Here is a 47,532-nt window from a genome sequence, read left to right on the forward strand (position 1 = left end):
TGAACTTCTACAACACTCGACGACGGCACTCCACAATCGGAATGCTCAGCCCCCACAGTTACGAACAGTCACTGAACGCGCCCATCATGGCCGCGTAACCACTGTCCACTTTTCGGGGGGAACCTCAGCTCAAGTCGACGAGATAACGGACGTGGCGACGGAGCTGCTGGGAGAGCCCGACACTGTGGCGTAAGCGACTCTATGCGCCGGTGCCGTTACCCGAAAATGAGATGACCCAGAGACGCTCAGAACTCATCACAAACGGGGGTCGGACTCAATCGAGTTCGACCCCTTCCTCTGTTTCGGGCGATCATCGCGGGCCAGCCCTCGATCACGTTTACTCACCCATCGCCAGACCGGTTCTCACTGGCCCTTTTTCGCGTAAGCCGCCCTATCGGTATAGACGCTGTATGCGATCCCACAACAAAGCCTTGGGTGTGGAATCCATCTTCAGTTCGCGAATGCACTGATCGAGCCGGTGAGGATTGTCTCGGTGGTAGTCGATCGCTTTGTCGAGGTCCCTCACAACAGACGAACCGTAGGCCCCCTCGGCCTTATTAACGGCCTCGTCCATGAGGCCGTTGCTGGGCTCCATCATGGCGAGGTCGATCAGGTCTCGACTGAAGACGGAGGTGTCTGCCCATCTGTCGGAGTTTGCGAGCAGTTTACTTGTTGCCATGTCGAGTAGGGACAGCGTTGCCACCCCACATACCTCGTCGTCCCGCCCCGGAATTTCGAAGCTGATGCGCCCCTCAGAAACGATCTCGAACTTGATGGGTGTACCGCCGACATCGAGAATCGCCCGGATCCCGTACTGGTCCGCCACGGGGTCACGGACCAACGGGACCTGGCGCACCATAATCGATTTGAATCCTGAGCTCTTGATCAGCTCTCGAAGCGTTCGGTACCCGGCTGCACTCGAAACCATGAAGTCGACGTCGATCGACTCCCTGAACTCTCCGAAGCGGAGTGCTATCGCAGTCCCTCCACCGAAATAGCAACTCGTGTCTCGAAATAGTTCGCTGTTGAGTGATTCGAGAACAGTTTCGATGAGGTTGTGATGGTCTCTGCTAAACAAGAAGAACTCCCTTGCTGTATTTGACCGCCAGAGCCTGGATCAGAGCTTTTTCCTTGTCGCTCATAGCGGCATGGTCGAGGTGACGCCAATTGCGCTCGTAGGTCCTCAGGGCCTCGAATCCGTCAAGGCGGCTATCGGCATCGAGCTGCCAAGCTGCGGCACTCAGTAGCGGGTAGTCGCCCACTCGCACCTTCTCTGGAGTTTCGGTGTTCACTGCTTCCTCCGCTCCGGTTTGCGTCCACTGCGGGCGAGCATCCGTTAGCTGAAGATGCAGACCCACCGCCTCGGCGGCATTCACCAGTGCTCCTACCGTGACTGATGGCGCGCCGCTCTCGACTCGATGCAGCGTTACCCGTGACATTCCAGCGGACTCAGCTGCAACGGTCGCACTGATCCCTAGCTGTCGTCGACGATCTTTCAAGGCCGCGCCGATAGCAATCAGCGACTGCTCGCTGGGCTCGGATATGGAGGGATTCTTCGACGGCATGTATCTCATTCTATACATTCAGCCGCTTCGGTCAAGGTTGGCGCTGTCACTCTCAGCTGCGCAAAAGTGGGCGGGCGCAGGCGCTGTGGTTGCCACCCTCGCCCCCGGCGAACCCCCATGATCCTTCCTCCGTATTGCCATCCTCCTACTCGACCCAGCCAGCAAGGTCGGCACACAACTCTCGTGCCACGCGAACTACCTCCGGCCCTTCGTCTTCCGGAGAGAAGTTGGCGATTTCGCTTGTGCGAGCGAGGACGGAATCAGCGCTCTTCGTCTCGTCCAGCATGGGATAGACATCGGAGGCCAAGTGCCGCGCTGCTACCGCCACTTTCACGACGTCTTCACTTCGGGGGTCGACGGAGTTGACCAAGGTCATCAGGTCTGCAACCGGGTTGTTGCTCATAATCGAATCCTTCTGTCGTAGTGCCGGTGCGGCGACCGGGAGTCACACGGGCTGTACGTGTGCTGGACGTTCGTAGCTACCATGGCGGGGCTTAAATGCTTTCGCGCTGACGTGCGGTTACCCCGTTGCAGCGGCGCCACCACGCGAGGCCGGGACAGAGGAGAACAATGAGCGGTCACGGTACCGGCGTCAGGAATACTGATGGCACGAAGCTCGGGCAGCGAACCGTCCGATGTCGATGTAGAAGGCAGCGAGAACCGTAGCGACGCCGAGAAGATCCTACCCGGCATGTTTCTTCGCACCGACGGATTCGTTCTCAAGTTCGTCGTCGTCCTCGATTTCGCGTTCGAACCCGCATTCCTGGCACTGCCCGATGGTCGGTTCACTGGCGTCGGCCGGGGCGATGAGCTTGAGATCCAGGTCCTTGCATTCCGGGCACAGGTACTTGTTGAATTGTGACATCGTCGCTCTCCTCTGTTGATGTTGCTTGTTCGCAATGTATCTGACTGGCTCCACCTGTGTTCCATGCAGCTTGCGAGCCCAGGCAAGTGATGTGGCGACCGCCGTCTCGAGCGTCACCTCCCAGTTCTCGCGAGAGCACTTTGTCGCGAAAACATCGAGGCTACAGTCACATGCGCCGATTGCATTGCTGACGTTGACCGCGTGCCGATCGCACACCGTTCACCGTTCACCGTTCACCGGGAAAGATGTCGCAGATCATCCTAGTTCCTTTCTAAGACAAGGGTTCATGGTCAGTTTCGATTCCCGGATGTCGTCGATTGATTGCTCGACGAACCACAGTCGGCGGCTAATGGCTACTATTTCTTTGTGACCAACGGGGGGGAACACCTACGAACTGCCGACCCTTCTCCCGGTTCAGGCTCGGCATCTGTACGTATCGCCGATCGAGAAAGAAGGATTCCGTGAATCGAGTTGGACGAGTGGGCGCATCAATTTGCGTGGCAGCGTTTTTCGCTGTCGCAGGGTGCAGTAGCGACGTGAGTACCGACGACCCGAATGCAGGTGAGTCGACATCTTCGGCGGTCGCCGAGAATGCAAGCAATGCGTCTACCGCTGTGGATCCGTGCTCGGTGGCATCGGTCTCGGGTCAGATGTGCCGGACCGTAGCATCAGCACCAATTGAGCACGCGGACTTCACGAATCAGATTGCGGTATCGATCAACACCTCGCCGACGATCGAAGTTCGGGTCGCGACGAAGGCAGGGGACGTCGCCACGCATCAGGTGTATCCGACCTCGACGTCCGGCGGCGGTGGCCTCGGGCCGACGGGCGACTTCCCCTCCAAACAGGATCACTTCCTCACCTCTGTCAGCGACGTGACAGGGGACGGCGTCCCCGAAATCATCGTCCAGACTGGACAGTTCGCCGATCACTCCGAGTACCAGGTGCTCCGCCTGGGCGAGGACGGGACGTTGGCTGTGGTGAACGCCCCGACGTACAACAAGTGGACGACCGGTAACGACGTGTGGACGACGTACAACACCACGGACCCGGACATCGGCTTCTTCCGTTGCCCGAAGCCGGGGCAGCCTGGTGTCACCACGAATCCCTTGCAGAGCATCAACGTCAACGATGACGGCCGCGGAACCCGCGTCGACTATCTCCACGATCACAAGTCCGGCGCGTGGACTCAGGTCGCGCAGGAACCGGTGACGATGCAGATGGGTGTCTCGACGGAGCCGTTCCGTGCATTCGACTGCACCGACGTCGCCACTCGTACCGATCGCACTCCCGAAGACAAGAACACCCCGTTCACGCCTGAGACCGCAACGTCGACTGTCGCAGCGCCGAGCACGTCCGAGGCCCAAACATCTACTGTCGCAGAACCGTGCACGTTCGATTCCTACCGTGGCAGGGCAACCACGATCTCTTTCGACTCCGGGCACCTCGACTGCGCTGACGCCCAGCGTATTGCCCACGAGTACGAGACCAGCGACATTCCGCCTGGCGGGAATGCCGCGCACCGGGACAACGGCGAGTGGCATTGCTCGTCGCCGACTGCAGGCGAGAACGAGCGGACCGGCCGCATCATGAGTTGCTCCGCATCGGGTGAGGCGTCTCCGTCGTGGCATTTCTATGTCGTGGTCGAACCCAGGTAGCTCAACGGGTTGAGCTCCACCGCAGTAAGTGTGCATTGGAAAGTCCCCCGCAGTCTGCATGGACTGCGGGGGACTTTCGTTTGTTCGCTGAGGTTTTCCATAGACCCACCTCACTCACGGAGATGCCGGACCGGCCATCCACTGCAGCTCTATGGATCCACGAGGCACGGGATCTCGACATGCCCGAATCCCGCGAGGTCGACCTGCCGACCGGGATGCCACTCCCCCGGCGCCTGGTACCGATGGCTGCGGGCGTGGGCGTCGAGCACCGACAATGTTTGTCCTTCAACCGGGTGATCATGAGCGCGGGCGATCGAGATCAGCCCCCACAGGTTCCTGGGGTGGATTGGGTCGCCGAGCTTGAGAGTCTCGAGGTGCGGCTGCCAGAGATCCTCGGCCCCGGTGCCGTAGTCCTCGTCGAATCGTTTCCTGGCGGTGGCGGTCTGCTCAGCTCTGATCACTTCGGACACAGCCTTGACGTACTGGTCTACCACCGCGTTCTCGGCTTGGGCGCGTTCACGCTCTTTGGCTGCGGCGGCGGCAACTCTGCCGGTCCAGGCGTCTACCCGCGCGAGTGCGTCCACGTCGGCCCACGCGAGTCGGGCACGGACGTCGCCGTATCGTGTGGCGCTCTCCGGCCACCAGGGGATGCCGACTTTGTCGAACCGTGGCCACGACGGATCGTCCGGGGAGGCGGAGTACTGAACGAACGACGGGCCGTACCGATTCCCGCGCTCTTCGGTCAGGTGAACACCGTTGCGGTCCTTTGTGATCTGGAATGTACGCGCTGTAATGAGGTCGTCGTCGATGTTGCGGTAGTTACGCAGCCCCTGCTCGCGCAGCGGCGTTTCCTCGGGCGGTAGCGGGTTCGTCCAGGAGTATGAGATCAGCTGCCGCGAGGACGGGCGCCGCTTGTCGTGGGTTTCGGTGATGCACAGCGCGATCGCGGCGGACTGCGCGCGGGCTTCCGCGATCACCGCTTCCCGTTCGGGGCCGGTGAGGTAATGCATCGGGTTTGCGGCGAAATTCCAACGCTCCCAGTCTTCGTGCGCCCATCCTGGCCGCAGTAGCGTCGCACTACGCACAGGAAGGTGCTGCCAGCGCTCTGTTGTCCCCAATGTGCCGTCGGCGTCGATCGGGGTGATGTCGAGGAACACGTGAGGATCGTGCGCGGGCGAGGATGCCGCGTAGACGTGCCAGGCCCCTTTCCTGTTGCGTGCCACGCACACCGCTCCGGGGACGGCGCGCCCGGTCGCGATGATCGTCGCCGTCGACGGGTCGGCGTCGTGTGAACGCCGGGAGCGGTATTCGGCGAGGATCTGTCGGACAGCTCGGCCTTCGTGGGTGGGGTTTCCGTTCAACGGCTTCGCCCACGTGTTCGCGAGTTTCCACCAGTGCACGAGCTCGTCGAGCACACCGTCGACCGTTTCGGGCTCAGCCCCGGCATCGATCAGTTGCGCCGCCAGCAGCACACGAAACGGGCCCTCCGTCTGGGCCTCTGAGTCTTTCGCTGCGATCGCCGATCGTAGTGTCGGCACCATCGTCAGGAAGTGGGCGCTGCGATCGTCGCGACTGTTGAGGTAGTACTGCAGTTCCTCCCGGGTGGCGAGGTCGAACGGCAGCACCCACGAATCGGTGGGCAGCACCAGGCATGATGCACGGGACGACGGGGTCACCGGCATTTCTCCGCCGTAGACGTATCCGGGCCGGTCGGGGATGGGGACATCGCGCTTCCACACCGTGTCGGTGCGGGTGTAGCGAACGATGACACCTCCGTCTCGGCGGTCCTCGATCAGGTGCGGCACACCGGATTCGGGGACGCATCCGACGCTCCGCGGGTGCAACCGCGGATGCCGAGCGGCGCGGTACCGGCCATCACCGTCCCGCCGCAGGTCGTCGAACGCCGACGCGTGCCAGTCTCCGATGATCCGCATCCCGGGGCGCATCTTCGCGTTCAATCGCCGTTGCCACTGCCCGAACGACTCGCGGCCGTCGCCCAGCTGGATGGATGTCTCATCGTCCTGAATGAGGACGACTGTGCCGCTGTCCTGCGCCTCGACGGTCAGCAGGTTCACCCCCGCCGGGGGCAGTGGATGCCAGACCGGGGTGCGTTCGACGATTCCCTGCAGCACCAGCATGATTCGCATGTAGTGACGACGACGGGCGTCGGCCTGCCGTTCCAGTTTCATCCACTCGTCGGAGCCGGGAACCAGCGGCTCCCCGGCTGCGCGGCCGAAGCCGAACAGTCGGCGATCGAACACTTCCACGAACTCAGCGCGACGAGGCAATACTCGGTCGCCGACGGTGATGTCCGCTGTCAGCAGGTAGAGCTTCTCGCCGTTGCGCAGCAGCCACCACGAGCGGGAGTTCTCGGCATCCCGGGCCTCGTCTTCGAACGCGTTGCCGGAATCGCTGCGGACCCGTGTCGGGATCAGCACCACGACACCACGCTGTTCGGGCAGTACTCGGTCCAAGTTCGCCGGGTCGGCGGTGATCCACTCGGTGAACGCGTCAAGGTCTCGTGCGTCCATGCCCGTGGACCGGCGGTCCATCAGGACGAGAGATTCCTCGGCCATCACCAGTACTCGTTGGCGGATGGTGATCGGGGTATCCGCTGCGGCGGGGGCTCCGTCGCGGATCAACTCGACGTGCTCGTCGCGGCCGAGGTACAGATCGACCGTCCACATCATTTCCTGCATCCGTGCGAGTTGCTGCTTCATCGGCGCGATCTGTGCGTCCAGTTCTGCTCTCTGCCGGGCGAAGTCAGCTTCCAGTTCGCAGCGGCGGCGTTCCAGTTCACTACGCAGTTCCTCGTGCCGGGCTTGGGCGCTATGCATCGTGCGGGCGAGGTCGGCGCGCCGCGTGGCGACGGCGCGTTTCGTTTCGGCGGCGTCGCGTCCGCCGCGGGTGACAAGTTGGTCGAAGGGGCCGTCGGTGGGCATCGCTGCCTCCTCACTGGGTCAGGCCGGACTGACACTAATCGTTAGCGGCAGTGCGTTGTTGGTCAGCTACGAAAGCGTCAGCGGCGCTTCGTGACTGACCCGGGCTCCCACCTCAGGCGCCGCGGTCTTCACCCTCGGACTTGTGGCGTGCGGGTTCACCGCGGCGGCGCTGGAAGCTGTCAGTCCATCGTCATCGCGGTGATCCATTCACCTGGGTCCATGCTGTGGAGGGTGAGATCTCCGTCGTATTCCTTGAAGTCGCTTTCCCTGAGCTCGAGGCCCTTTTCTTTTGCTTCTGCGATGAAGATGGCGATGGCGATCTTTTCCGTGTTCGCGGCGCTTGCCATGACTACCCCTCTTCTGTTCGTCTGCTTTGCCGATCAACGGCCTTGAACTCCACGCGTCAGTGTATCAGCTCTGTTACACTCACGGGCATGTTCGGCGCAGCCGTCACCGGCCCCCGCACCACGATCAGAGGAACTACACATGCCCGAGAACGATCTGCCATCAGGCACGCGAGTGACCTGGTCCGACCCCGCAGACGGATACAGCAGAACCGGAACCGTCATCGCCGCGTACAACCGCAAGGCATGGACCCCGGCCGAATACACCTCCGCCGCGCCGGATGCCGGAATGACGATGGTCCGGTGGGACAACGAATCGGACCCGCACTGGGAGTACATCGGCGAACTCTCACGCCCGGAACCGGCGAACCGATAGGTTCGTCCAACTGCCCACCGCATTCCAACAGACCAAAGGAAACCCGATGAGCGAGAACACGTCCGACTACTTCGACAACTACGTAGCAGGCCTCGTGGCACTCGACCACGAGTACCCGGACATCGAACCGCACTTCGGGCAGAGCATCCCCGGACTCGTTCCCACCCTCGCCGACGAAGAAGTCGCACCATTCCTCGCTTCCCTCATCGCCGCATCCGTCTCAACCGAGGTCGACCAAACCACCCGGAACTACACGACGAAGCTCCACAGGTTGATCCAGGATTTCCTCACCGCCCGACGCCTCGACCAACCCCAATCCAGCCGTGGACTCTTCCAACGGTTGCCCTCCACCTGGACAAACGAGAAGTAGCACGATCCGCGGCGGGCTGCCGAAGTCGCCAGACCCGCCGACGCCCATCGCAACGTGCATCCAAGCGACCATCAACCAGGAGAATTTCGCAATGAGCCCCACAACACAAGGCACATGGGTCATCACCGAGGGCCGCGACTACACCTCTCTGGTCGACGATCTCAACACGCGCCTCTCCGGTCACCAACTGGTCGTGACCGAGATAGACACCGTCGAGTTCCCGGACCGCACCGGCAGGACTGGGTGGCAACGCCTGGCGGAACCGGCATATCTCGCACCGAGCAACGTGCACATCCCCGAACGGATCATCATCCCCGTCGGGCTCGGCATCACGATCCCCCTACGTCCCACCGTCCACGACGGTCATATCGTGCACCCGATCATCGACGTCAACGGCGATCACGTCCAGATCCTGTGCCCCTACCTCTTTCACTCCCCACCGCGACAGATCGACTGCCGCTCGTGGAGCATCACCGCCGTCAAGTGGACCGACAACACCTGACACACACTCCTCGTACGATCCTTCACGCACGAACTGACCTGCCTGGCAAAGGAATACCCATGCCGCTGCCCACCTTCACCACGATCAGCAACACCCCAGCCCCGTCGCCGACGATGACCCGAACCGACGCGGCAACCAAGCTCGGCCTCTCCCCCACGGCGCTCGACAAACTTGTCCACAGCGGGATTCTCGACCTCCCTATTCCGACCGAACGCGTCTCCGCCCTGGCCGACCGGCCCCTGCTCTCGGTCACCTCAGGCGAACTGACCGTGTTGCGCACCGACAGCCCACAGCCCGCATCGGACGACGACGACCGCACAGTCATCGGGTTTCACACATCGATGGAAAACGAAGAAATCTGCGACACCAGCCTCCGGTGGTGGCGCTGCGACCCGGCGCGTGTCGTCGACAACAAACTGCTCGTCGTCACGATCGCCACCATCCCCGTCGCGGCCCTTCTCGTCACCGCTCACATCGCCCAGGCGCCGTCCGGAAAGCGCACAGTGCGTCATCGCTTCGACGGCCGACTCCTGGCGCGACTACAGGCCGATGGGAGGGTTGTGCAGGTTTCCGAGGTTGCGGACCTGGGACGCCGAGTCCGTGATCTCATGCATTCGCGCATCATCACGATCAGCGGTGGGCCTATCGGTTATCTGGGGCCGAACCCTGAGCGCGCCCAGCCCCGCAGATGATCTCACTCTGACCGCAACACAGAACGGCCCTCGACTTCACATCGAAGTCGAGGGCCGAACCAGTTCGCAGCGGGTGAGCCGATGCACCACCCGGGATGGACTTACTTCGAACGAATCCGAGCGCATTTCCCACGTCCGGTGGCGCACTCCGAGAGCGGAGACTCGAGTGCAGAGACGTCCGGCTAGCCGCCACCGGGTAACGATGGTTCTCGCTCGTCCACTTTCACTTCAGCCACGACCGGGCCGCCTTTGCAGCTTCCGCCTGGGCTGCGCGAGCGATAGGTTCACGCGCCTGCTGGGCGGCAGCGATCAAAGCGTCGAGGGTCTCGAGGTTCGCCGAGGACCCCTTCGACGCCAGGAACGCTTCGTAGGCGGCGCGAACAGCTCGACCTGCCTTCACCGAGCGGATGTAGTTGATTGCGTCGACGACATCGGCGCCTTCCGGCGGGGCGAGTACGGCTTCCTGGCCGTCCCAACCTTTCATTATCCGCACGTAGCGCTCGCCCCCAACAGACTGGTTGGACCAGCGTTCTTCGCCAGTTCGCGGGAAGTCCACGACGACGTCACGGGTGAGCACCTTGGTGATGGTGCCGCGCTGGACCGATGTGACGGCTCCGCGTGACGAGTAGATCGCGGCGACGGCCGCGCCGGGAACAGCCCATTCCAGGTGATTACCGGTGGTGCTCATGGCGTTTCCTTTCGGAGTCGCCCACAACGCTCTGGCGCGGGCAGGTGGTCGACGTAAGCGGTGGAGTGGCGCCGTGTCATCGCTTGGCGAGGCGACCGAGTCGCTGGACGCGACGCCGTGCCGCATGGTCGTCCAGGTCTTGGGTACATCCGCACGTGGGGGATGCCCCCGGCGCAGTGGGAAGGTTCGGCGCTGGGCATCACGCCTCCGGTGGCGTTCCGATGATGTTGCGGCCTGCTTCGGTGATTTGCCAGCCGTCATCGTATTCGTTGACAGCGTAACCGTTTTGGTCCAGGTGGAACATGCCTCCCAGTACGAGATCTCGCATCCCGATGTTGGATTCTTCGCTGGATCGGCTCGGGTCTACCGTGACCGCTATGCGAGTGGGTGTCCATACTTCGCCGTCTGCGAGGCACTCCATGATCATGGATGGGATCGGTCCGAGCGCTGCTTTGGCGTGTGGGGGCAACGGCTTCGGCCGTGAGCGCTGCGAGTCGACTCGGGCCGGTTGTGGGCCTTGAAGAGGGGATCGCACCACGTATTCCGTCTCAGGCATCGACGCGGGCGTAGAGGGCCGCTGGTCGGTCCGTGCGCCCTGGCGGCGAATGAGACCTCGAACTTGGTCTGCCGGGTATCCGCTGACCCGTTTGATGCGGCGACTGGCCAGTAGTGCACGGGCGCGTGATTGTGAGACTCCCCAGTGGTCGGCCACTTTCTCGATCGGCCAGAGGAATTCGCTCAGCAAGCCAAGGGAATTCGGATGGTCATTGTCCTCGCCGGACGGATTGCCGTTCGTTGGTTCACTGGCCATGAGACAAACTTACGAGCGTTTTGCTCGTAAGTCAATTGGGCCGGGTACGACAAGGGGCACCACCGAGACCGGTGGCGCCCACTTCCCCCAACGACCGATGCCCTGGGGGCCCTAGTAGTCCTCGTCCCACCGCTCACCGGCGTAGGTCGGATCGAAATCAGGGGGCGCCTGCTCGGGATACCTGGCGCGAATCTCTTCGTCTCGCACCAACCGCTCTTCCCAGTGTTTGTCACACCGAGGGAACGACTTGCCCGTGGCCGACAACGCAGTTCGGTACTCGACGACCCCGCGGCAATCACTCGTATCGCGGTCCAAACAAACGGGCGGTTCCACATCATCAGCCATTTGCGAACACTTCTCTCTTCAGTCGGTGGAGCGGCGAGTGTTATGTCACCGTATCGCCCACGCCCCCAGTGCATCTACCCAATCGCGTGAAGCGCGGCCGATACCCTCGGCGCCGAAGGTCAGCAGTCGGCTCTAGGTGTGCGCTATTTCCAGCAGGGAACTCTTCTGCTCGTCCGTGAGGCTGACGACGTCGTCGCCGTCGATTCCGGTGAGCACTGCAACGCCGAAGCATGGTGACGAGGTGAAGCCGTGCGACGCCGCGATAGCAGTGGCGCGTTGATTGAGTGCCAGACCGCCTGTGGGGATCGCATCTTCGTTCAGCCACAGGACGATCTCGGGAGCGAGGAACAAGGGGCGGACTGCGTCGCACTTGATGACGTCCCGGAGAGCGCCGTCGACACCGTTTGAGTCGGCACCCAATTCGACCTCCCCGGCTGTGCCGTCAACGTCAATCCGCATGCCGTGTACAGGCATTTCCAATCCCCATTCCTCGCATGTCGTCGGCTCCGACGACCGACGCTGCTTTCCCTTATCAGCCCGACGGTACAGCATCATGAAGCCCGATGCGCGCCATTTGTTGCGCCTGGCGCGACATCGAGGGTCGAATTGCGCTACATTCATTTCGAGTGCCGACGCGGAAGGAACCCGCGAATCAGCCGCACGTCCGCGACAAGCCGAGGAGCAACGATGGACAACCTCACAACCGTGATCGAGAAGGCCCTGACTGCACGCGGCCTCGGCAAGTCCGAGTTCAGCGAAATGGTCGGGGTGAGCCGCTCGACGCTGGCGCGGTGGGACACGAGCCTCCCGCAACCAGCGACCCTGCGAAAGATCTCCGATGTGCTCGAGATCCCGCACAGTGCCGTCCTCTCTGCCGCCCTTGCGAGCGCCGGGTACCTCGGCGGCGCTGACACGTTTCCATCTCCGGACGTGTACGTAGTCGTCAACGAATGCGACCCTGACGACAGCCAGCAATACCTCAATGCAGGGCTTCCAGGAGCCGGTGTCGTCGGCGTCTACACCACGGAAGGCGCCGCCGATCGGTACGTCGAGACCGCAAACCGAATCAGCAACGTAAGCAGCGAGTTCCGAAAGCACACCCTTGAACTCGACACACCTGCCGTTCCTTCGACGGTCACCGTCTACACGAGCCGATGGGAGTACCTCAGCGACACCATTCGCACCACCGAGTCGATCCACACGAGCGTTCCTGAACGGCTCGGGGAATCGGGCACCAGTCCGGTCGACGCCGAGGAATTCCCACACACAGGCCTTGTCCAGGAACTGGTCATCAGCTCTCTGGACCCTCGACGCGGGGAAGACATACTCAAGTGGTTCCTCGAGACCCTCCGCACTCAAGGACGCGTGCGAATCCCGGTCGACGCGGAGCGTGCACCCGAACCTGTCTTCGAATCCTCATCGTCGGCCTCAGTGATCCCGTCCTCGTTCCGCGACTTCACCGAAAGCGCTGACGGTGCCAAGCGGTCGCCAAGTACCGACGAGAACATTCGCGCGGCCCTCAATTACATCAAGCACAGTTATCCCGGCGTCCCTCGGTACTCCGCCACAACCCCAGCCGATCTCATCCAAAAAATGCTGGACCGCGGCATCGGCAACCCATCCAGCAAGGGGTAAATCGTATGTCCACCATCAAGAACGCCGAAGACCTCGTGGTCGGCGACGTCTTCACGCCGCCAGCAGAATGGCTCGGCGGACACACGTTCACCGTCATCACCCTCGACAGACCCCACAAAGCCCATCACGACGGGGCCGACAACTACGACGTCGAGCGCGACACGATCAACATGCTCGTCAGCCGGGACGGAGCCAACTACACGGTCTGGCTCTGGCCAGATCAGCCCGTCACGATCGAAGGCGACTGAAATGTCTGCAGTGGAGGGCATCCGGACGCTCGAACATATCGACGAAAGTCCACTTCACGGGACAGTCAACAGAAAATAGGCTCTCAGACAAGCGAATCGAGCACTACCCACACTAAATCTGGGTGGTGCTCGATTCTTGCCGCTGGCTGCGGGTGGCAGTTCAACTACCGCCCGCCAGCAGCGCAGTCAGAGGTAGAGCCGTCCGACCTCGTCGGATGGTGAGATCTCCCAGCCGGACGGGTGCATTCGGTACACCACGACGCCTGGCCCCGAGTAGTCCCACTTCGAGGAGACGCCCGAGTAGGCCGAGTCGCCCTCCGCGAGCGTGATGACTGCCTTTTTCCAGCCCTCCCCGATATCCTCGCCCGCGTCCATGATCGCTTGGTGGTCGTAATGCATCCTGCACTCCTATCCGTTTATCACTGAATTGTGGCGTAGATGACGGCGCTCGTCGTCATCGTTCCACGTCGCCGCGCCGCTCACGCGGCACGTGGTCAACGAGACACCTGTCGGTCACTGAGTAGGTTTCGGCGTAATCACCATCTCCCGAAATGGCATTCCATCCCCGCATAGTCGCCAGTCGGTGCTGCGTATGTATCCGGCTTCGGCGACCTTGTCGTACGCGATCAGCTTGGTTGCTGCGGTGCCCAGCTCGTCAACTGACCCGTCGTCGTGTTGGATCCACAGGTTCTTCGTCTCACGGTTGTACATGGCTTTCATCGCGCGCATCCTCACTCGTTGGTCGTGGCTGCCCTCACCTTTGACCGTTGAGGAAGTCGCAGCCGATTCGAGCGTGAACGTAGCGTGCGCGGCGCCCTGATCGCTCACCCAAACCTGCACGGCTACAACGCACCCCGTAGGTCCAGGTAACTCTTACGGCCGACACTATGTCAATCCCACTTTTGCCGAGACGACAGGGCTCACCATGTTTGGTTCACCGTTTGCGGACACGGCGATCGGCAACACAGTGTGCCCGCACGCCGCACCGATCCGGCCGGGGCAATGAACATGGCCTCCGCTCGAATGATGCAGTGGAGGCCACTCTTCGAGTGCGCTGGCCGCAGGGAGGTCGGACAGTGCCGAACGCAACCGATTTCAGACTTCAGTCGAGCATCCCGCGGGCGTAGTCGTCGAAGAACTTTCGTGTCTCCTCGCTGACGGGAATGCCCACGATGTTGACAACGCGGGTGTCGCCATCGTCGCCGCGGACTCGGTATTCCCAGGTACCGTCCGTGCACTGACGGACGACTTCGGTGATGGTCGCGGTCCCTTCCCACCGCGCTTCGGGGTAGCGTTCGTCTTTGCTGAAGATTCGTGTCCCGATGGGAAGTTGGATCCGGTTGTCGTGGTTGGTCATCGGCCGATCCTCGGTCAGCTGGTGGTCAGCGCCTGCGCGACCTTCTTGGCTTTGAGTCGGTCGAAGATCGCGTCGATGTCGCGCTCGGTGGCACCGGCGTCCAACGCTACGCGAGTCAGGAGTGCGCAATCTCTCGCGGCCACCAAGTTGGTCCGATCGACCAGCCCGCCTGAGGTTTGAAATTCTCGGTCCAACTGCTCGATCCATGCCTGCAGTTCGCGCAGCGCCTGTCGCTTGTCCATTCTCGGATCCTACAGCGGGACAACCGTTTCGGTGCGAGTCTGGCTGCAATGATGTCACTCGAATCATGTTGCGATTACAACGAATTGCGGGCCGGTCGCATCGCAGAGCGATGTGACCGGCCCATCCCGCCCCGAGTACGGGAGAAACGCCAATCCAGTCGACTGTTGCTAGAAGGTGGGTGCCGCGAGGAAGTCGACGTCCACGCCGTTGTACTGGTGTGGCGTTTCGGTCAGGATCGATGTGTAGGTCTCCCCGGTTTTGAACTGGCCGGTCAGTGCGGCGATCACGATGCCGGTTCCGTCGCAGGTGGCGTCGTACAGGGTGGTCGATGCGCCACCGTCTCCCTTGACGCCGTTGACGGTGAATGTCTTGGTGTTGCTCATGTTCTTTCCCTTTGTTGATGCGTCGAGGACCGCCCGCGTGTCGGGTCGGTCTGTGAGTTGCCGGGAACGGTAGCGTCCCGGCATGCTGATGCGTTGGCCGTTAATAGCGTTGCATCCCAACGACTACCGGCAATCGTAGCGGCGTTCGGCGTCTCTGTGTCGGATTGCGTTGTGTGACGGCGATGCTCACTTCGCTGCGTCGACTGCTGCAATAGACTTCCTGATCGCCTCGCCGCATGCCGTGAATGTGATGCCGTTCTCGGCGGCAGTGAACTCCTCTGTCAGTTCCAGTCCGCACGAGGTGACGGACTCACCGTCGACTGTGTCACCGTCAATTTTGTGACTGCGCCCGTTGGGTTTACGGACAATCAACTACCCGGCCCTGAAGGACCAGGTTTGCTGCTCACCGACCTAGCTGGATGCTAGAGCGGTGGCTGCTTTAGGCACGGTTGATTGAGCGGCCCAATACTTTTCGTGTCCGAGTGCGGCGATGTTGCGGGCAGCATTGTGGTCCGCGTGCGCGGCCCACCCACAATCGCGGCATTCGAACCGAGCTTGACTGCGGCGATTCTTCACATCGCAGAACCCGCACTGCGAGCAGGTGCGGGAGGTGTTGCGCGGGTTGATCACCTGCACCGGAACACCCACCATCTCTGCCTTGTAGGTGAGGAAGTCCCGCAGTTGGGCGTAGGCCCAGCTGTGTACCTGTGCTCGTTGTTTCTTGGCCAGCCGTACCCGATCGCGGATACCCGACAGATCTTCTATCGCGATACCACGGGCGGTGCGTTGCGCCTGAGCAACAATTGTTTTCGACAATTGGTGATTGATGTCGGTGGCGAACCGTTGTTCCTTCCGTCGCCGTGCCTTCAACTTCCGCTTCGCGGACTTGGTGCCGACCTTCTGCAGAGCGGTCCGCATGACCTGGTTCTTTTTCCGGCGAGCGGTGACAGCGCCTCCGGACCACCGGACGTCAAGGCTCTTCGGGTCGTCATCGGTGGTGACCGCCAGGTTCACGATCCCCAGATCCACGCCCAACCACCCGTCGACCGGATCCTTCACCGGCACAACCGGCGAGGGTGCCGGTTGATCGACGGTGGCATACAGGTAGAACTGGCCGTCGCGGTAGACGAGGTCGGATTCGCCTTTGCGGTCTGCGAGGAGTTTCCGCTGCCAGGGGGCGCACACGAACCGCAGACCCCTCATTCGGCCCGACACCGTCCAGATCGACACAGTCGACGAATCGAGTTGCCACGACAAGCACCGATCGTCGAACGGTTGCGCCGCCAGCGGCCGGAACCGCACCGCGGTATCAGACACCGCGGCATACCGTTTCGAACCTGACTGGCCGTAGTTCCCGGCTTTCAGGTTCGCCGCCCGGGTGGCGTACGCGTCGGCAACTTTCCGCAGAACATGCAACGACGGCTGCGCCGACAATCCCCGCGCCTTCACCATCGGGTACATCGCAACCTGCAACGCCCGACGCGACTGCAGCTTCATCAACTGCGCAAACCCTGCAACCTCGTTGGCAACGTCATTGCACAACACCATCGTCGATTCGAGCGCCGCGAACTGCTCGGCAGTGGGCACGAGCTTGACCACGACAATCCGTTTCAACCCGCACTCACCACCTCTCCGCTACTCAACGCCACAGTTGGTCTATGTCACCCCGATGGACATCAGACCCCAATGTACGACGGGGTCGTAGCGTTGTGTACAACCTCCACGCGCACTTGGTCTTTGTCACCAAATATCGCCGAGGAGCTTTCACAGATCCGATGCTGACAAGATGCGAAACGATCATGGCAGAGGTGTGCGACAAGTTCGGCGCAACGCTCACCGAGTTCAACGGCGAAGCCGACCACGTACACCTTCTGATTCACTATCCACCGACCGTTCAGCTCTCCACATTGGTCAACAGCCTCAAAGGGGTCTCTGCCCGCCGCCTGCGGCAAGAGTTCCCGGAACATATCCGCAAATACCTTTGGTGCAACCACTTTTGGTCGCCCTCGAACTTCGTTGCTTCAGCTGGCGGTGCACCGTTGTCGATCATCGCCGAGTACATCACCAACCAGAAGCGACCAGATTCCCAGGGCCGCCCGCGAACAGAAAATGACCGAAACACCGATCAGCTTCCTCCCGGCCCTGAACGGCCAGGATTCCGCCGATAGCTCAGTTGAAGACTCGAAATTGGATGCCATCCGTAGTGGCGTAGAACTCTGTTTCGGTACCTTCCTTCTGTTGGATACGGCCCTTAATGTTGCTGCGGGACTGACGCACGTATGCGTTCTGCGTCCTAGTGCCAGGACGGACGATCAGTGATCGCCGACCTCTGCGAGGAGCGCGGCCGTGGCCTTGTCGCGGATCCCGTTGAGCACCTTCCACACGTCGTCCTCGGCCTGTTCGAAGGCTTTGTCGAGGGCGGACTGGATGGTCTCGGTGGGAAGGTTGCACAGCGCCGACAGCTGCTCAGGACTGACGTTCTTGTTGCCGTAATACCAGTCGTCGAACAGGAATTGCAGCGACGCTGGGTTCGACGGGTTGCCGTTCTGCTGGGCATGACGTCGGCCGGTGGGGTCGGTGGCGAAGAGATCGGACATAGTGGGGGTGCTCCTCGGTATCAGGTCAGGGAACGGTGAGACGATTCTCCGGTTGCGGTGCTGTGGAATCCCCGCGACCGGTTCAGCAATCGGGGCTGTCGTCAGATCTCGATGCCGGTTTCCCACTCCCCGCCGTCTCGTCGCTCTTGGGTGGCCATCTCACCGTTCGGTTCGATCAAGATTGACCATTCGAAGCCGTCGCCCTTCATGAATACTTCAGTCGCGCCGCGTTCGTCGGTCGCTCCGAGTCGCCACTCCCCCGGCACGTTGTACCCCTGCCAGAAGGCGACAACTTCCTGTTGCTTGGGATTGAGCGCTGATATGTCGAATGCCATGTCGGGTCTCCTGTTGATTCTGGTCGATGCGCGTCGTCGGCGCTGTACGCCGCAGTGGGCGTTGTCGTTTCGCGATGGTGGCGCCGTTCACCGGATTCGCTGTATCGCTGTATCGCTGTGTCACTGTGGCTGATTCCGGGCGACCCCGGGCACCCCGGTGGCTACGAACACTCAGGTCGGCCGCTATACGGTGATTCCGTCCACCCACGTGCCGCCGGGTTCACGGGAGGATTCGGCGGACTCGCCGAACGGTTCGATGGTCAATGACCATTCGATGTTCTCGCCCTTCATGATTGCTTCGACGACACCGTCTTTGTCGGGCTGTCCGATCAGCCATTGACCTGGCACGTTGAAGGACTGCCAATGGCTGATGACCTCTTGTTGGCGGTCGGTCAATTTCGGCACTTCGAATGCCATGGACTTTCTCCTGCCAGTCTCGATCTGTGTGTCGATCTGTGTGTTGGTCAGCATGGCGAAGTTCTGTGCGGTTTCGCTGTGCTGTGTTGGATACGTGGCACCTTCGCCGAGGTGCTGGGCGGGGCTGAGTTGACTACGCGCTTTGTGCGCCTGAGGTTTCGCGTTGGTCGGCGTGGGCGCCGCAGTACCCGTCGTACCCTTCTCCGTCGTCGAGGGAGTTCTCGCAGTCCGGCGCGTCGCAGGTATTAGGGTCGTAGTCGGCGAGTTCACTGTCAGACGGCGTCGGCTGTGGGGCTGATTTCGGCATGTTCTGTGCCCTTTCGCTTTACGTGTGTGTGGGCGTGCGCCACTCGCGCATATCCCTGACGATATGACACTTCGGTCACATATGGTCGGGGTGCGAAAGTTGCTGCGGCACGGACGATCCTCATGTCTCGTGACGCTTGCCCGTGCCCGGGGCATGGGTGCGGTCTCACCGACTTTCGCGTGAGCGTCTGCGCAGCTAGTCCGGCTGGTTGTTCCAGTAGGTGGTGTAGGCGTCGATCTCCTCCGCGGTTGCGACGTGCCAGTTGTGTTCGTCCCCGGGTTGTGGGTAGCCGATGACCGGCACGGTTCCGGCGCCGGATCTGTCGGTGTTGTGGGCCATTTGTTCGTCGGCTTGTTCGGTCACAGTTTCTTTCCTGGTGTCTGTTTCGTTCTGCGGGTGGGTTTCTCGATTGACTATTGATCGCGGGGGGTCGGGTCGAGGGATCCGAATTCACCCCGGTCTTCGATGTGCCGTCTGAGTTCGGTCCACTCGCCGCTGTATTCCACGCGGGTGAAGCCGCAGGAGCAGGTTGGCGGCAGCTCGGTGACGGGCGGGATGGATGCCACGTAGTGCAGACCTTCGAATTGGTCGACCTTCACGATGAGGTGGCAGTAGCGATTCGCTTCGCCCATCGGTGCACGGGGCGGACATTCATTCGGGGTGCGTTGACTGACGGCCCCTGCGGCGCGTCTCTGGAATGCGCGGGGCAGCTGCGGGACTCGGGCCTGGCTCCACTCAGCTGATCGGGGTGTCGACGATGTTCCAGGACTTGATCTCACCGGAGTCGGTCTCGACGAGGTATTCCCACGTGCCGTCCGCTGCGTGCTGTTTGACGACCTCGACGATGGTCGCGGTCCCGCGCGCGATCGCTTCCGGGTACTGCTGGCCACGGTGCCGCACGCGTGTGCCGACTTCGAGGGCCGTTTTGTTGTTATGGGAGATCACACTCGCTCCTGCCTGTCGGTGTGCCTTCCCCGCCGCGTGCGCGGGCTCATCCGAGTGTCGCGACCAGGGCGCGGGCCTTCGATTTCACCTTCGCGGGTATGTCGGCGGTGCACTCGGCAAGGCCGTTCGTCCATACGTCACCGAGTTCGTACCGGTCTGCCGATCGTGTGACCGGTGTCGTGAACACTTCACCGTTGCGGGTGTCTTCGACGTGCGCATTCTGCCAGTCGACGGACACCACCCACGGTCCGACGTTGCTGCTCGCTGCCATCGCCATTGGTGCTCCTCGCGTGTAGTGGAATTGGATCGTCGTCGCCGTGCCGCATGACGCGGCAGGGTGCTGGAAATTGCGTGACAACAAGCTAACTCAGATCGCGGTCGTCGTGTCAGGTCGTGTTCACGCGAGAGCATCGGCGTTCACTGCAGCGTTCCCCCGTGCAATTCCCTTATCCTGCTCATCGCTACGGCGACAGGGCAATTCCGCCTCTGAAGTGCGCATATTCTCGGTCGCTGATCGAAATCACCTCTAGGCGGTCAGCGATCCCGCAGACGGCGACTGTGATCCATCCCCCTCTCTGTCGTAACAAAATATTTGCCAGCAATGATCAGGCGATCCGGTAACGCGGGCACCATGCAGACCCAGACAAAACGAATCCGATAGTTGTTAAAGTTATTTCACGAACCTGAGGAGCGCCCACACCAGTGCGCCTTCCCATTCGACTACCCATAGCATCTCGCCCGCAACACGCGCGCGTGCTCGGAGCAGTCGTTGCAGCCCCCGATGAAAGGCGACACATGCGCCCCCGTACTGCCCGACCACACGCCCGAAGGATCGGCGCCGTCCTCGCCGCAGCGGCAGCCGCCACCACCGTTGCCACGGTCACCGCGCCGACGGCCAGCGCGGTACCGATCGTGTACCCGGCAGCATTGACCGACGGCTTCTACAGCGCCCCGGCAGACCTGGCCGACAAGGCGCCCGGCGAAATACTGGCCGTCCGCCCCGTCCCGCCACCGGCGTTGTTCTTCGACACCACCGCCGTCCAGCTGAAGTTTCGATCCACGAACTCACAGGGCGCTCCCATCGCCGCAGTGACCACGGTTCTCTCCCCCACCGGCGCCGCACCCGCTCGCCCAGTGCTCTCGTTCCAGCACATCGTCAACGCCCTCGGGTTGCAGTGCGCGCCGTCACAAGCTCTGTACACCTCGGACCCGAACCTGATGATCCGTGAAGCACCCGCCCTCAACGGCGCACTGCAGCAGGGCTGGTCCGTCGCCATTCCCGATCACCTGGGACCGACCAGCGCGTACGGAGCAGCTCGACTGGGTGGGCAGATCACCCTCGACGGGATCCGCGCTGTCAAGAACCACACGCCGCTGGCCCTGACCGACAGCCCTGTCGGGTTGGCCGGTTACTCCGGCGGCGGCATGGCAACTGCAATGGCCGCGGCGCTCGCACCGACGTACGCGCCGGAACTCGAGCTCGCTGGCAGCGCCTTCGGTGGCGCTCCGCTGAACATCGGCAAAATGGCGAAGGGCCTCGGCGATTCGCCGCACCCGGTGTTCGGGTTGGCGATGGCCGCAGCAATGGGACTCGAACGTGAGTACCCGCAGCAGATGCCCGTCAGCGAACACCTCAATCCCGAGGGCGTCGCCCTGCGCGATTCGATCGCCAACGCTTGCACCAACGACATCATCGCGGGCGGCGCAGGCCGCAGCATCGCCGCCGTCGCAGACACCATCAACGGAACCGCCCTGCTCGACGACCCCTCGATCCAGGCCGTCTTCGCCGACAACAGCGTCGAAGCGCTCCCCTCCGTTCCGAACGCACCCATCTACGAATGGCACGCCAACGACGACGTCCTGATCCCCGTCGACGCGATCACCTCCACCATGCGCCGCTACTGCGATGCCGGTGTCCCGGTCCAGTCCGAATCGGTGTGGAGTCCGGACCACCTCTCCGCGGCCGTGGTTGGTCTTCCCGGCGCCATCTCGTTCCTCACTGACCGCTTCGAAGGCGTCACCCCGACCAGCAACTGCTGACCGACAGGTAAAGGAATCACTGTGCACAAACACACCACGCACCGCATGCGGCGAACCGCCATGCGCATCGGTGCCACCGTTCTCGCCGGAGCAATCGCGTTCGGCGCGGCCGGTACCGCTACAGCCGCACCGGCGAACCATCGCGCACCTGCCGGAGGATACGAAGAAGTCTTCGTCCCCTCCGAGATGGGGCCGGTGAAGGTTCAGATCCAGTGGGCAGCGCGCGGCGGCGACGCAGCGTTGTATTTGCTCGACGGCCTCCGCGCCCGCGACGACGTCAACGGCTGGACCCTCGAAACCGACGCCGCGCGCCAGTTCGCCGACGACGACGTCACTTTGGTGATGCCGGTCGGCGGTGAGTCGAGTTTCTACACCGATTGGCTCGCACCGTCGAACTTCAACCGCCAAGGCGTGACGTACAAGTGGGAAACGTTCCTCACCGAGGACCTCCCCGACTACCTCGCGACGCGCGGTGTCTCCCGCACCAACAACGCGGTCCTGGGACTGTCCATGGGCGGTAGCGCCGCCCTGTCCCTGGCAGCGCATCACCGCGACCAGTTCAAAGCCGCAGCAGCGTATTCCGGGTATCTGAACCTGTCCGCCCCGGCGATGCGTGAAGCCATCCGAGTCGCGATGCTCGACGCGGGCCGCTTCAACGTCGACGCGATGTGGGGTCCGCCGTGGGGCAACGGTTGGCTGCGCAACGATCCGTTCGTGTTCGCACCCACCCTCAAGGGGCTGCCGATCTACGTCTCCGCCGCGAGCGGCCTTCCGGGACAGCACGACCAGCCCAAGGGCATTGTCGGACACGTCAACAACGCCAGCGCCATGGCGTTGGAGGCACTGTCCCTCGCGCAGACCCGCGCCTTCCAGATCCGCCTCGACACTCTCGGCATCCCTGCGCAGTTCAGTTTCCCTGCCGCAGGTACGCACAGTTGGGGTTACTGGCAGGACGAGTTGGCCAAGTCTCGTCCGATGCTGCTCGACGCCCTCGACGCACACTGATCCAACTGGCCCAGCGCGCGCCCCGAACCGAACAGGTTCGGGGCGCGTTGTCGTTTCCTGTCCCAGATCGACCGCGACACCGACTATCCCGTCAGATGGTGTTGCGGAGTTGCTGCGCGCCAGATAGTTTCATCGGTATACGGCTCACCACGCGGGCCGTTCCCCGTTGAATCCGTTCCCGTGCCGGACGATTCTTTGGAGGGCAAGGGTCTCGGACTCGCGTGAGAAACGACCCCTGTATGTGCAGCGCATCCAGGTGGGCACGGAACCGGATGCACAACTGACACATGGAGGTTCAAGAACTCATGCGAGAGAACACCGCAATGAAGAAGAAGGCCCGCGCATATGCGGCAGAGACCGGCGAAAAGTACGTCACCGCCCAGAAACACATCGCCGCAAAGGCTCCGGAACCTACCGCCGCTCGATTCCCGGCCATAGCCACACTGCCGATCCCCGCGCAGATCCCGTCGAGCATCGACGAAGCCCGCGAAATGTACCGCGACTTCAGGATGCCACTCGGAATCGACGAATCCGGTGACATCGTCGAGGTCGACCTCGCCAAGAATCCCCACGCAGTGTTGTTCGGCGGGCCTGGAAGCGGCAAAACTGTCCTCGCCCTGAGTGTGATCGAGTCGTGCCGCACTGCAGGATGGATGATCTTCATCGGCGGCGGGTGCGCCAACGATTATCAGTCACTGCGACAGCAGGCGGGCATCTGCGCGATATCCCTTCGTACAGCCGAGCACGTGCGGATGGTGAGGATGGTCGCCGACGAATTACGCGCCCGAAAGTCCGACGCCATCTCTCGCAGGAAGGCGGGTGAACGTAACCCCTTCCGGTGCCCTCCGCTGTTGCTCGTACTCGACGACTTCGGACGGATGCTTGCGGCAGTCAAGGACCAATTCGGTAGTGCCTTCGAGTTGGTTTCAGATATTCTGCTCATCCTGCGTATCGGCCGCGAGTTCAAAGTGCACCTGATCGTGACAACCCAGGACCCGTCTCTGAGCACCTTTCCCTCGAATTTGCTCGACCACATCAGTGCTCGTATCGCGCTCGGGCCCGCGGACGATCGGCCGGTGGTGCCCACGATCGTGCCCTCGTCTGATCGCCACGAGGAAGCACAACGAATCGTCGAATCCATTGGAAAACACGATCACGGAAGAGGGATGGTGTCGTTGGTCGATGACGACCACAACAGCCGGATCGCCGAATTCCAAGCCTTCCTCAACTACACCCGCGGCATCCGGCACTGCGTCCCGGGAAGTGCAATCGAAGTGGCATTGACGGAGTACAAGAACCAAGCCAGTGACAAGATCCCGTCGCTGTATCCGAGGTTCTGGTTCAAGATCGACGGACCGAACTACGGACAGTCGCTCGCCGACTTGTACGCCTGCCCGATGGTCGCACTCGATCGACCCGACGGCACCCCGGACCCCGATATGGAGCAGTGCGACCCGTTTCATTCGTTGTACCTGGGTACCCCTGAAGCCCTACCGCCTTTGATGCTCGGCTTCACGAAGAACTGATCGATCTAGCTCAGCCCTCGCCGCGATGTCGTGCCCCGAACTGATACTCGGTTCGGAGCACGACACATCAGTCTGAGCCCTCCTCTTCCTCTGTCGCGCTGCACGTTTCATCACAAACCCCGGAACGGTCGCAAAGCATGGGACCCTCACCTCCTGGAGCCCCTTGCGATGGGGTTGCGGACTTGCTGCGCCACAGATAGTTTCGTTGTACACGGCTCACCACGCGAGCCGTTCCCCGTTGAATTCGTTCCCGTGCCGGACGATTCTTTGGAGGGCAAGGGTCTCGGACTCGCGTGAGAAACGACCCCTGTATGTGCAGCGCATCCAGGTGGGCACGGAACCGGATGCACAACTGACACATGGAGGTTCAAGAACTCATGCGAGAGAACACCGCAATGAAGAAGAAGGCCCGCGCATATGCGGCAGAGACCGGCGAAAAGTACGTCACCGCCCAGAAACACATCGCCGCACAGGCTCCGGAGCCTACCGCCGCTCGATTCCCGGCCATTGCCACACTGCCGATCCCCGCGCAGATCCCGTCGAGCATCGACGAAGCCCGCGAGATGTACCGCGACTTCAGGATGCCACTCGGGATCGACGAATCCGGTGACATCGTCGAGGTCGACCTCGCCAAGAATCCCCACGCAGTGGTGTTCGGCGGGACTGGACGGGGCAAAACTGTCCTCGCCCTGAGTGTGATCGAGTCGTGCCGCACTGCAGGATGGATGATCTTCATCGGCGACAGCCCCGGCAGCAGCTATCAAGCACTGCGACAGCAGGCGGGCATCTGCGCGATATCCCTTCACGCCGCCGAGCACGTGCGGATGGTGAGGATGGTCGCCGACGAATTGCGCGCCCGACAGTCCGACGCCATCTCTCGCAGGAAGGCGGGTGAACGTACCCCCTTCCGGTGCCCTCCGCTGTTGCTCGTACTCGACGACTTCGGAAGGATGCGTACGGAAGTCAAGCACCGATACGGTAACGCCTGGGATTTGGATTCAGATATCCAACTCATCCTGCGCACCGGCCGCGAATTCAAAGTGCACCTGATCGTGACAACCCAGGACCCGTCTCCGCGCAGCATTCCCTCATCCATGCTCGATAACTTCAGCGTACGTGTCGCGCTCGGACGCGCGAACGATCGGGAGATGGTGTCCACGATCGCGCCCTCGTATGCTCGCCACGAGGAAGCACAACGAATCGTCGAATCCATTGGAAAACACGATCACGGAAGAGGAATCGTGTCGTTGGTCGATGACGACGACAACAGCCGGATCGTCGAATTCCAGGCCTTCCGCAGCTACACTCCTGGCATCCTGAACTACGCTCCCGGAAGTGAAGTCGAGATCGCATTGACGGAGTACAAGAACCAAGCCAGTGACAAGATCCCGTCGCTGTATCCGAGGTTCTGGTTCAAGATCGACGGACCGAACTACGGACAGTCGCTCGCCGACTTGTACGCCTGCCCGATGGTCGCACTCGATCGACCCGACGGCACCCCGGACCCCGATATGGAGCAGTACGACCCGTTTCATTCGTTGTACCTGGGTACCCCTGAAGCCCTACCCCCTTTGATGCTCGGTTTCACGGAGAAGCCGTCTAGCGCATAGCCGCAGGCCTGTCCTGACCGTCGTGCTCCGAACTGATACTCGGTTCGGGGCACGACGCATCAGTAGACGCTTTAATTTCCCCTGTCGCACTGCACTTGTCACCACATATCCTCGGTACTGACACCAGGCATGGAATCCTCCCCAAACAGAATTCACCTGGCCGAAAGCGCGAAGGGAACCGGATCCCTCAAGAACCTCATCAATCTTGCCCACAGTTCCGGATCGATCGTCTATACCGTGGGTGCACTCAGCGAGATGGCTGACCGACTCCACCGCGACATCGGCGTGCAGAAGTGGCGGAGACCGCCGCCGAACAGGTTGCGCTCGCCGAGAATACCGTCGAGGAGGTCCGCACCCACAAGCCTGCCAACGGCGATTGCGAACTGACCCAACTACTTCTGGTCATCACGACGGCCCTGCCATGAAAGACCAGTTGAGATCAGCTCAAGGACGGCGCCGAGCTGCTCGCATCGTTCGAACGTGATCTCGTATTCCTGATGCGGGAGTGCCGAGAAGTTAATGTGTCTGTGCTCGTGAGCGTTTCCCAGTCTCCTCACGAGTGTGGCCCCGCCGGATGATCGGGCAGGGCCACACTTGTTCTCGGGGTGTCGATTCAGACTTCGCCGCGGCGAGATTCGGGGCCACGGGTGATGCCCGGTCTCACACGCACGCTGTTTCTGTGACGCCCCAGCCTCCCCACCGGACCGCTTTCACGCACTTGGCGGGTGAATAGATCATCCGCGACCACGAATTGGCGCCGTTGTTGGTGCTGTATCCCTGCGAGTACCCCCCGAACTGATCCGCCCTGACGTTGCTGGTCACACCGTTCGCACGCGCCCAGTTGGTTTGGCACGTCGGCGACCACCGGATCTCCACCCACGCGGATCCGCCGCTGCCGTAGACATATCCGGTGTCGACGGTATATGCATCGTTGGCGCATCCCGATGCCAGAGGGTCGACGCCGGAGCAGTAGTCGCCGTGACAGGTGACTGCCGATGCCGACGGGACATTGACAAGGGCCGCGGAGAACGTCAAAGCCGTCACTGCTGCAAACTTTTTCAGGAAACTGACCTTCATTGTCGGATCCTCTCGCTCGGACGAGGACGGCCGGAGTGCGCACTACCAACCGTTCAGGAACGGTCACGCTAACTCCGCGGTCACCTAACGAGTGGGTGAATGCACCCCAATTCAGTCGAACAGATGACAAAGTCCGGGCACGCCGGACGCTCCCCGCGGCCGTGGCCCACTCAGAACCTTCACGCAGGTCAGCGACCGGCGATCGGAACGACGGTGAAGACCTCGTCGGAATCGTCGTAGTCGACGAGACCGCGAATCAGGAGCTCAAGCAGATGCCGCCGCATCCCCGACCCCGGATTGTGAGCGCTCCACCTCCGTCGCTTGCACACCTGCTCGTAGACGTCGAGCTGCGCGGGTGTCGCAGTCGGGCCGACCATGTATTCACCGACGCGGCAAGAGGTATGGATTCGGTACCCGTCGGAACCGGTTTCGCAATCTGGGGCGCACTCGTCGATGTACTCCGCCGTCCACCGCTCAGGAGTGAATTTAGCTGCTGAGTCGAGGTCGCGGAGAGCGTCCTCTGTGGTGCCCACGAATTCGTCGAAGTCGGCGCCGAAGATCACCCTTCGGATGTTGCCGTCGTTGTAGAGCATGTAGTGCCTTTCTGTCGTCTCCCACAGGTGCCACACAGCGCACTGTCACGTGGACTGTTCACGGAGCGGCTTTGTCAGAGTTGGTCTTCGGGTTCAGGGAGTGCGTGAGGAGCGATGTTTTGCCCAGGAGAAGAGAATCACGGTTCTATGTTGGGAGGACTCAGCGTCGTTCGATGCGGGGTACGGCGAGGAAGAAAACATCGAACTGGAATACGTCAGCTCCAAGTAGGTGCCACATTTTCTGCCATCCCCCGGCCAAACTGGACAAGATAATGTCGCTAGTGCGCGTGTCCAGTTCGCCGCAATAGACTACAGGTTGATCGAGCGACGAACTTTGGAGTTCCGTGGTTTCGTCACAACGACGTTCGGCATCTTGATTGACGGTTCGCCAGAATTCAGGCAGGACGGGACGGTGAGCCGAGTCGGCGAACGCTAGGGTGAGGTCGAGCAGGAGTCGCCAACCCGTTTTCCATGGCACAGTCGTTTCGACGTCTCCGATCCGCAGCCGTAGAGCGTCCTGCACCCATTGAACCTCGACCGTAGGCGACGAACCTGACGCTCCGGCTACCGCGGTCGATTCCGCTGTCAGTATGTCCATAGCCGCGGACTTGGCAAGCCTTCCAGTGGCGAGCACATCGATCGGGCGCGCGGACAGCGCCCGCGAGCTGCGGAGCCACCATCCGATCGGATCATCCTCGCGCAATGATTGATTTATCGAGGCTACGACGGGCTTGACAGTGCCGGTGCTGGGTTCAAACTGGAATTGCGGGTATCTCCATTCGCCACCCGAGTTCTTTTGCGCGAGGACGACACCGGAGACTCGTTCTTCGTCGAGCGATGGGGCGTCTGTGGCACCAGCCGCTTCTCGCAGCGTGGCGATCTCCTCGGCCGTGTACATCGGCGTTCTGTTGTCGAGGTACTCCTCCTGACGGCTCATGAACCGGGCCAGCGCGTCATTCGGCGGATCTGACGGATCGGAATTCACAAGAGGGGCTCTCTTTCCATTGACTCAACGCAACCTCAGGGCGTTATGGGCGGCTATCGTCTTCGACTTCTCCGGCAGCGAGCGCAATGACCTCGTGCAACCGAGCAGGATCGCTCACCATTTTGTATGGCTTTTCCAGATCCTCCAGCCACCTACTCGGCGAGTACCACCACGATGCCACCGCCCAAGGGTCGCCCTTGGCGTCGAGCGCGACGTTGACTTTCCCCAGCACTGCAGCCCCCTCCCCACTGAGAAGAAATTGAAATGCTGGATAGATGAACTTGCCTGCGTGGGTAAGTTGAATCAGTTGGGAACTAGCTACTTTCGCTTGCAACGCCCGATGGGTGTGGTCAAATGGGTCGCATTTCGAGGACGCTTCAGTGGCGTCCAACATTTCATGTTCCAGAATTATCGACTTCGCCATCGCCACAATGCTTTCCGGGGAACTGCTTGAGTCAGGTTCGATCATCGTGGCGGTCAACCTCGCTTGTCGTGCAGCACTCCCCAACCTGCTAGGAGTCAATCTCCTCTTGGCGGCGGACAGGAAGTGAATCCTTGGAAACCATTGCATGCTTGCAGCTTTCAGATGGACCCTTTTCTCACGCTCACGCGATACGTCTCGGTCTGACCAGTGTGGTCGACGTACAGGACGCGGGCTTTGAAGCGGTGCTGCGGTGCAGCCACCCGAAGGTCACCTGCGTACTTTCGGAGCTGATCAGCGTCTCCGGGTCGGGCTTCACTTGGGATGTTGCGTGCCGTTTTGAAGTCAACGACCGTAATTGCGTCCGCATTCCATCCGAGCAGGTCGATTCTGCCTCGCTGTCCGCGGTTGGCGCTCCAATCGAGGAGTTGAACCTCGGCGGCAATCCAGGACCAGCTCATTTCATCAGCGAGACTGATTATGGCTTCGGCCGCTCCGGCTGCAGCTATTCGCATCTTTTCCAGGGCGAATCGTTGGCCGTACTCACTCAGGCCGTCGTAGTCATCCGCCAATTTTGACCAGAAGTATCCGCCCGAGTCGATGAGCGCTCGGGCAATCTGGTCGCGATACCCGACTGTATCCGCCGAGAGTGGTCGCTCGAGTGCATCGTGAAGCAGCTCTATGGACTCGATGACACTGTCGCGGTACTTATTTCGGGTTCTTTCCGCGCCCACTCGCACTGGCTTTTGTGCAGGCATTCCGACCGCACGGCCGACGAGACCGCCCAAGACTTTGTGGGCGTCTTCCAACGCGTGTGGAAGCACTTGAGTGTTCAAGATGGTCCTTCCCGCTGTCGATGCTGCACATCTGGGGCGCACTGCTCCTCAGGAGTAAGTGGGGCGGCGCCAGCTATACGGCCGCGAGGATGTCGGTGAGGTCGCGGATCTCGGACGCGGTGTGCGGGGTCAGGACCTCCTCCAGGGCGCGGGTTCGACGCGGCCAGTGGTACTTGTCCCATCCGGCCTGAAGGATCGGATTGCCGGGGACCTGAGCCCATGCGTCCGTCGGGTCGATGACGACGATCTCGGTGTGCTCCCGTGACGCGGGCCCTCCATCGTCTACTCCGAGTCGCACCTGGGCGATGCCGTCGACGACCCACACCTGGGGGTTCAGTGCTGTGAATCCGTCACTCTGGCAGGCCACTTGCACGTGCACGATTTTGCCTTCGAGGTTGACGAGCCCGTCGTCCATTTGACGGGCACTGTATCCGGCGTGCGCGGCGCGGGAAAGAAAGAGCGCTACGCCGCGGTCGTGGATGCGCTGGCTCTTCGCGAATTCGTTCATGGCTCGATAGTACACATGCTCCGGCCTGCCTAAGTGCACTCCGGCGGTAACATCAAGACATGATCTCCCCCGAAATGCTGGAACCGCGCCGACTGGCAAGCGTCGCGATTGTCGCCGAACGACTGACCGTCTCGCGCGCAGTCGCCAACCGTCTGGTGGCGGCAGAGGTGGGTGGCCCTTCGTTTCGGGGGAAAACAGATTTGATGATGGCGGAGGCCGACCTCGCCGTTCTCGCAGCACGCCAGCATGAGTGGGCGGATACAACCGTCCCTGCACTGAACGTGCGGGTGGCCCCGGCCCGATGGTGCGCTGATCAAAATCGCTTCCTCGGTTGGCATGCCCGGCTACCCGAGGACTTACTGCCTGAGTCCATCGGGAAATGGTGGAACGTCCGTGACGCAGAACAAGTGAAGGGCGCGGCGTTTGTGGCCGCAATTGGGGGCTGGGTGGTGCATGTCGCTAGGGTCACCGACGTCCACACCGATCGAGGCCAGCGCGCATTCGATTTCGGGCCCGCCACCGACGAGCAGCTGGCGGCATATGCGGGTCGGCGAATCCCCCCAGTCCCCGGGCCTGCGATCTTGCGGTTCGGGCTCGACTGAAAGGCAAAACACGACGATGCCGAACGACGAACGCAATTCCCCGCCGGTGAACTGGGTCGATATGGCTGACGCGATGGCTGCTGTCGATACCCCAGCCGATCCCAGCTGGGCAGAAGAGCTGCAATCGGCGCGCGACGCCTACCGAGGATTAATCGACCCGTGGGAGCGCGCCGACCCTGTGCGGTTGTGGGTCGACGATCTACGTCCGGCGCCCGAGGGATGGCGGTGGGCGAAGACCAGCGCGGAGGCTATCCAGATACTCGACGACAAGTACGTAGTGGAGCTTTCGCTCGATCACGATCTCGGCGGTGAAGACACCACCCGCCCGATCGTGTTGTGGATGTGTGAAACGCGAGTCTGGCCCGGCACCATCCGCGTCCACAGCGCGAATCCGGTCGGCGTCGAATGGCTTGTCGGGATGATCGACCGATACGGCCCTGGCGCCTCCCGCTAGCTGGAGCGCGAAAGATACTCTAGCTCAATCGAGTTCGTACTTTCCGATCGAGTCGATGTGTGCGCGCGTAAGTTCGTCCTCAGTGAGCACGTCCATCGGAGACCGGTCGCCTAGTACGCGGCTCGGGGTGCGCCACCAATCGGCGGCGCCCCACGGGTCAGTCGCCGCCCCGACCTTCGCGTTCGCATAGGCGGCGACGTCAACGATTTCGCTGCGCTTTCGGTCGAATTGAAAGGCTGGATAGCGATCCACACCGGCGCCCCTCAACACGATCAACTGTCCCTCCGCGCAGAGTGTCGCCAAGCCACGGGGGTCGTCGCTGGAGAGAATTGCATGGACCTCTTCGGCATCGACTGTCTCTACGTCGGAGAGTAGATCGCGACGGAACTCCGTTTCACGCGATTCCCACCGAGTGGGGCGGTCATCGTCTCCTTCAAACCAGTTGTCGGAGTCTGAGAAAGCTCCGTCCCCTCGACCTTGCCCGTCCTCCATCAGTGATCACCTCGCATGTCGTCGAGGATGGAATCAGAGGTCACGCCGTCTGGAAGTTTGAGCGTGGGAATCGGCCAATCGAGCGCGGCATTCGGATCGGCCAGCTGGATCTCACCGCTCTCCACCATCGATTCCCACTTGGATTGCGCCAGATCTACGTTCATTCGGGCACTCTCTGGCTCGTATCGGTCCTCTTGCTCAGGCTCCGAGCCGTCGGTTCCCTCGTCAATGTTGGTGCCGGACATAGAAACCATTGTGCCCCAGAAGTCTCCGTTCGTGGAGGGAGCTGCATCGTGCATGCCTGATCCGTAGGGTTGATTCGTCCGAGAACATGTCGTTGGACGATCTCCCGCCTCTTAGCGTCGAGAGTGTCGCGCGGGCAATCGGCCCGCATCTCGCTTCAGCACATGGATCCCGATGCACCGATGGGGCATGTACCGTTTTCGTACTACCCGGGTATGCCAATTACATCGGGCAGTCCCGGTCCGCCGCCGGAGGGCAACCGGCAGTTTCGTAAACAGATCGGACAAGACATATGTCAGCGATCACCGCCACCGAGGCCAGGAAGTCCCTGCTCTCACTCATCGCACGGGTTAACGAGGACCACGCCGTCATCGTGATCGAGTCGGAGAAGGGGAACGCGGTACTGCTCGCCAAGGCGGACTACGACTCGTTGGTCGAGACTGCGTATCTGCTGTCATCGCCTGCAAATGCGAGGCGTCTGATGCAGAGCCTGGAGGCGACCCGGCGTGGTGAACAGACCGAAAGGGAACTTCGGGAATGAACCTCGCCTTCACCGACAACACCTGAGGTGACTACACACACTCAAACACGGGTCCGGCGGGCAACTAGTCCTCACCTCAGCGCCAAGTCCCGAATCGCGCCCTTTGTTCTCTCTCGCGATACGCCGCCCAGGTACGACCGACGCGATCATCCTCCGTGTGCGCAGTCGGGCGATTCGTTTAGTGGCTGGTCAGCGACAAGGTCGTCAGATCAAGGAACTGCAGGTTGCCTGGGGTCCACTCGCAGTCGAGTGCGACCATGTTGCAGGATCTTCCGCGGCTCGGGAGTTTGAGGTGTTTGCGGTCGGCAAGGTGATAGTGGCCGTGCAGGTACAACTCTGGTTCGACGGCCAAGAATGCCTCGGTGAGCCGTCGCCGTCCGCTCGTTGCGTAGGCGCGCACCTTTGCGGGCCATCCGCCCGGGTTGTTCGCACAGACCGCCGCGACCTTGTCCGTCTGCCACGGAGCGTCAGGGGCGTCGTGGGCGAGCATGATCTCAGCGTGGCCTCCGGCCACCACAGCCGCGACATCGTCTTGGGTGATCATTTCTTCGGGCCACCAGTCGACTCCGCTGACCCGAAATTCGTAATCGATCGACGGCGCACCTCCGAGAGAGACAAATGTACTGTCCCCGAGAGTGAATCGATGCCCTCGCGGAAGGACAGCGATGCGTTCACCGAACCACGCCACCAGTCCGATCTCGTTCCGTTCGGCTACGGGGGCGGTCAGTATCGCTGGCCAGTTCTCGTGATTGCCGGGGGTGACGTAGATCGTGACATCATGCTCGAGACAAGCCTCATCGACGGCGGCGAGGAACGCCTGACCTGCGGGGGAAGGCGACAGTCCGAAGTCTCCGAGGTGCAGCAGTGTGTGGATGCCTTGCCCGGCGACCGTTTCGATGCAGCGGCGCGCCCAGTCGATGGTGCTGTCCCAGTCTCCAGCCACGGCGACCGTCACGCGTTCAGGGATCGACCGACGACGCGCGTTCATCGCGTGGAGTTCCGGCGTTGGATGTCGGGGACCTTGATACCGAGTGTTACCCCCTGCAGGACGACCGATTTGGGTAGATCGATCACTCGTGTTGCCAGTTTCGTCTTCCTCGTTCTGACGATCTGACAGCGAATCATGTCCAGTGATGCTGCAGCGGTAGGGATCACGACCAGATCCTGGTGGCGGATGTAGAGGATCTGCCCGAACATCTGCACCACATCGGTGGCGGGCACATAGTCGAGTTCATCGAATCGATCACCGAGATGTTCGAGCTCCGGATCATCGAATTCACCTACCGTGAGCGGCTGCGAATGATCGATCGGCACATGTTCAGTGGAAAGACGCTCTAATTCCGCCTTTCCCATCGGGCGGGCCCCCGTCATCGGTCAGAGGTCCGGTAGACACCGAAATAGCGATTGCCGCCGACCTTGGGGGCGACGACGGCGATGTCATCCGGACCTACGAAGTCGGGAGCGACCATTGCGTCAGGAAGGACTGTGACTGCTTTCGTCTCGAAGTCGTAGGAAATGACAACTTTGGATCCGTTCTGCGAGGCCGTGCCGTACGCGATTCCCGTGGAGGCGATCGCCGACAGGGAGGGTCCACCAGCGGCGTCCAGGCAAGAGGAGTCCTGTGTCTTCGTGTCGATCACCCGTTGGCCGATTGCGATGTAGCGGCCGTCGAACGACGACTTCACCGACGACAACTCCGGCGCGAACCCGGGGCCACACCTCGCTTGGTCTGTAGTGAGAGTCGTTACTGCGCCGGTTTTGCTGTTGGTCAGCGTGACCGTGTCCCCCGCTTCCCATGTACCCGTAGCTGTCAGAGCCTCGCTCAGAACTGTGGTCTGAACCCCTTTTTCGTTCGGTATGGGTTGAACCCGACTCTTCCCGGTCAGTGGGTCGAGGAGCAACTCGCCGTCCTGAAAGACGTTGTCGATCACCGTGGCGTCCAGATGCTGGACCAGATATCCGCCGGATTGTTTCCATTTCGCTCCCAGAGCGACTCGGGCAGACATCGCGGCACTGTCCTGGTCGACGCGTTCGCCGTGGAAGACTACGGCGCCTGTGTCATCCCACGTGGTCAACCCATGCGCCGTCTTCGCTTCACCGAGAGTGTTACCTGAGACAGCGGTCTTGCCGGTCCACAATGTGACCACATACGGACGCCCGTCGCGGTTGACGATGTAGCTACCGCCGGTTTTGATCTCACCGTCAGAGACCGGGTTGAGCACCGTTGATTCCCCGCCCCAGGTCCAGAGCGTTGGAGCCGTGGAGCTGTTACCGACCGAGATGATTTTGTCGGTTGTGTAGAACGGATCGTCTGCCGCGAACTCGAAGACGCCACCGCTCATTCCGTTCCAGAAGCCCGGCAACTTGGTGGGCGGGGCCTTCGGCAAACCGCTGGCTGCATCCTCCACCGCCGACGTCGACACACTTCGATCCGTGTCGTCTCCGGCTGAACATGCCACTGTCATTGTCAGCGCACAGGCGGTCAGTGCGGTCATTCTCATCATCGTTCGACGGAACTGCATACCTTCAAGCTTTCTCTTGGACAGACTTTTTCGGCGGACTTTGCAGTCGGGACTTGTCGCCCACGGGGACGACCCTCAGAACACATTACGTCCCCGTACCGACGTGTCGACACTGTGAGGTGCCCTATGCCGAGGGCATCGGCAACGTAAGGCGAAGAATCATCAGCATCACGCCAGCGAACAGGCCATCACGACCGTATCCGGCGGAGGCGAATCAACAAAGCACTGGGAGTGATTCGAAGCGGCACAGTGCTGCTCGTATCCTCAACGCGGCGGTTTCACCCGATCACGCAGCATGGTCAGTTCTTCACGGGTGATGAGATGGCCGAAATACCCGTCCACCACGTCGTCCCAGGTTCCGGGAATCGAGCCGTCAGCGTATCCATCGTGTGGGCGCCGAGCGAATGTGTACACCCAATCCAGGAGTTCGTTCATCATCTGATCATCGCTGAGGTAACCGAGTGCGCGTTCGTGGATCACATCTCCGGGACTGCGCACTATCGACTCCGGCCAGATCCGAATTGTCTGGGCCACACGACTGACCTCAGTTTCGGGCGTCACGAGCCTTTCAGAGATGTCGGCCTGCGAAACTCCCTCGTCGAGGGCAGTAGCAATGTCACGGTTGGTGTTCCTGCGACCCAGCACTGCGCTGATGCGGTCACGTTCAAGTTCCGAGATCAGGATCGATGCCATGGGCCGCCTGCTTTCTGGTTTCACCCACTATATGGGAAATCTGTACCACTCAAACATCCTGTTGCACTGAAATTTTGGTGATGCGGGCTTACCTGCTTTACCTGCTGCGACCTACGTGCAGAATGCCGTCTTGCCCCACCGCTGTTCAGGATTCAATTGTCGCGACGACGGTCAGTCATTCACCTCGTGCCTGGCGGGGCAACCGCAGAGTCGCTCTGCCTCAAGCCCTGGCGCAGCGGTCATGTCCTCAATCGCAGGCTCATCTCGGATCTCGGTAAGCACGAAGTCGTAGATCTGCGGCCACGTCATGGAGCGAACAGCGCTCACGACAGCAGCGTTCGCGTTGTGGTTCCGTGCGTTTCGCAGCTCAGATCTCGCGGTCCATTCGTCGGCATAGCCGAGCATCGCGCAGGTCATCTCGGACACGGTTTCGGTGAGGGTAGATTCTGCGGATACCAGATCCAGGTCGCGTGACCGCAGGATCGGTGTCCCGTCGTCCTCCATCTGAACGTCGAAGCCCGCGAACACGTATCCAATCGGCTCAGATCGTGGGAGATAGGTCCTGTTCGGGTTCGGTTCCCTCTCAATCCATTCGACGATTTCCGCGTCGGTGGACGACTGGACTTGCGCGGTCAACGCTGCACTGCGCTCCGGAGACTCGGATGTCGGGTTTTCCGAGTGCTGCCACCAGTGGGCGTACTTCCGGAGTTGTCGCACCAGCCCTGCCACCGCTGTGTCGTAGTCCGGGTCAGTGGCTGAAATACCCAGGCCGGGAACGTACACCGTGTATACGTCGTCGGCGTCGGCGGTAACGCGGAAGCCTGCATCGAACTCCGGCACCGGCACGGTCATAGCTCGAATCCTCTCAGCCCTCGCATACTCGGAGAAGCGTAGTTCTGCTGTGCGACAAACATTAGATGTCCACGGAACGCAGGTGTAACCCCCTGACGGCGGGTGGTAGGGCGTTGCTACTGCTTACATGCCGAGGCGATACGAGGCGAAAACATTGTCGATGAACTGTTCGTTCAACCCCCCGCCAGCGAGAAGCTCGAGTGGAGTCTTACCGCCCCCGAGACGAATGGGGGTCTCCCACCATGACAGCGCACCCCACGGATCTGTGGCTGCCTTCATTTTCCTGTTTGCGTAGGCGACGATCGGGATGACGACACCGGCCTCCCGGTCGAACTGGAACACGGGAAGCTCCCACTTTCCGGCATCCGAAACGGCGATCAACGGTGCACTTGTGCGCAACACCTCCAAGTGATTGAGCGCATCAGAATCATTGGAGTCCACGATCGTTGACGCCTCGACAGACGAGATCCACGCGAAGCGGCGACGTAGACTCTCGACGCGCTTGGCGATCTCCGTTGTGTAGCGAGGGCTGGGCAGAGGACCAACGCGCCAGCCATTCGACGCAAAATCGTCGAGGTCACCAACTATCGCGTCCGGGTTACCCCGAATCCTGCTCACTCGGCTGGCAATTCCTTCGGGTTCGTCTTCTGAATTGAGGTTCATTCCTCGATCCCGTCCTGGAGGAAGAGGGTTACTGCCTCATCCATGGTGATCTTTTTGGCTTCGTCTGTCCCCATTGTTCGGTCTGCCTCAGCCCAGAAGTCTTCCTCCTCCGTCTGATGTTCGCTGGTCCTCAGATGCTGGCGGAAGTGATTGAGTTCCTCTTCGACGGTCTTCTCTCCGCGGAGTACACGTCGACAGGACATCTCTAGATCAGCGGTCCACCTCCCTCCCACAAGTAGGAGAGCGGCCTTCGCAGTGTTGATCGCTTCATCGTCGGAACGGCTCGCTGCCTCGGATGATTCGCTCATGGCGCTCCTTGAGTTCGCTGCACTGGTCGAGGATGCTGAGAGACCAGTCGCAGCGTCGTGGACTCCTGTTTCAGCCCGAGCAGACGGCGCGTCTGGGGCAGCGAAAACTGAAGCTCTTCCGCCAGAGCTTTCAGACCCAGCCCATTCTCATCGGCAACGGCGAATGCCGCCCTGAGTAGCGCGGGATTCTCCCCGGGGAAGTTCTCGATCGATTCCGGCTTGATCGAGCCGTTCTTACGAAGAGCACTGTATCTCTCGTGTGCGCGCTGATGGCTCGTGTACGACAAGGTCCCGACCTCTTTGGCTCGGCGGAGCAGCGACTCGACGGACACTCCCCACGCTTGACTGACGGCAGTCAGGGAGTCGAGGGTGACGCCTTTGGGGAGTGCGGGTGTGATCTGGTCGGCCGGGGTGAGGAATTCGGCGGCGAAAAGGTCCGCTTCCCGCTCCTGGACAGCGTCGCCGGGAATGCACTCGTCGTGCATGACGAGGTGGCCGAGTTCGTGTGCGGCGGAGAATCGGTGTCGGAAGACGTCGTCTGCGCGATGTGGTGAGAGAACGATGATCGGGCGAGGTAGATGTGTTGTCGAGAAGGCATCGATTGTCGCTGCATCGTCTACACCGAATGCTCCCATGCTGACGATGATCCCGTGCTGTTCGATCGTTCTCACTACACGTGAGATCGGGCCGTCTCCAATCTCCCATGCCCGCCGCAGACTTCGTGCAGCGTCGAACGGGTCATTCGGAGTGGCTCGTGTGAGTTCGCCGCCGGTAAAGCCTGGCAGGGCCACCGCGGGAAAACGGACCCGTTTCTCCAACGCGTTGCACAGTTCCCACACCAACTGGGTGTGCGCGACTGCGCGGTTGCGTTGAACTGTGGACATCTGTCGAAACTGCCGGAAATGGATCGCCGAGGCATCCAGCCGTGCGTGTGGCCGACCGACTGCAAAGAAAGAAGAAGGAACTTCAAGAATCTTGCTGAGCGCTCTGATGTGATCAGGGCGAGGAACCACTGCCCGCACTTCCCACTGAGCAATTGCAACCGGATCGACACCCATCTTGTCGGCGAGTGCCCTCCGAGTCTCCCCTGCAAGCCATCGCGCTTGGGTTAGACGCTCTGGGTTGAACTCCAGGGGGATTGGCGTCGGCGCCTTTGCATCAGGATCGATCAATCGCAACCACGGGGCACGGGTGGGGCTATCCATCGTGATCAGTATCCTTTGTCGCAGGGTCTTACGGTCTCTCGGTTCCAGTGCCGATGTATCCGCAGTTCTCTCGGCCAGTCTCGATCAGGCGCAACATCTTTGCGGTGACGCCCTCTTTGCGGACTCGTTGGTAGAGGATCGAAGTGCGCGCGTGGGCGACCGTTGTCCCGGATGATCCCGACTGCCCGCGTGTGCGCTCCACGCCCTCCAGCTTACGATGAATCATACCGGTTGTGCCGCCGGTTTTTTCGTGGCAGACCGCGCTTCCTGTGCAGCCCCACGCAGAAGCAGGACGCCGCGCGGCTGCCGTGGTGGGGCCGCGGCAGGCAACGCCGCCGAGGCGTCGACGAACGACTGACCGATATGAAGGCCGGTGGCCCCGATCACGGGCCTACTGTGCACCTGTTTCGAATATCGGTGCTTTGACATCGTTGATCGATTTGTCCGTGCGAAGCCCTTTGTACGCCGGATGCCGAAGTGCGCCGCCGACGTATTCACGATATTCGACATCGCAAATAAGCAGCGGTTCAGTCCATTTCGCGTTTCTGGTTGCAGCATGGGGAGGTGAGATCGCGAAGGGGCTTGTGGGGCGTTCGAGTTCGTGGAGCTTGGTGCGTAGTTCTCGTCGGGTTCGATCGGTGAATCCGGTTCCGACGTGTCCGATAGGGATTAGGACCCCGGTGCCATCGTGGGCGCCGAGGATCAGCGATCCGATTCCGCCGCTGGCGGTTCCGGAGCCGGGTAGGTATCCGCAGATGACGGCGGTGGTCTTCGCTCGGACAGGGCATTTGATCCATCGTGGGGATCGTTTCCCGGGTTGGTAAGTCGAGTCGATCCTTTTGGCGACTATGCCCTCGAGATGGTGTTTGCGGGCCACCTCGAGCATCGTGGTGCCATCGATGTCGAGCCAGTGTGGGGGTACGACGATCCGGTCGCCGATGAGACCTAGATCTTCGAGCGCTGCGCGGCGCTCGAGGTAAGTCAGCGACATGGTCGATTCGCCGTCGATCGCGAGGAGATCGAACGGGTAGTACGTCACTGGGACGGATCTGCGGGCCTGTGCAGTCGGGGCTTGCACGTGCATGCGGCGCTGTAGAAGCGAGAAGGATGGGACACCGCGGGCGTCGAGCGCGACGATCTCCCCGTCCAGGACCACTTCACGGTTGCCGAGCTGTGCAGTGAGTGCGTCGACGATCTCGGGAAACGACCGGGTGATGGCGTTTCCGTTGCGGGACCACAGGACCGGCGCGGATTCGCCGGTGGCGGCGATCGCTCTCAATCCATCCCACTTTTGCTCGAACGCCCAGCCCTCCTTTTCTGGTGGTGGGCCGAGCGTCGCGAGCATGGGTTTGACCGGCTTGCGGGCACTCATCTTTCGAGTGTGCGCACCCGCGGCGTAATTGGTGAGGTTTTCTCCAATTCGCTATTCGATCGGAGGGATTGCACGTCAGGAGCGCCGCGTTCAGTCGTGTCCCTGAGCGCGTGGTGATCGTCGTTCAGCCATTTGGCCAACAACCTGTTGGCCAAATATCGACGCTGCGTTGATCCGGTATCCGCGTGTGACTACGTCGCACCGGGATGAGGTCGCATTCCCCGGGGTGGCGCGGATTCTCTTCGAACCCTCATCGCCGAATCAGCGTAGTTCCGTCCGAAGGGCCTCGAGTGTGTCGACGCCGCCCTGCGCAACGCAGTCCAGCGCGAGCTCGGATGCGGCCTCCCGCAGGGTATCGTCGTCGGCCATTGCGTCGATCGAGATATCCACTGGCACAAATGCCTTGATCGGAATCGTATGTACTGGCGCGGGATAGAAGTCGTCGGCAGCTGTTGGTGCGTACGGTTCGGGGGCGTCGAGTTCGCCCGGCCCGTGGATGGTGATGGGGTCACTGCCTTCCCAGGCCAGGCCGACCCGCAACTCGTACAAGCCTGTCATCCCCAGTGTCCGGGCAGCCGAAGCGAGGACGGCAAGAAATGCTCCCACAGCCACTTCTACGAGCACAGAAGTCACCTCGTGCGGTTCGGTGTTGCTCACGATCCCTCCGAGTGTCCAGGCCAGGCTGACGGCACCGTTGTCGTGCACCGAGGCCTGAGCCGAGCGATACCGAGAGTGAGCGCCGTCCTCGCGGTCGTATCGGGCTGTTTGGCGACGGAAGCCACGGCGGGCGCGTTCCAAACTTGCGCCCGTATCAAGCAGTGGACTGCTCCTGTCATGAAAAGGGAAGAGCGTGTTCTGCAGCAAGTGGGCGTTCTGGAAAATGTAGGTCGCCTTCGCGCCGGTGATACGACCAAGACTCGACGGCCTCGCGGTTTCCGGCGCTGCTACAGCGACGAAGGTGACTCGTGAGTCTGCGTGAGAGGAACCGGCGACCTCGTCGTAGAGACCGTGAAGTCGGGCCGTGAAGTCGCCGCGGTCGGCGAACCGGGATCTGTACGCCGCTGCCAGCTGGCGCTCTTTCATCCACTGCGTCAATGTTCCATCCCTGAAGGGCGCCCTGAAATCGATGTTCTTGCTGATGAGGAGGTGCGGTGCGTCCAACGAGGGGGCGATGGTGATGACGAGCACCGATCCCTCGCGGTCGACGAGGTTGTCGAATGTCACGTCGGAGACAGGAGGATGCGTGTTGTTGTAGATGACCTCTCGGTACTTCCGCGCGTCGAGGTCGTTCCACTGGACCGGCTCGTCGAAGCCGACAGCTTTCGACGTCGGCTTGTCTTCGGAAACGCCAACAACGATGATTCCGCCGCCTGAGTTTGCCATTGCAGCACCGTCTTTCGCGAGTTCGTCCTTCCAGACAGGTCCCTTGTGCTCGTGCCGTTTGCCTTTCCAATCGAGATCGGCCTGCTCGGGAAGCCCAGCGTCGACGGCCTGCTCGATCAGCGTCCAGGTCAGTGGCTGCGGTTCGAGGCCGAGGCCCCGATGGATGGCGGTGAATTGCATCCCCACATAGTGCCGGATTCTGGCAGGCGGAGCCCTGCTGGCACCCGACGGTAGCGAACGCTATTTCGCTTGCCACCCACCCTCGCTAAGCTGGCGGATTCCTACTGGAAGGCGCCGCACCATGGCACACAATTTCTTCGAAGACCCCAACTTCGCTCGTGTCGCGGCAGAGCAAGCGGCAACGATCGACATGAACGGCATACGAGATGCTGTCATGCAGAATGTCACTTCGTTCGATACCACGTCATTGCAAGAGGCAGCGCGGAACGCATCAGCATTCAACACGGTCAATCTCCTCAACTGGCAAAGCCCAGCGAACGGTGTGATGGCTCGTATAGCCGAGCAGCTCACCTCGCCCGCATTCGATCAGATGCAGAACCTGGCCAGGGATCTGGATACGCCGTGGCTGGACTCGATCTCGGCTTCGCTGAGCCCAGTAGGTGATACGGCGTGGTTGGCGCCCTATCTGCAGACCGTCGACTCGGTGACGTTGTTCGACACTGTCTTCTCGGCTCAGTCGCCGATCGTGGATCTCGTTGGGCGGATGAGCGATGGCGTGCGGGATCAGTTCGTTATTTCTCCGATCCTGACCGATACGTTGATCAGTTCGCAGTTCACCACGATGCTCGATTCGATCGATGACCTGGTGACTCCCTCACTGATGAATCAGTTCCGAGATACCGTCCTCGCGCCGAACATCGGCTCGATCCTGGACAACATCGCCGAGGCCGCAGATCACGATCTGATCGACGAGATCGAAGACTTCCTCGCAGATGTCTCTGACGAGCAGGAAGCGTTCGTCGCCGATTTGATCGATGCCAACCCCTCTCTGAAGATGAAGTTCCAGGGCGCGGTGGCGAGCGTGGGCGGGAAGATCACGACCACGGTGAGTGAGCGGCGTCTGCGTGCTGGTCTTGCCCTGTTCGCGGTGACCGGCATCATCCATACGGTGCTACTTGTCGCACCGGAAGAGTTCCGCGATCAGGCCATGCAGTTCGCGACGATAGCCGCGCTGGTCTACGGGGTGTTCGTGTTTCACGAGAACCGGTGACATGTTTCCACACTGTATGCAGGACAGTCATTTTCACAATGCCACACTTGCGGTCAGCCCTGTGATCTGATCTTTCGGCTGCCTCCGGGAGCCCACCCATCACCGAGCCGGGCCGTCGAGGGGTTCGCATAGTCCGGAAGTCCACTGTTGTCGCCTTCGCCAATGACGCCATCGCTAAGTGGCACAAGCATTTCGCTCGCAAGAAGCAGATCTGATCACGGACATACGCATCCTGGCCGTTGCACTCCTCTCCCGACAGGTCGACTTCCGAGATCGCTCTCCGCCCTCGAACATCTACCGTAACGTCGCCGTGAGACGACATTCATGTCAACAAGAGGGGCCTTATGCGGTGGTTACTGTCGATGCTCATCGTGATCGGTCTTGCAGGAGCATTGCCGTTGGCGAGTGCCGCCCCCGCCCATGCCTGCTCATGTGTCTATGCCCCTGATGGACCTGAGATCGACGAGCTGGTCTCGCAGGCCGCATCGGTCTTCACCGGTACCGCGACTGCCAAACGTGAGAGCGACCCTGTCTGGATTTACGAGTTCGATGTGCGCGAGGTCTTCGCAGGTGACGTCGGCCCGACGGCGACCGTATCGGCATTCGAGCTCAGCGCTTCCTGCGGTCTCAGTTTCGAAGTCGGGACCGAATACATCGTGTTCACCTCCAGACGCGAAAACCCCTCAGCATCATGGTCAGTAAACAGTTGCTCGGCGACGACTCAGTCATCTAACGAACGAACACGTGCTGCCGCGGTGGCCGTCTACGGAATGCCTCGGACAGTCGATCCGCAGTCGAGTGTGAGCAGCGGCGACGGCGAGAAGTCCTTGTGGTGGGTACTCACCGTGATCGGTGGCGTCGCCGCGCTCGGCATAGTCCTGTTTGTCTGGCGATCGAGATTGCCCAGACGCTGACAGGCCGCGGGCCTGCCTACGGGGCGCCCGAGAGTTGATAACTGATGTATTTGTCACCCCATTCGAGGTAGGCGGTCGCCGTTGCCTGGCCGCGAATGTCGTCGTTCTGCCACTGGTAGACAGGAAGACCCAGTGGGATCGGGAAGGAACTCACCCGTTCGAAGGTGTAGCTCGTGCCATGCCCCTGCGAGTACCGCTGGTCGAGCTCTTCACGACTGCGTGGCGGAAAATTGCTGATCAGGTAGGTGCGACCAAGGGATGTCATCCGCTCCGGCGGTGCGAATACATTGGCACTGCGAAAGGCGGAAGCAAAATACAGATAGACCACCGCGACGATGGCGACCAGCGCCACGACGACGATCTTCGACGTGCGAGGGTGCGACAGCGACATGGTTCACCGTACAACGGGAAACGGACCATGCACCTCACTGCCACGGAGTGGCATCGTGTGGGTCAGCCTCCAGGTGGCGGAGTCCAATGGCCCAGGTTCGCAGGGATTTCCGTGGGCGGACGATAGTCTTCTCCGATGGGCGAAGGTCGAACATCTGGCAGCAAGTCCCGCAGGACAGATGCAGTGGTCATTTCCCTGTTCGTCATCGTCCTTGGCATTGTCGTATTCACGATTGCGCTGGCCGCTCCGTGGATGGGCGCACCTGGCAATTCCGCGGGATTGTGCGCTGAGCGCGCACCGTGGGGAACTCCGGAGAACCCGCCTTACCCGGGGCCAGCCGGGGTGCGCGCGGTTCGGTCGTGGTGGCCGATCGGGGTGACATGTGACGGCCCGGACCCAGGCAATGGTTTGAATGTCATTGTCCAGCCGAGGAACTGGGGTCCGACGATCGTTGCGTATATTTCGCTCGCACTCACCTTCCTGGGCGCGTTCACGCTCACGGTGCAATTGAAGCGCCCGGTAGCTCTGTAGCGATCGGCAAGTGCCCGGGATTGCGCGGCGCCCCATCGACTGCGGGCAACACACAGAACCTCTCTCACAATGCACGTGGAAGATAGTGCATGTCTTCGCTCTGCACCGTCAGGTTCATCACTGCCTCGTACGCCTCCGGAATTGGTAATCGACATGTTCCACCGACCGGAAATGCCACCCTGACAGCGTTTCCCGCGTCATCGACCAGCCACACCACAGGTGTAGGAATGCTCGAGACTGTGGGGCACTCGCCGAACCATGGCGATTTGAGGGAGTCCCGCTTGAACTGGGCCACTACATGCACCATGTCCCCAGTTCGGACCGTCTGCGAAAGGATCGCCTCACTGAAATCGTCTGTGTATCTGATGAATTGGCACACCTCGACGGATGTGGGCAGCGGTCAATGTGGTTCCCTGTTCCGGTCCACACCACCCAGACGGTTCCGATCGCCCGACCATCACTTCTTGACGGACAGCGCCCTCGGCGAGGACGCAACCGTATGCGGATGGCGGATCAGTTCTCGTCGAGTAGCGCGGCCACGTCCAAGTCATCCGGCCACTGCATCGACTCTGTCGGTATCGACTGCACACCGGCACCTCTCACCCAGATGGTTCCCTTGCCATCGGTCGTCACAGCGGGGTTGGTGGCGAAGATCGGTGTGCTCTTCACCGGTTCGAGAGTGCCCGCATCCAACAAGGTGAAGAGCCAGAACTGGCGGCGGGTGCGGTCGTAATCCACCGGACCGGGTAGCGGCCACCATCCCGTTCGGGACGTCCCGTCCGGCGGGTGCCCGATGATCCACACGAAGTTTCCGACCTGCCCACCATGGAAGGGGTCACCCTCGAGTTGTTCCATCGCACCGAGAGCGAGATCGGGAAGAACCCTTGAGGCAGTCCCACTGCGGAAGATCCGCAGCGGCGCTCCCGCGAGATATGGCGATGCCCCGCGTCGACCTGGGATGGTCGCCAATTCTGGGCCCACGGTTGTTTCTCCGGTCACCGTCACCCGAACCAAACGGCTACTCGACCCTATGTCGGCATGGAGCTGCTCGATCAGAACGACGAAGAACTCACCGTCGACGGCAATCGATCTGACGTATCCATCCGGCACCTCCACTACAACCGGTTCGTTGTCCGCGGTGTGCAACGACCACGTCGTTCCGGACGGGCAGGCCAGAAAGTGCTCGCCGATCACAGCTCCCTGATGCACTGAGCGAAGATTGACTCTCCGGGGTGCCGCGCCGATCACGCACCGGTACAAGCCGTCTTTGCCGCCCACCCAACATTCCGTCGGAGTGGCCCACACGTGCCGAGAGTGTCCGATCGGACCGGGCAGAACATGCTCGCGCGCAACATGATCGGAGTCGATGCTCACCACGATCGGCAATTCCATGTCCACGACCCACAACGCCTCGCCCGATGCCGACACGTCACCGGGAACGATCGACGGGCGAGCAGGTTCGGGTGGTACGTCGTCGAGATCGAGATCGACGACGACACCCACTTCACGGTCCACCTCGAAGAGGTCATCGCGCATGATCATGTCGTTGTCGAAAAAGCGTGGCGCCGCCTCGACGTCACGGAATGTGCGGTGGCCGGGCACCATGTGCCATCCGTGATTCTCCGGCGGGCGCCGATAGCGTTCGGTGACCAACTGCACTCGGGTCACCCGACCACGAGCATTCGTCGGGGTGTCGTATCCCATCACCCCATAGAAGCGGCCGGTGAGTTCAACGTGCCCGGTGCGTGGAGTGAAGCCTCGCCAAGACGCCGTCCACCCGTCACCGCGCAAGATGCCGTTCCATTCCCACTTACGAGGCGAACCATGGCCTGTGTATTGAAAGACCGGGTCACGCTCGTTTGCTTCCAGAACGGCGCGAATCGTCACTGTGTGAGCGTTGACTGCAGGCTGTTCGGCGAAACGAAGTGGGAACTCGATCACCGCGCCCAGTTTCGGCGGCTCGATTTGGCCGTCTTCGATCGCGATCTCGTCGATCTGCACGACAAGCGTGCGTTGGCGCGTCATGCGCCTTTCAGTGGAGTCATACACACGACAGTACCAATTTGCGTCGCTTCCGTGCATGTTTCTGAACGTGTGTGTAGGACGGCAGAATTCGTACGAGGTTCCCTCCCGCTTGGCGCTTCAGCGTTGCTCGGGTTCGGATCGGCCGTAGCAGCGTGATTCACAAGGCCGTCGCACCATGGACACGGTGGGTATTTGGGATCGAGCCTTGTCTGAAACGGGTGTACCGGGCAGCGAGGCCGCGGCCTGTCTCGATCACTTCGAGTCGTCAGAAAGAGCATGCCTTCTGACGCCTAGTGCACAGCACTGGTCACTGCATCGGAGGTGACCCACAGCCACAGGTCGAGGCCGGTTTTGCCGTCGCCGGTGGTGGCGTGAATTTTGACGCACCCGAGCCACTGTCCGTCGCTCAATCTTGCCCAGGCGTGGAGTGTCCCGGGCATGGTTCCTTCGAGCCGGAGGCCTCCGGCGAGTACTCGCAATGGCAGCCTGTCCGGTCTTTCCGCGTTCTTCGCGAGAGGGAGGGCTCGGTTCATCTCGACGACTACTCGGCGGGGCTCGTCGAGTTGGTGCAGGGTCGGTGTCAGTGGCCAGGGTTCGTGCCAGCCGGTGAAGTCGGGGGCGGTCATAGCGCGCGGTGCAGGGATTGCGGATGCGGTGTCTGTGCAGCCCAGTCGACGGTGCCGTTGGTGGCGCTGAGGTCGAGCGTGGCGGATCGGGGCCGGAATCCTCGGCCACTGACTTCGACGTCGACGGTGATGCCGGTGATCCGGCCGCGGCCTTGTCCGAGACCGGTGTATCCGGTGACCTGACTGTCGATGCGGACGTCGGCGTTGTCCCAGCGTCCTTCGGTGACGACGAGGCACGAGTTTTTGCCTGTCTCTTAT

General features: G+C 61.4%; 63 protein-coding genes and 1 pseudogene. 20 read left to right on the forward strand and 44 right to left on the reverse strand.

Annotation, left to right across the window (positions count from 1 at the left end; translation table 11 throughout):
* Positions 1-391 precede the first annotated feature (391 nt).
* The 3 genes from J1M87_RS24520 to J1M87_RS24530 all read right to left on the reverse strand — a co-directional run bounded on the left by J1M87_RS24520 (position 392) and on the right by J1M87_RS24530 (position 1,968).
* Positions 392-1,078: a nucleotidyl transferase AbiEii/AbiGii toxin family protein gene (locus tag J1M87_RS24520; RefSeq protein ID WP_206492368.1), complete on the reverse strand. Its 687-nt coding sequence runs from the start codon at positions 1,076-1,078 to the stop codon at positions 392-394.
* Entirely contained in the window at positions 1,071-1,565 is a 495-nt protein-coding gene (locus tag J1M87_RS24525; RefSeq protein WP_206492369.1) for a helix-turn-helix transcriptional regulator, read from the reverse strand. Before J1M87_RS24525 ends, J1M87_RS24520 begins: the two co-directional genes overlap by 8 nt.
* A gap of 145 nt (positions 1,566-1,710) precedes the next feature.
* Entirely contained in the window at positions 1,711-1,968 is a 258-nt protein-coding gene (locus tag J1M87_RS24530) for a hypothetical protein (RefSeq protein ID WP_206492370.1), read from the reverse strand.
* 201 nt (positions 1,969-2,169) lie between these two features.
* Between J1M87_RS24530 and J1M87_RS24535 the strand changes: the two genes are divergently transcribed.
* Both J1M87_RS24535 and J1M87_RS24540 read left to right on the forward strand, forming a co-directional pair.
* On the forward strand, positions 2,170-2,427 hold the full coding sequence (locus J1M87_RS24535; RefSeq protein WP_206492371.1) for a hypothetical protein: 258 nt from the start codon (positions 2,170-2,172) through the stop codon (positions 2,425-2,427).
* A gap of 539 nt (positions 2,428-2,966) precedes the next feature.
* On the forward strand, positions 2,967-4,088 hold the full coding sequence (locus tag J1M87_RS24540; protein ID WP_206492372.1) for a hypothetical protein: 1,122 nt from the start codon (positions 2,967-2,969) through the stop codon (positions 4,086-4,088).
* 149 nt (positions 4,089-4,237) lie between these two features.
* Here J1M87_RS24540 and J1M87_RS24545 read toward each other — a convergent pair whose 3' ends face one another.
* Together J1M87_RS24545 and J1M87_RS24550 are read right to left on the reverse strand one after the other, a co-directional pair.
* A complete protein-coding gene (locus J1M87_RS24545) occupies positions 4,238-7,030 on the reverse strand; it encodes a hypothetical protein (protein WP_206492373.1) in 2,793 nt (930 codons plus the stop codon).
* A 179-nt stretch (positions 7,031-7,209) separates the two neighbouring features.
* On the reverse strand, positions 7,210-7,377 hold the full coding sequence (locus tag J1M87_RS24550; protein WP_206492374.1) for a hypothetical protein: 168 nt from the start codon (positions 7,375-7,377) through the stop codon (positions 7,210-7,212).
* A 139-nt stretch (positions 7,378-7,516) separates the two neighbouring features.
* Between J1M87_RS24550 and J1M87_RS24555 the strand changes: the two genes are divergently transcribed.
* The 4 genes from J1M87_RS24555 to J1M87_RS24570 all read left to right on the forward strand — a co-directional run bounded on the left by J1M87_RS24555 (position 7,517) and on the right by J1M87_RS24570 (position 9,314).
* Entirely contained in the window at positions 7,517-7,750 is a 234-nt protein-coding gene (locus J1M87_RS24555) for a hypothetical protein (RefSeq protein WP_206492375.1), read from the forward strand.
* Between the two features lie 46 nt (positions 7,751-7,796).
* Positions 7,797-8,120: a hypothetical protein gene (locus J1M87_RS24560; RefSeq protein WP_206492376.1), complete on the forward strand. Its 324-nt coding sequence runs from the start codon at positions 7,797-7,799 to the stop codon at positions 8,118-8,120.
* A 91-nt stretch (positions 8,121-8,211) separates the two neighbouring features.
* Positions 8,212-8,622 (forward strand): hypothetical protein, encoded by a 411-nt coding sequence (locus J1M87_RS24565; RefSeq protein WP_206492377.1) that lies wholly within the window; start codon positions 8,212-8,214, stop codon positions 8,620-8,622.
* A gap of 59 nt (positions 8,623-8,681) precedes the next feature.
* Entirely contained in the window at positions 8,682-9,314 is a 633-nt protein-coding gene (locus J1M87_RS24570; RefSeq protein WP_206492378.1) for a hypothetical protein, read from the forward strand.
* A gap of 223 nt (positions 9,315-9,537) precedes the next feature.
* Here J1M87_RS24570 and J1M87_RS24575 read toward each other — a convergent pair whose 3' ends face one another.
* The 3 genes from J1M87_RS24575 to J1M87_RS24590 all read right to left on the reverse strand — a co-directional run bounded on the left by J1M87_RS24575 (position 9,538) and on the right by J1M87_RS24590 (position 11,617).
* Positions 9,538-10,002, reverse strand: a complete 465-nt coding sequence (locus J1M87_RS24575; RefSeq protein ID WP_206492379.1) for a hypothetical protein — start codon at positions 10,000-10,002, stop codon at positions 9,538-9,540.
* A gap of 199 nt (positions 10,003-10,201) precedes the next feature.
* Positions 10,202-10,813, reverse strand: a complete 612-nt coding sequence (locus J1M87_RS24580) for a hypothetical protein (RefSeq protein ID WP_206492380.1) — start codon at positions 10,811-10,813, stop codon at positions 10,202-10,204.
* A gap of 477 nt (positions 10,814-11,290) precedes the next feature.
* Positions 11,291-11,617 carry a DUF3846 domain-containing protein gene (locus J1M87_RS24590; protein ID WP_206492381.1) on the reverse strand — a complete coding sequence of 109 codons (327 nt, stop codon included), beginning with the start codon at positions 11,615-11,617 and terminating at the stop codon, positions 11,291-11,293.
* A gap of 228 nt (positions 11,618-11,845) precedes the next feature.
* On the opposite strand from J1M87_RS24590, the gene J1M87_RS24595 reads away from it, so the two are divergent.
* Both J1M87_RS24595 and J1M87_RS24600 read left to right on the forward strand, forming a co-directional pair.
* On the forward strand, positions 11,846-12,793 hold the full coding sequence (locus tag J1M87_RS24595; protein ID WP_206492382.1) for a helix-turn-helix transcriptional regulator: 948 nt from the start codon (positions 11,846-11,848) through the stop codon (positions 12,791-12,793).
* 5 nt (positions 12,794-12,798) lie between these two features.
* Positions 12,799-13,041 carry a hypothetical protein gene (locus tag J1M87_RS24600; protein ID WP_206492383.1) on the forward strand — a complete coding sequence of 81 codons (243 nt, stop codon included), beginning with the start codon at positions 12,799-12,801 and terminating at the stop codon, positions 13,039-13,041.
* A 186-nt stretch (positions 13,042-13,227) separates the two neighbouring features.
* Here J1M87_RS24600 and J1M87_RS24605 read toward each other — a convergent pair whose 3' ends face one another.
* The 6 genes from J1M87_RS24605 to J1M87_RS24630 form a co-directional block, all read right to left on the reverse strand.
* On the reverse strand, positions 13,228-13,440 hold the full coding sequence (locus tag J1M87_RS24605) for a hypothetical protein (protein WP_206492384.1): 213 nt from the start codon (positions 13,438-13,440) through the stop codon (positions 13,228-13,230).
* Positions 13,441-13,554: 114 nt separating this feature from the next.
* Positions 13,555-13,770, reverse strand: coding sequence for a hypothetical protein (locus J1M87_RS24610; RefSeq protein WP_206492385.1), 216 nt, complete (start codon positions 13,768-13,770; stop codon positions 13,555-13,557).
* 373 nt (positions 13,771-14,143) lie between these two features.
* On the reverse strand, positions 14,144-14,398 hold the full coding sequence (locus J1M87_RS24615; RefSeq protein ID WP_206492386.1) for a hypothetical protein: 255 nt from the start codon (positions 14,396-14,398) through the stop codon (positions 14,144-14,146).
* A gap of 14 nt (positions 14,399-14,412) precedes the next feature.
* On the reverse strand, positions 14,413-14,640 hold the full coding sequence (locus J1M87_RS24620; RefSeq protein ID WP_206492387.1) for a hypothetical protein: 228 nt from the start codon (positions 14,638-14,640) through the stop codon (positions 14,413-14,415).
* Positions 14,641-14,808: 168 nt separating this feature from the next.
* A complete protein-coding gene (locus J1M87_RS24625; RefSeq protein WP_206492388.1) occupies positions 14,809-15,024 on the reverse strand; it encodes a hypothetical protein in 216 nt (71 codons plus the stop codon).
* A gap of 411 nt (positions 15,025-15,435) precedes the next feature.
* A complete protein-coding gene (locus tag J1M87_RS24630) occupies positions 15,436-16,623 on the reverse strand; it encodes an RNA-guided endonuclease InsQ/TnpB family protein (protein ID WP_374222420.1) in 1,188 nt (395 codons plus the stop codon).
* Between the two features lie 59 nt (positions 16,624-16,682).
* On the opposite strand from J1M87_RS24630, the gene tnpA reads away from it, so the two are divergent.
* Entirely contained in the window at positions 16,683-17,192 is a 510-nt protein-coding gene (gene tnpA / locus J1M87_RS24635) for an IS200/IS605 family transposase (RefSeq protein ID WP_241257439.1), read from the forward strand.
* A gap of 144 nt (positions 17,193-17,336) precedes the next feature.
* Here tnpA and J1M87_RS24640 read toward each other — a convergent pair whose 3' ends face one another.
* The 7 genes from J1M87_RS24640 to J1M87_RS24670 form a co-directional block, all read right to left on the reverse strand.
* Positions 17,337-17,621 carry a hypothetical protein gene (locus J1M87_RS24640; RefSeq protein WP_206492390.1) on the reverse strand — a complete coding sequence of 95 codons (285 nt, stop codon included), beginning with the start codon at positions 17,619-17,621 and terminating at the stop codon, positions 17,337-17,339.
* 101 nt (positions 17,622-17,722) lie between these two features.
* Positions 17,723-17,956, reverse strand: a complete 234-nt coding sequence (locus tag J1M87_RS24645; RefSeq protein ID WP_097388318.1) for a hypothetical protein — start codon at positions 17,954-17,956, stop codon at positions 17,723-17,725.
* Between the two features lie 183 nt (positions 17,957-18,139).
* Positions 18,140-18,373: a hypothetical protein gene (locus J1M87_RS24650; RefSeq protein WP_147343808.1), complete on the reverse strand. Its 234-nt coding sequence runs from the start codon at positions 18,371-18,373 to the stop codon at positions 18,140-18,142.
* Between the two features lie 502 nt (positions 18,374-18,875).
* A complete protein-coding gene (locus tag J1M87_RS24655) occupies positions 18,876-19,043 on the reverse strand; it encodes a hypothetical protein (protein WP_206492391.1) in 168 nt (55 codons plus the stop codon).
* A gap of 50 nt (positions 19,044-19,093) precedes the next feature.
* Entirely contained in the window at positions 19,094-19,312 is a 219-nt protein-coding gene (locus J1M87_RS24660) for a hypothetical protein (protein WP_206492392.1), read from the reverse strand.
* A 103-nt stretch (positions 19,313-19,415) separates the two neighbouring features.
* A complete protein-coding gene (locus tag J1M87_RS24665; protein WP_206492393.1) occupies positions 19,416-19,625 on the reverse strand; it encodes a hypothetical protein in 210 nt (69 codons plus the stop codon).
* A gap of 46 nt (positions 19,626-19,671) precedes the next feature.
* Complete coding sequence (locus J1M87_RS24670) at positions 19,672-19,902, reverse strand: hypothetical protein (RefSeq protein WP_206492394.1); 231 nt, start codon at positions 19,900-19,902, stop codon at positions 19,672-19,674.
* A gap of 518 nt (positions 19,903-20,420) precedes the next feature.
* Here J1M87_RS24670 and J1M87_RS24675 point away from each other — a divergent pair.
* The 5 genes from J1M87_RS24675 to J1M87_RS29155 all read left to right on the forward strand — a co-directional run bounded on the left by J1M87_RS24675 (position 20,421) and on the right by J1M87_RS29155 (position 26,231).
* Positions 20,421-21,665 carry a lipase family protein gene (locus tag J1M87_RS24675; protein ID WP_206492395.1) on the forward strand — a complete coding sequence of 415 codons (1,245 nt, stop codon included), beginning with the start codon at positions 20,421-20,423 and terminating at the stop codon, positions 21,663-21,665.
* Positions 21,666-21,710: 45 nt separating this feature from the next.
* Positions 21,711-22,670 (forward strand): alpha/beta hydrolase family protein, encoded by a 960-nt coding sequence (locus J1M87_RS24680; RefSeq protein ID WP_118605523.1) that lies wholly within the window; start codon positions 21,711-21,713, stop codon positions 22,668-22,670.
* Between the two features lie 287 nt (positions 22,671-22,957).
* Positions 22,958-24,196: a hypothetical protein gene (locus J1M87_RS24685; protein ID WP_206492396.1), complete on the forward strand. Its 1,239-nt coding sequence runs from the start codon at positions 22,958-22,960 to the stop codon at positions 24,194-24,196.
* Between the two features lie 359 nt (positions 24,197-24,555).
* On the forward strand, positions 24,556-25,806 hold the full coding sequence (locus tag J1M87_RS24690; RefSeq protein WP_206492397.1) for an FtsK/SpoIIIE domain-containing protein: 1,251 nt from the start codon (positions 24,556-24,558) through the stop codon (positions 25,804-25,806).
* Positions 25,807-26,099: 293 nt separating this feature from the next.
* Positions 26,100-26,231, forward strand: a complete 132-nt coding sequence (locus J1M87_RS29155; RefSeq protein WP_274611087.1) for a hypothetical protein — start codon at positions 26,100-26,102, stop codon at positions 26,229-26,231.
* 235 nt (positions 26,232-26,466) lie between these two features.
* On the opposite strand, the gene J1M87_RS24695 is transcribed toward J1M87_RS29155, so the two are convergent.
* The 6 genes from J1M87_RS24695 to J1M87_RS24720 all read right to left on the reverse strand — a co-directional run bounded on the left by J1M87_RS24695 (position 26,467) and on the right by J1M87_RS24720 (position 30,226).
* Complete coding sequence (locus J1M87_RS24695; protein WP_206492398.1) at positions 26,467-26,883, reverse strand: DUF2690 domain-containing protein; 417 nt, start codon at positions 26,881-26,883, stop codon at positions 26,467-26,469.
* Positions 26,884-27,071: 188 nt separating this feature from the next.
* Positions 27,072-27,476 (reverse strand): hypothetical protein, encoded by a 405-nt coding sequence (locus J1M87_RS24700; protein WP_206492399.1) that lies wholly within the window; start codon positions 27,474-27,476, stop codon positions 27,072-27,074.
* Between the two features lie 160 nt (positions 27,477-27,636).
* Complete coding sequence (locus J1M87_RS24705; RefSeq protein WP_206492400.1) at positions 27,637-28,461, reverse strand: hypothetical protein; 825 nt, start codon at positions 28,459-28,461, stop codon at positions 27,637-27,639.
* A gap of 43 nt (positions 28,462-28,504) precedes the next feature.
* Positions 28,505-28,930 (reverse strand): hypothetical protein, encoded by a 426-nt coding sequence (locus J1M87_RS24710; protein WP_206492401.1) that lies wholly within the window; start codon positions 28,928-28,930, stop codon positions 28,505-28,507.
* A gap of 113 nt (positions 28,931-29,043) precedes the next feature.
* Positions 29,044-29,640 (reverse strand): PD-(D/E)XK nuclease family protein, encoded by a 597-nt coding sequence (locus J1M87_RS29510; RefSeq protein ID WP_374222421.1) that lies wholly within the window; start codon positions 29,638-29,640, stop codon positions 29,044-29,046.
* A 151-nt stretch (positions 29,641-29,791) separates the two neighbouring features.
* Entirely contained in the window at positions 29,792-30,226 is a 435-nt protein-coding gene (locus J1M87_RS24720) for a hypothetical protein (RefSeq protein WP_206492403.1), read from the reverse strand.
* Positions 30,227-30,285: 59 nt separating this feature from the next.
* Here J1M87_RS24720 and J1M87_RS24725 point away from each other — a divergent pair, with 59 nt between their 5' ends.
* Together J1M87_RS24725 and J1M87_RS28875 are read left to right on the forward strand one after the other, a co-directional pair.
* Positions 30,286-30,828 (forward strand): hypothetical protein, encoded by a 543-nt coding sequence (locus J1M87_RS24725; RefSeq protein ID WP_206492404.1) that lies wholly within the window; start codon positions 30,286-30,288, stop codon positions 30,826-30,828.
* A 16-nt stretch (positions 30,829-30,844) separates the two neighbouring features.
* Positions 30,845-31,282, forward strand: a complete 438-nt coding sequence (locus J1M87_RS28875; RefSeq protein WP_241257441.1) for a cyclic-phosphate processing receiver domain-containing protein — start codon at positions 30,845-30,847, stop codon at positions 31,280-31,282.
* A 24-nt stretch (positions 31,283-31,306) separates the two neighbouring features.
* Here J1M87_RS28875 and J1M87_RS24735 read toward each other — a convergent pair whose 3' ends face one another.
* Positions 31,307-31,774, reverse strand: coding sequence for a hypothetical protein (locus tag J1M87_RS24735; protein ID WP_206492405.1), 468 nt, complete (start codon positions 31,772-31,774; stop codon positions 31,307-31,309).
* The gene (locus tag J1M87_RS24740) at positions 31,774-31,938 is read right to left on the reverse strand and encodes a hypothetical protein (RefSeq protein ID WP_206492406.1); all 165 of its coding nucleotides are present in this window, start codon (positions 31,936-31,938) and stop codon (positions 31,774-31,776) included. Before J1M87_RS24740 ends, J1M87_RS24735 begins: the two co-directional genes overlap by 1 nt.
* 371 nt (positions 31,939-32,309) lie before the next feature.
* Here J1M87_RS24740 and J1M87_RS24745 point away from each other — a divergent pair, with 371 nt between their 5' ends.
* Positions 32,310-32,558, forward strand: coding sequence for a type II toxin-antitoxin system Phd/YefM family antitoxin (locus tag J1M87_RS24745; protein ID WP_206492407.1), 249 nt, complete (start codon positions 32,310-32,312; stop codon positions 32,556-32,558).
* Positions 32,559-32,736: 178 nt separating this feature from the next.
* On the opposite strand, the gene J1M87_RS24750 is transcribed toward J1M87_RS24745, so the two are convergent.
* The 12 genes and pseudogenes from J1M87_RS24750 to J1M87_RS24800 all read right to left on the reverse strand — a co-directional run bounded on the left by J1M87_RS24750 (position 32,737) and on the right by J1M87_RS24800 (position 41,736).
* Entirely contained in the window at positions 32,737-33,513 is a 777-nt protein-coding gene (locus J1M87_RS24750; RefSeq protein WP_206492408.1) for a metallophosphoesterase, read from the reverse strand.
* 29 nt (positions 33,514-33,542) lie between these two features.
* Complete coding sequence (locus tag J1M87_RS24755; protein ID WP_206492409.1) at positions 33,543-33,872, reverse strand: hypothetical protein; 330 nt, start codon at positions 33,870-33,872, stop codon at positions 33,543-33,545.
* A gap of 53 nt (positions 33,873-33,925) precedes the next feature.
* Entirely contained in the window at positions 33,926-35,053 is a 1,128-nt protein-coding gene (locus J1M87_RS24760; protein ID WP_206492410.1) for a hypothetical protein, read from the reverse strand.
* A 291-nt stretch (positions 35,054-35,344) separates the two neighbouring features.
* Positions 35,345-35,614, reverse strand: a complete 270-nt coding sequence (locus tag J1M87_RS24765) for a hypothetical protein (protein ID WP_206492411.1) — start codon at positions 35,612-35,614, stop codon at positions 35,345-35,347.
* 330 nt (positions 35,615-35,944) lie between these two features.
* The gene (locus tag J1M87_RS24770; RefSeq protein WP_206492412.1) at positions 35,945-36,625 is read right to left on the reverse strand and encodes a hypothetical protein; all 681 of its coding nucleotides are present in this window, start codon (positions 36,623-36,625) and stop codon (positions 35,945-35,947) included.
* A gap of 123 nt (positions 36,626-36,748) precedes the next feature.
* Positions 36,749-37,066 (reverse strand): hypothetical protein, encoded by a 318-nt coding sequence (locus J1M87_RS24775; protein ID WP_206492413.1) that lies wholly within the window; start codon positions 37,064-37,066, stop codon positions 36,749-36,751.
* 218 nt (positions 37,067-37,284) lie between these two features.
* A complete protein-coding gene (locus tag J1M87_RS24780) occupies positions 37,285-37,596 on the reverse strand; it encodes a hypothetical protein (RefSeq protein WP_206492414.1) in 312 nt (103 codons plus the stop codon).
* Positions 37,593-38,480, reverse strand: coding sequence for an ImmA/IrrE family metallo-endopeptidase (locus J1M87_RS24785; protein ID WP_241257443.1), 888 nt, complete (start codon positions 38,478-38,480; stop codon positions 37,593-37,595). Before J1M87_RS24785 ends, J1M87_RS24780 begins: the two co-directional genes overlap by 4 nt.
* A 78-nt stretch (positions 38,481-38,558) precedes the next feature.
* Positions 38,559-38,801, reverse strand: a pseudogene (locus J1M87_RS29515) (multiprotein-bridging factor 1 family protein); the annotation flags it as partial.
* 222 nt (positions 38,802-39,023) lie between these two features.
* Positions 39,024-39,188, reverse strand: coding sequence for a hypothetical protein (locus J1M87_RS24790; protein WP_206492416.1), 165 nt, complete (start codon positions 39,186-39,188; stop codon positions 39,024-39,026).
* Between the two features lie 4 nt (positions 39,189-39,192).
* Positions 39,193-40,173: a non-homologous end-joining DNA ligase gene (gene ligD, locus J1M87_RS24795; RefSeq protein ID WP_241257444.1), complete on the reverse strand. Its 981-nt coding sequence runs from the start codon at positions 40,171-40,173 to the stop codon at positions 39,193-39,195.
* A 261-nt stretch (positions 40,174-40,434) separates the two neighbouring features.
* Positions 40,435-41,736: a helix-turn-helix domain-containing protein gene (locus tag J1M87_RS24800; RefSeq protein ID WP_206492417.1), complete on the reverse strand. Its 1,302-nt coding sequence runs from the start codon at positions 41,734-41,736 to the stop codon at positions 40,435-40,437.
* 121 nt (positions 41,737-41,857) lie between these two features.
* Between J1M87_RS24800 and J1M87_RS24805 the strand changes: the two genes are divergently transcribed.
* Positions 41,858-42,787, forward strand: coding sequence for a hypothetical protein (locus J1M87_RS24805; protein ID WP_206492418.1), 930 nt, complete (start codon positions 41,858-41,860; stop codon positions 42,785-42,787).
* Positions 42,788-43,131: 344 nt separating this feature from the next.
* Positions 43,132-43,701 (forward strand): hypothetical protein, encoded by a 570-nt coding sequence (locus J1M87_RS24810; protein WP_206492419.1) that lies wholly within the window; start codon positions 43,132-43,134, stop codon positions 43,699-43,701.
* A 16-nt stretch (positions 43,702-43,717) separates the two neighbouring features.
* On the opposite strand, the gene J1M87_RS24815 is transcribed toward J1M87_RS24810, so the two are convergent.
* The 3 genes from J1M87_RS24815 to J1M87_RS24825 form a co-directional block, all read right to left on the reverse strand.
* On the reverse strand, positions 43,718-44,092 hold the full coding sequence (locus J1M87_RS24815) for a hypothetical protein (protein ID WP_206492420.1): 375 nt from the start codon (positions 44,090-44,092) through the stop codon (positions 43,718-43,720).
* Positions 44,093-45,136: 1,044 nt separating this feature from the next.
* Complete coding sequence (locus J1M87_RS24820; protein ID WP_206492421.1) at positions 45,137-46,648, reverse strand: DUF6578 domain-containing protein; 1,512 nt, start codon at positions 46,646-46,648, stop codon at positions 45,137-45,139.
* 290 nt (positions 46,649-46,938) lie between these two features.
* Positions 46,939-47,274: a hypothetical protein gene (locus J1M87_RS24825; RefSeq protein WP_206492422.1), complete on the reverse strand. Its 336-nt coding sequence runs from the start codon at positions 47,272-47,274 to the stop codon at positions 46,939-46,941.
* A gap of 23 nt (positions 47,275-47,297) precedes the next feature.
* Between J1M87_RS24825 and J1M87_RS24830 the strand changes: the two genes are divergently transcribed.
* On the forward strand, positions 47,298-47,532 hold a 235-nt coding region (locus J1M87_RS24830), incomplete at its 3' end, for a hypothetical protein (RefSeq protein ID WP_206492423.1).

Origin of the sequence: Rhodococcus sp. KRD162 (genome assembly GCF_017168335.1) — a bacterium.
Classification (GTDB): Bacteria; Actinomycetota; Actinomycetes; order Mycobacteriales; family Mycobacteriaceae; genus Rhodococcoides.

Coding starts and splice junctions, on each gene's coding strand:
- J1M87_RS24525 (WP_206492369.1), bottom strand. CDS start 1,565: ATGCCGTCGAAGAATCCCTCCATATCCGAGCCCAGCGAGCAGTCGCTG.
- J1M87_RS24530 (WP_206492370.1), bottom strand. CDS start 1,968: ATGAGCAACAACCCGGTTGCAGACCTGATGACCTTGGTCAACTCCGTC.
- J1M87_RS24535 (WP_206492371.1), top strand. CDS start 2,170: ATGGCACGAAGCTCGGGCAGCGAACCGTCCGATGTCGATGTAGAAGGC.
- J1M87_RS24545 (WP_206492373.1), bottom strand. CDS start 7,030: ATGCCCACCGACGGCCCCTTCGACCAACTTGTCACCCGCGGCGGACGC.
- J1M87_RS24550 (WP_206492374.1), bottom strand. CDS start 7,377: ATGGCAAGCGCCGCGAACACGGAAAAGATCGCCATCGCCATCTTCATC.
- J1M87_RS24555 (WP_206492375.1), top strand. CDS start 7,517: ATGCCCGAGAACGATCTGCCATCAGGCACGCGAGTGACCTGGTCCGAC.
- J1M87_RS24560 (WP_206492376.1), top strand. CDS start 7,797: ATGAGCGAGAACACGTCCGACTACTTCGACAACTACGTAGCAGGCCTC.
- J1M87_RS24565 (WP_206492377.1), top strand. CDS start 8,212: ATGAGCCCCACAACACAAGGCACATGGGTCATCACCGAGGGCCGCGAC.
- J1M87_RS24570 (WP_206492378.1), top strand. CDS start 8,682: ATGCCGCTGCCCACCTTCACCACGATCAGCAACACCCCAGCCCCGTCG.
- J1M87_RS24575 (WP_206492379.1), bottom strand. CDS start 10,002: ATGAGCACCACCGGTAATCACCTGGAATGGGCTGTTCCCGGCGCGGCC.
- J1M87_RS24580 (WP_206492380.1), bottom strand. CDS start 10,813: ATGGCCAGTGAACCAACGAACGGCAATCCGTCCGGCGAGGACAATGAC.
- J1M87_RS24590 (WP_206492381.1), bottom strand. CDS start 11,617: ATGCGGATTGACGTTGACGGCACAGCCGGGGAGGTCGAATTGGGTGCC.
- J1M87_RS24595 (WP_206492382.1), top strand. CDS start 11,846: ATGGACAACCTCACAACCGTGATCGAGAAGGCCCTGACTGCACGCGGC.
- J1M87_RS24600 (WP_206492383.1), top strand. CDS start 12,799: ATGTCCACCATCAAGAACGCCGAAGACCTCGTGGTCGGCGACGTCTTC.
- J1M87_RS24605 (WP_206492384.1), bottom strand. CDS start 13,440: ATGCATTACGACCACCAAGCGATCATGGACGCGGGCGAGGATATCGGG.
- J1M87_RS24610 (WP_206492385.1), bottom strand. CDS start 13,770: ATGCGCGCGATGAAAGCCATGTACAACCGTGAGACGAAGAACCTGTGG.
- J1M87_RS24615 (WP_206492386.1), bottom strand. CDS start 14,398: ATGACCAACCACGACAACCGGATCCAACTTCCCATCGGGACACGAATC.
- J1M87_RS24620 (WP_206492387.1), bottom strand. CDS start 14,640: ATGGACAAGCGACAGGCGCTGCGCGAACTGCAGGCATGGATCGAGCAG.
- J1M87_RS24625 (WP_206492388.1), bottom strand. CDS start 15,024: ATGAGCAACACCAAGACATTCACCGTCAACGGCGTCAAGGGAGACGGT.
- tnpA (WP_241257439.1), top strand. CDS start 16,683: ATGTCACCCCGATGGACATCAGACCCCAATGTACGACGGGGTCGTAGC.
- J1M87_RS24640 (WP_206492390.1), bottom strand. CDS start 17,621: ATGTCCGATCTCTTCGCCACCGACCCCACCGGCCGACGTCATGCCCAG.
- J1M87_RS24645 (WP_097388318.1), bottom strand. CDS start 17,956: ATGGCATTCGACATATCAGCGCTCAATCCCAAGCAACAGGAAGTTGTC.
- J1M87_RS24650 (WP_147343808.1), bottom strand. CDS start 18,373: ATGGCATTCGAAGTGCCGAAATTGACCGACCGCCAACAAGAGGTCATC.
- J1M87_RS24660 (WP_206492392.1), bottom strand. CDS start 19,312: ATGGGCGAAGCGAATCGCTACTGCCACCTCATCGTGAAGGTCGACCAA.
- J1M87_RS24670 (WP_206492394.1), bottom strand. CDS start 19,902: ATGGCGATGGCAGCGAGCAGCAACGTCGGACCGTGGGTGGTGTCCGTC.
- J1M87_RS24675 (WP_206492395.1), top strand. CDS start 20,421: ATGCGCCCCCGTACTGCCCGACCACACGCCCGAAGGATCGGCGCCGTC.
- J1M87_RS24680 (WP_118605523.1), top strand. CDS start 21,711: ATGCGGCGAACCGCCATGCGCATCGGTGCCACCGTTCTCGCCGGAGCA.
- J1M87_RS24685 (WP_206492396.1), top strand. CDS start 22,958: ATGGAGGTTCAAGAACTCATGCGAGAGAACACCGCAATGAAGAAGAAG.
- J1M87_RS24690 (WP_206492397.1), top strand. CDS start 24,556: ATGGAGGTTCAAGAACTCATGCGAGAGAACACCGCAATGAAGAAGAAG.
- J1M87_RS24695 (WP_206492398.1), bottom strand. CDS start 26,883: ATGAAGGTCAGTTTCCTGAAAAAGTTTGCAGCAGTGACGGCTTTGACG.
- J1M87_RS24700 (WP_206492399.1), bottom strand. CDS start 27,476: ATGCTCTACAACGACGGCAACATCCGAAGGGTGATCTTCGGCGCCGAC.
- J1M87_RS24710 (WP_206492401.1), bottom strand. CDS start 28,930: ATGATCGAACCTGACTCAAGCAGTTCCCCGGAAAGCATTGTGGCGATG.
- J1M87_RS29510 (WP_374222421.1), bottom strand. CDS start 29,640: ATGCCTGCACAAAAGCCAGTGCGAGTGGGCGCGGAAAGAACCCGAAAT.
- J1M87_RS24720 (WP_206492403.1), bottom strand. CDS start 30,226: ATGAACGAATTCGCGAAGAGCCAGCGCATCCACGACCGCGGCGTAGCG.
- J1M87_RS24725 (WP_206492404.1), top strand. CDS start 30,286: ATGATCTCCCCCGAAATGCTGGAACCGCGCCGACTGGCAAGCGTCGCG.
- J1M87_RS28875 (WP_241257441.1), top strand. CDS start 30,845: ATGCCGAACGACGAACGCAATTCCCCGCCGGTGAACTGGGTCGATATG.
- J1M87_RS24735 (WP_206492405.1), bottom strand. CDS start 31,774: ATGGAGGACGGGCAAGGTCGAGGGGACGGAGCTTTCTCAGACTCCGAC.
- J1M87_RS24740 (WP_206492406.1), bottom strand. CDS start 31,938: ATGAACGTAGATCTGGCGCAATCCAAGTGGGAATCGATGGTGGAGAGC.
- J1M87_RS24745 (WP_206492407.1), top strand. CDS start 32,310: ATGTCAGCGATCACCGCCACCGAGGCCAGGAAGTCCCTGCTCTCACTC.
- J1M87_RS24760 (WP_206492410.1), bottom strand. CDS start 35,053: ATGACCGCACTGACCGCCTGTGCGCTGACAATGACAGTGGCATGTTCA.
- J1M87_RS24770 (WP_206492412.1), bottom strand. CDS start 36,625: ATGACCGTGCCGGTGCCGGAGTTCGATGCAGGCTTCCGCGTTACCGCC.
- J1M87_RS24780 (WP_206492414.1), bottom strand. CDS start 37,596: ATGAGCGAATCATCCGAGGCAGCGAGCCGTTCCGACGATGAAGCGATC.
- J1M87_RS24785 (WP_241257443.1), bottom strand. CDS start 38,480: ATGTCCACAGTTCAACGCAACCGCGCAGTCGCGCACACCCAGTTGGTG.
- ligD (WP_241257444.1), bottom strand. CDS start 40,173: ATGAGTGCCCGCAAGCCGGTCAAACCCATGCTCGCGACGCTCGGCCCA.
- J1M87_RS24800 (WP_206492417.1), bottom strand. CDS start 41,736: ATGCAATTCACCGCCATCCATCGGGGCCTCGGCCTCGAACCGCAGCCA.
- J1M87_RS24805 (WP_206492418.1), top strand. CDS start 41,858: ATGGCACACAATTTCTTCGAAGACCCCAACTTCGCTCGTGTCGCGGCA.
- J1M87_RS24810 (WP_206492419.1), top strand. CDS start 43,132: ATGCGGTGGTTACTGTCGATGCTCATCGTGATCGGTCTTGCAGGAGCA.
- J1M87_RS24815 (WP_206492420.1), bottom strand. CDS start 44,092: ATGTCGCTGTCGCACCCTCGCACGTCGAAGATCGTCGTCGTGGCGCTG.
- J1M87_RS24820 (WP_206492421.1), bottom strand. CDS start 46,648: ATGACGCGCCAACGCACGCTTGTCGTGCAGATCGACGAGATCGCGATC.
- J1M87_RS24825 (WP_206492422.1), bottom strand. CDS start 47,274: ATGACCGCCCCCGACTTCACCGGCTGGCACGAACCCTGGCCACTGACA.